We start from the raw sequence: 55,966 nt of genomic DNA on the forward strand, positions 1-55,966 counted from the left end.
GTCGCGAATCCAGGTCGGCCAGTACGGCGGAGCCAGCGTGTTGACCCCATAGCCGTCCGGTGTCAGCGCGCTGGGGCCGAATTGGGGTGGGGCGGTCATGGCACTGGCCGGGGATTGTTCCAGAGGCTTGAGGCGTGGATCGGCCGGGTCATCGCTTTGCAGCGTGGCGATCTGTGTCTTGGCCACCGAGTTGACGGCGTCCGGATAGAACGGCGCGGTGGCGCTGATCAGGTATTGATGGTTGAGAAACGAGCCGCCGAAAGCCCCCTGGAAAAAGTTATCGCAGAGCACAAACTCTTGGGCAACGTCCCACAGCCGCAGGGAATATCGACTCTGGGCGTAATGCCCCATGGGCAGGCCACCGGAGTCGGCCCAGGCGACAAAGCCGTCATTTTTGCCACCGTTGATCTGCATCTGGTTCTGATAGAACGCATGCCACAGGTCGCGCGTCACCAGGCCAAACGGTAAGTCTTCTGCGTTCGGACCTTTGAGGGCAAAGGGCGCGTTAGGCAGGTGTTCCTGGAACTGGGTTGCGCTGGGGTAAGTCACGCCATCGAGGGTTTGCGGGCCGATCTGCAGCACGCCGCCCCAGACTGGCGGCAGGGTCTGCAACAGGCTGCCATCGCGATCACGCTGCTGATATTCGACAGGTTTGAGGCCCGAGAGCGGTTTCTCGACGCCGGGGAAGTCGCCGAACAGATTATTGAAACTACGGTTCTCGGCGTAGATCACCACCACGGTTTTCACCTGGTCGCGTAGGGCTTTGTCCAATTCGACAGGTGAAAGCAGGCGTTCGACCGGTTTACCCGACTCATCGCCATGACTGCCACAAGCGCTGAGGGTCGCGCCGACACCGAGTACCGCCACGCCACCCAGGAAGCGGCGGCGACTGGTGTCGGTGGGCGTATCTGTTTGCGGGGAGGGGGCGTCGTTGCGGTCTTTTTCGTCGTTCATGCCGAGTCCTGTCTTGCATAAATGTTTCAATATATTTCAGCGGGACGCTAGCAGCGAGGTGTGACAGCGGGGTGACGGCTCTGAATGCAATGAGTCGCCAGTGTGGGAGCAAGCCCGCTCACACACTCAATGCTGTTCACTCAAGAGCGTCTTGAGTCAAGGAAACCTGTGGCGAGGGAGCTTGCTCCCGCTTGAGTGCGTAGCACTCACAAAAATAGGCGATGGTTATCAGACTTTTGGGCCGCTACGCAGCCCAGCGCGAGCACGGGTTGTCCACAAGCGCATTTGCGTAGACCATGGGCGCCTTGGTTTTTTGCCTGCCAGAGTTCTTTTACATGACTGCCAACATCAATGCGCGCCCGGCGCCCTTCACTCGTTCGGACTACAAGACCCTGGGGCTTGCAGCCTTGGGCGGTGCGCTGGAAATCTACGACTTCATCATTTTCGTATTTTTCGCGCTGACCCTCAGCCAACTGTTCTTCCCGCCGGAAATGCCCGAGTGGCTGCGTCTGCTGCAAAGCTTCGGGATCTTCGTCACAGGCTACCTGGCGCGCCCGTTGGGCGGGATCCTGATGGCGCATTTCGCCGACCGGTTGGGACGCAAGAAGGTGTTCAGCCTGAGTATTCTGATGATGGCGTTGCCGTGCTTGCTGATCGGGATCATGCCGACCTACGCCCAGATCGGCTATTTCGCACCACTGTTGCTGTTGGTCCTGAGGGTCCTGCAAGGCGCGGCGGTGGGCGGTGAAGTGCCGAGCGCCTGGGTGTTCGTCGCTGAGCACGCGCCGGTCGGGCATCGCGGTTATGCCCTCGGTTTCCTGCAGGCGGGGCTGACCTTCGGTTACCTGATCGGCGCCTTGACGGCGACTTTTCTGGCTCAGGCGTTCACCCCGGCGCAAATCCTCGATTACGCCTGGCGTTACCCGTTTCTGCTGGGCGGTGTGTTTGGCGTGATCGGTGTCTGGCTGCGCCGCTGGCTCAGCGAAACCCCGGTGTTCATGGCGATGCAGGCCCAGCGCGAGGCCGCTGTCGAGTTGCCGCTGCGCACGGTTCTGCGTGAACACCGTCTGGCGATGCTGCCGGCGATGATCCTCACCTGCGTGCTGACCTCGGCCGTGGTGGTGTTTGTGGTCATCACCCCGACCATGATGCAGAAAACCTTCGGCATGACCGCCAGCCATACCTTCGCCCTGAGTGCCTTGGGCATCGTCTTTCTGAATATTGGCTGTGTGCTCGCCGGGCTGCTCGTCGATCGTATCGGCGCCTGGCGCACGGTGATGCTGTATAGCCTGCTGCTGCCTCTGGGCATCGGCGTGCTCTATACCTGTCTGATCATTGAAGGCCAGTGGATCGGTCTGGCCTATGCGGTGGCCGGCCTTGGTTGTGGGGTGGTCGGCGCAGTGCCGTCAGTGATGGTAAGCCTGTTCCCGGCGCGGATTCGCGTCTCGGGGATTTCCTTCACCTACAACATTGCCTACGCCGCCTGGGCGAGTGTCACACCGCTGCTGTTGATCGGTCTGATGCCGTGGAGTCCGTGGATTTGTGTGATCTTCTGCGCGGTGATGGGGGCCGTGGGCATCAGCAGTGCGGTGTATTTCGGTGCGCGAATGCCGCGAGTCGGGCGCTGTGCGGTGGCTGGTGCGGCATGAGGTTATTTGTGCTGCCACTATTTTTGTAGGACAACCCTGAAACACTCTTCAGAAAATACCCGCAAAGCCGATGGTTAGGCTGTAAGCCGCTTTTTATCTCTGTCCATCGGTGCTTTCCCATGTTCAATAAACGCTTGAAGCAGGAGCTGTCGGCTCTTCGCGAAGAACTCTCCAGCCTTCTGCAAGTCAAGGAGAGTCTGGAAAGCGAGATGCTGGTCCTGACCCTCGACCCCGATGGGCGGATTCAATCGGTCAACCAAAACTTCATCGGCGAGATGCTCTACAAAAGCAACGACCTGATCGGCCGTCATATCGAAGACCTTGTCCCGGTCCACGTGAAATCGGATGAATTCCATCACCGCTTCAAGGCCGCGCTGGGCCGTGGCGAACACTTTGCCGGCGCGGTCCGTTTGCTGCGTGGCAACGGTGCCGAAGCCTGGTTGCGTTCGATCATGCAGCCGGTGCGGTCCTCGGACGGCCGGATCAAGAACTACGTGATTTACTCCAGCGACCTGACCCGCACCATCGAGGCGTCTCGTGAGCATGAAAACCTGATCGGCGCGCTGGTGCGCTCGACGGCGGTCATCGAGTTCGACCTCAATGGCAACGTGCTGACGGCCAACGACCGCTTCCTCAGCGGCATGGGTTACAGCCTGGCGCAGATCCAGGGTAAACATCACCGTACCTTCTGTGAGCCAGAGGAATACAACAGCGCCGAGTATCAGAACTTCTGGCGTCGCCTGAACGCCGGCGAGTTCGTGGCCGATCGATTCAAACGCATCGACAGCCACGGTCGCGTGATCTGGTTGGAGGCTTCCTACAACCCGGTGGTCGACGCCAACAACAAGCTCTACAAAGTGGTGAAGTTTGCAACGGTGATTACCGATCAGGTCAATCAGGAGCAGGCCGTCGCCGAAGCTGCCAACATCGCCTACAGCACTTCTCAGCAAACCGACCAGAGTGCACAGCGCGGAACTGCCGTGGTGACCCAAGCCGTAGACGTGATGCGTGACCTGGCCAAACACATGCAAACCGCCGGTGAAGGCATCGAAGCACTGAACGAGCAATCGCTGGTGATCGGCACCATCGTCAAAACCATCAGCGGCATCGCCGAACAGACCAACCTGCTGGCGCTCAACGCGGCCATCGAAGCGGCTCGCGCCGGTGAACAGGGTCGCGGGTTTGCAGTGGTGGCGGACGAGGTTCGGCAATTGGCCTCGCGTACCAGCCAGGCGACGGATGAAATTGTCGGCGTCGTGCGTCAGAACCAGGACATGGCGCGCAACGCCGTGGCCCTGATGACTGATGGCAAGCTCCAGGCTGAACAAGGTCTGGCGCTGGCGGCGGAGGCGGGCACGGTGATCGTCGAGATCCAGGACGGTGCGCAGAAAGTGGTGAACGCGGTCGGGCAGTTTGCGAACCAACTATCGACTTGATGCTATCTATCCGGAGCGGGTAGTCCTCAAAAAGGCCTACCCCGCCCGGTAGGCCTTTCCTCGTTCCTGCATACGACTCAATCCCCCAACGCTTCCCCCTCGCGCCGTGGATCAGCCCCGCCGGCCAATGCCGCTTTTCCCTGCGCATCCTTGACCCGAACAATCGCCTGGGTCCCGCTGGTCATGTCGATCTCGCTCACGCTGTGCCCCTTGTCCTTCAGCGCCTGAATCAGTGCCGGGCTGAATTGACCCTGTTCCAGTTCGGTCGGGCCGTTGCGACTGCCGAAGTTGGGCAGGTTGATGGCGGCCTGTGGGTCGAGGTTCCAGTCGAGCAGGCCAATGGTGGATTTGGCCACGTACTCGATGATCTGCGAGCCGCCGGGCGAGCCGACAGTGGCCAGGAGCTCGCCGCTCTGGCGGTCGAAGATCAGCGTTGGCGCCATGGACGAGCGCGGGCGTTTGCCGGGTTCGACGCGATTGGCGACTTTTTGCCCGTGCTCTTCGGGGATGAACGAGAAGTCGGTCATCTGGTTGTTGAGCAGAAAACCCTGGACCATCAAGTGTGAGCCGAATGCCGCTTCCACGGTGGTGGTCATGGACACGGCGCCGCCCTCGTCATCGACCGCCACCACCTGCGAGGTAGAGATGCGCAGCGGCGAGCGGTCCGGTGCGTAGGCGACCTGAATACCCGGCGGGGTGCCGGGTGTGGCCTGACCCATGCTGCGGTCGCCAATCAAGGTCGCGCGTGTCGCCAGATAAGTCGGGTCGACCAATCCTTTGACCGGCACGGGTACGAAGTCGGTGTCGGCGACGTACTGCGCGCGATCGGCATAAGCCAGGCGCTCGGCTTCGGCGATCAGGTGCACGGCTTCAGGGGCTGGCTCGATGCCCGCCGGTTTGCTGGTCTTGACCGGTTTGAGTGGTGCCAGGGCAAAGCGTGGGTCGCGAGTTTCCAAGGCCTGCAAGGTGCCGAGGATTTGCGCCACGGCGATCCCGCCCGATGACGGCGGCGGCATGCCGCAGACCTGCCAGCGTTTGTAGTCGGTGCACAGCGGCGCGCGCTCCTTGGCCTTGTAGCCTTGGAGATCGTTCAGCGACAGGCTGCCGGGGTTGGTATGCCCCTGAACCTTGGCGACGATTTCTTTTGCGATCGGACCGTTGTACAGCGCGTCGGGACCTTCCTTGGCGATGCGCTTGAACACCGCGGCGAGTGCCGGGTTTTTCAGCTGCGTACCGATGGCTTTCGGGTGGCCATCGGCAGTCAGAAAGTAGGCGGCCATGTCCGGTGAGCGCTGGATAAACGCGTCGGCCGCAATCAACTGATGCAGTCGTGGCGAGATGGCGAAACCTTGTTCCGCCAGTTTGATGGCGGGCTCGAACAGCCTCGCCCACGGCAGGCGACCGTGCTTTTGATGGGCCAACTCCAGTGCTCGCAACACACCCGGTGTACCCACCGAGCGCCCGCCGATCTGCGCCTGGGTGAAAGGCATCGGTTTGCCGTCGGCTTGCAGGAACAGTTTCTCGGTGGCGCCAGCCGGTGCGGTTTCGCGACCGTCGTAGGTGCGCACGGCCTTGCCATCCCACAGCACAATCAACGCGCCACCGCCGATACCCGACGACTGCGGTTCGACCAGCGTCAACACCGCTTGCATGGCAATGGCCGCATCAATCGCCGAGCCACCCTCGCGCAGCATCTCCCGCCCGGCTTCGGCCGCCAGCGGGTTGGCGGCTGCGGCCATGTGTCTGGAGGCGTGCCGCGTCTGCAGGTCGGTGCGATAACCGGAGGTGATTTCCGGCGCGACCGGCAAGGTCGAGACCGAAGGCGAAGAGGGCGGGGCGTTACACGCAGCGAGGGTTAAAGCGGTGGCGATCAGCGAAAAGGCTGACAGGCGATAGCGACTCAAGTGGAAGGCTGAGAACACGTGGGGCACTCCGTCCATGGGATAAAAGGTCAAGGGACTTTATCGACCGAAGGAGTCGTACGCAAATCAGGGTTCGCCCGCCACTTTTCTCAAGGCATAAAAAAACGGCCTACCTTTCGGTAAGCCGTTTTTAGTACTTGGTGGCTACACAGGGACTTGAACCCCGGACCCCAGCATTATGAATGCTATGCTCTAACCAACTGAGCTATGTAGCCAAGTGGCGCGCATTATTCACCTGGAACGACGATGCGTCAAGCGTAAATCTAAAATATTTCTCCACACTTTCAACCGCTTATCCCGCTGACCCGAAAAATCGGGTCAGCGGGGGGCATCAACCGAGCTGAAATCTCCCGGTATTCGCACTCAAGGCCTTGCTGCCCTGGCTCAAGGTGTCCGCGGCGAGGTTCACCGCCCGCGCGCCTTCGAGCAAGCGTACCGCCGCCTGATCGACTTGCTGGATGTTGCCGCTGACTTCATCGGCGGTGCTCGCTTGCTCTTCAACGGCAGTGGCGATTTGTGCCAGTGTGTCGGTGACGCTTTGCACCGCGCTGGCGATTTCCCCCAGGCGTTCGCCAAGACCGGTGACGGCTTGCGCATCCGATTGCGCCTGGCCGCAGGCGGCTTCCATCAGGCTTACCGCTTCGTTCACGGTGCTGCGCAGACTATCGACGGTGCCGGCGATCTGCGCGGTGGAGGACTGGGTGCGTTGCGACAGGCTGCGCACTTCATCGGCCACCACCGCAAAGCCGCGACCCTGCTCGCCGGCCCGTGCGGCCTCGATGGCGGCGTTGAGGGCCAGCAGGTTGGTCTGCTCGGCCACGCCGCGAATGGTATCGACCACCAATTGAATCTGCTGCCCTTGCTCGCTGACCCGACCCAGTGCCGCCGCCGTGTCGTTCAGCCGCTGATTGAGCTGCTGAATACTCGCCGTCGTGCGCTGGCTGTCGCGGCTGCTGTCGGCGGCGATGCGCTGGGTATGCTGAGCGCTGCCAGACGCCTGTTCGCAACTCTGGGCGACCCCTTGTGAGGTGGCGGCCAATTGCGTGGCCGCTGCAGCGATCTGGCTGATCTGCAACTGCTGGGCTTCGACTTCGCCAAGAGCACCGCTGGAGTGATCGTTGAGGGTGCGCACCGCGTTGCTCAACTGCAGGGTTTCGTGATCGACCCCCAGCAAACTATTGCGCAGTTGTACCACCGCGACGTTAAGCGAGGTGCTGATCGCCGCCAGTTCGTCGCGGCCCTGTACCGGTACTTGCAAGCTCAGATTGCCGTCACGCAGCGCTTCGGCCAATAGCGTGATGCCGCTGGCGCTGCGACGGATCGAGGCCTGTAAACAGATGAACAGGTACAGCGCGGCCAGCAGCAGGCAGCCAAAAATTGTCGCCACCAGGATGAACTGGCGGATGGCCGAGCCGTGGTAATAATCCAGCCGTTGATCCAGCGAAACCAACGATTGCTGACGCAGCGAGGCGAGGTTGCCGAGGAGGGCGTCGAGACTACGTTCGAAGTCTTCGGGTTTGAGGTTGATGCTGCCACCGAAGACGCCGTCGTCCAGCACTTTCAAACCGGTATCCAGCTGCTTGAGGCTGTCATGGTATTGCCCGGCCCAGGTTTGCAGGGCGCTGGGCAGGCGCGCCTCCAGCAGGCTGCCAGTTTTCACCAGCTGTTCCCGAGCGTCGCCGATGCGGCTGCGCAAGTCCCGCAATTGCAGGCGGCTTTGCAGGGTGAACTGCCCGGACACCACCGAAGCTTGACCAACCGCGGCGAGGCGACCGACCCGTTCGATCAGGTCCGGTGCGTGTTGAGTGGAGATCTGCGTCAGCAGATAAGTTTCCAGCCATGGCGCGAGGGTCAGGCGATTGTCCATGGCGATTTGTTCGCGCAAGGCTTGCAGGGCGCTCAAGGCATTGGTGAAGCGATCGTAGCCGTCCGGCCACCATCCAACGCTGCTCAGGCTTTTCGAATCCAGGCCAGTGAGGGCGCTTTGCAGGGCTTGATAGCGGGTGAGGGTCTCGCCCTCGGCGCCTTCGGTTTTCAGGGCATTGCCCAAATCCGTGGTGGCTTGGGCCACGGCCGGCTGAACCGTGTCGAACGCTGCCATCGCCGCGATAGTTGCAGGTGTCGGCTGGCGATTGGTTTCGGTGGCGCGCCAGCGAGCGGCGCGGTCACGCTGGGCGGAGAGCAAGTTGTCGAGCGCATCCAGGGCAATCAATTGCCGGACCCCGGCGCGTTCGCCGGAGATCAGGCTCAACTTTTCACGATAGTCCTGGCCGATCATCCACAAGCTGCCCGCCAGCGGCAGGATAAACAACAGAAACAGCAGCTGAAATTTGCGTGCGAAGCCGAAACGCCCCAGCAGCCCGATCCCCGGTGATAAAAAAGCCTGCATGCCCCATGACTCCTCTGGACACCACGCACCATTGGCGTGCGTCGAGGCCATTGCGACCGCGACTGATGTCCTTCTAAAAGGCCTCGAAAGTTCACCTTGGTCCGCTCTGTAGGCCGACTCTGTAGCGAAACTTCCCATTCTCGGTCCCCTTTGTAAGGGGCCGCGTTGAAGCGGATAAGCAAGGCAAGATTCAGACCATGGCTTTGCGCTATCACCTTTTTTGAGGTCGTTAGCAGGCTAAGGGGATGGCGCGATTGCACCGAAAAATGGCACATTGACCGACCTGCCTGTGCGCACCCATCCGCAGTACGGAAACTCTCATGGCCATCAGCAACGTTCAGTCCGCCGCGACATCGGCGCCCGCTCCTTCACAAAGCAGTCCGCTGGTCATGCGCATCATCGGCGCAGTGGCGCTGGCGCATTTGATCAACGACCTGATTCAGGCGGTGCTGCCGTCGATCTATCCGATGCTCAAGGCCAACTATGGCCTGACCTTCACTCAGGTCGGCCTGATCACCCTGACCTTTCAGCTGACGGCCTCGCTGTTGCAGCCGTGGGTTGGTTACCACACGGATCGCCATCCCAAGCCCTGGCTGTTGCCGGCCGGCACTGTCTGCACATTGATCGGCATTCTGATGATGTCGGTGGTCGGCAGCTTCCCGATGATTCTGCTGGCGGCGGGGTTGATCGGTATCGGCTCGTCGACTTTTCACCCGGAAGCTTCTCGCGTCGCGCGACTGGCCTCGGGTGGGCGCTTCGGGCTGGCGCAGTCGACGTTTCAGGTCGGCGGTAATGCGGGTTCGGCCTTCGGGCCGTTGCTGGCGGCGGCAATCATCATTCCCTACGGTCAGGGCAATGTGGCCTGGTTCGGCTTGTTCGCGCTGTTTGCGTTGTTCGTGCTGTACCGGATCAGCCGCTGGTACGCCAATCACTTGAACCTGTTCAAACTCAAACAAGGTCAGGTAGCGACGCACGGTTTATCAAAAGGCCGGGTGATCAGTGCTTTGGTGGTGCTGGGGTTGCTGGTGTTTTCCAAGTATTTCTACATGGCCAGTCTCACCAGTTACTTCACGTTCTACCTGATCGAGAAGTTCGACCTGTCGGTGGCCAGCTCGCAGCTGCATCTGTTCCTGTTTCTTGGTGCGGTAGCGGCGGGGACCTTCTTCGGCGGGCCGATCGGCGACAGGATCGGGCGCAAGGCGGTGATCTGGTTCTCGATCCTCGGTGTGGCACCGTTCACGCTGCTGCTGCCCCATGTGGACCTGTTCTGGACCAGTGTGTTGAGCGTGGTGATCGGTTTCATTCTGGCCTCGGCGTTCTCGGCCATCGTGGTGTATGCGCAAGAACTGGTGCCGGGAAATGTCGGGATGATTGCCGGAGTGTTCTTCGGCCTGATGTTCGGTTTCGGCGGGATTGGCGCGGCGTTGCTCGGGCATTTGGCGGATATTCACGGCATTGAGTACGTGTACTTCCTGTGTTCATTCTTGCCTTTGCTTGGGGTATTGGCGATCTTCCTGCCACGGACCAAAAAAGTTTGACCCCCGCAGCCCTGTAGGAGCGAGGCTTGCCCGCGAAGGTCGTTACGCGGTTTGCCTGAATAACCACGTTATCGTTCTTCGTGGGCAAGCCTCGCTCCTGCAGGGGCAGTCGACAGACACAAAAAAGCCGCGTCTAGACGCGGCTTTTTCTTGGGCGGGTGTTTTTTCCTGAAAACTTAGACGTTGAAACGGAAGTGCATCACGTCGCCGTCTTTAACGATGTAGTCCTTGCCTTCCAGGCGCCATTTACCGGCTTCTTTGGTGCCGGCTTCGCCTTTGTACTGGATGAAGTCGTCGTAGGCGATGACTTCGGCGCGGATGAAGCCTTTTTCGAAGTCGGTGTGGATCACGCCGGCAGCTTGCGGTGCGGTAGCACCGACGCGGACGGTCCAGGCGCGAACTTCTTCGACACCGGCGGTGAAGTAGGTCTGCAGGTGCAGCATTTCGTAGCCGGCGCGGATTACGCGGTTCAGGCCAGGCTCTTCGAGGCCCAGGGCTTCGAGGAACATGTCTTTCTCTTCGCCGTCTTCCAGCTCGGCGATTTCGGCTTCGATCTTGTTGCAGACCGGAACCACCACGGCGCCTTCTTCTTCGGCGATGGCCTTGACCACGTCCAGCAGCGGGTTGTTCTCGAAACCGTCTTCAGCGACGTTGGCGATGTACATGACCGGCTTGGTGGTCAGCAGGTGGAAACCGCGAATCACCTGCTTCTCGTCGGCGCTCATGTTCTTCATCAGGCTGCGCGCAGGCTTGCCCAGGGTGAAGTGAGCGATCAGCTGCTCAAGCAGGCCTTTCTGGACCACTGCGTCCTTGTCACCGCCCTTGGCGTTACGAGCGACTTTCTGCAGTTGCTTCTCGCAGCTGTCGAGGTCGGCGAAGATCAGTTCCAGGTCGATGATTTCGATGTCGCGTTTCGGGTCGACGCTGTTGGAGACGTGAATCACGTTCTCGTCTTCGAAGCAGCGGACCACGTGGGCGATGGCATCGGTCTCGCGGATGTTGGCGAGGAACTTGTTACCCAGGCCTTCACCTTTCGAGGCGCCGGCCACCAGGCCTGCGATGTCGACGAATTCCATGGTGGTCGGCAGGATGCGCTTGGGCTTGACGATGGCCGCCAGGGCTTCCAGGCGCGGATCCGGCATCGGCACGATACCGCTGTTGGGCTCGATGGTGCAGAAGGGGAAGTTTTCGGCCGCAATCCCGGACTTGGTCAGGGCGTTGAACAGGGTGGACTTGCCGACGTTAGGCAGGCCGACGATGCCGCAATTGAATCCCATGGTGTTTCCCCTCGGGTAAGAGTCAGGCCTTCTGGCTGTGCAGGTTTTTCATCGCGCGGTTCCATTCACCGGCGAGGATATCCGGCAGCACGCCGAGGGCAAAGTCGATGCTGGCATCGAGTTTTTCCTGTTCGGCGCGTGGCGCACGACCCAGGACGAAGTTTGAAACCATACTGGCAACGCCCGGGTGGCCAATGCCAAGCCGCAGGCGGTGAAAGGTATTCTGATTGCCCAGTTGCGCAATGATGTCGCGCAACCCGTTATGACCGCCATGGCCGCCGCCCTGTTTGAGCTTGGCAACGCCCGGAGGCAGGTCGAGTTCGTCATGCGCCACCAAAATCTCTGCAGGCGTAATGCGAAAGAAGCCGGCAAGTGCCGCTACGGCCTGGCCGCTGCGGTTCATGTAGGTGGTGGGAATCAGTAGACGAACATCCTGACCCTGATGCGAATAGCGTCCGGTCAGGCCGAAATATTTGCGATCGGCCACAAGGTTGACACCCTGTACCTGCGCGATGCGCTCAACAAAAAGGGCCCCTGCGTTATGCCGGGTCTGTTCGTATTCAGCGCCTGGATTTCCCAGGCCAACGATCAGTTTGATGGCAGTCACGATAGGGGCCCTTCCTTGAAGTGGTGGATAACATCGCCGCCATCAGGGAGTGCGGCGAAAGTGGACGACAAGTGCTCATTTACCATTATGTAAACTCCGCGTTCTCGCCCGCTTTCTCGCTACGCTCTAGTCCGCGATGTTTCCGGTCACTCCGGCGTACAGAGTGAAATTACTCTGCAGCGCCTTCTGCAGCTTCTGGAGCAACACGTGGAGCGTGAACGTTGGCAACAGCCAGGTCGTTACCGTGAGCCAGAGCAACAAATTCAACGCCTTTAGGAGCGCTGATGTCGGACAGGTGAATGATCGAGCCGACTTCGGCGTTAGCCAGGTCAACTTCGATGAATTCAGGCAGGTCTTTCGGCAGGCAGGACACTTCGATTTCAGCAACAACGTGCGAAATCTCGCCGCCTTTCTTCACCGGAGCAGCTTCGTTGATGAAGTGCACTGGAACGATAGCGGTCAGCTTTTGGCCAGCAACTACGCGTACGAAGTCAGCGTGCATCACGTGGCCTTTGGCCGGGTGACGCTGCAGAGCCTTGATGATTACGTTTTGCTTGGTGCCGCCAACGTTCAGCTCGATGATGTGGCTGTAAGCCGCTTCGTTTTCGAGCAGTTTGGCAACTTCTTTAGCCAGCATGCTGATGGATTCAGGGGCTTTTTCGCCACCGTAAACTACAGCTGGAACCAGGCTTGCGAGACGACGCAGGCGGCGGCTCGCACCTTTCCCCAGGTCGGAACGCACTTCAGCATTCAGAGTAAAATCGTTCATGTTGTATCTCCAAAATAACCACATTCGCCCCAGCGTTTGCGACCAGCGCTAAAGGCGATATGGGCAAAAAAGCCCCGCCCCGACAGGAATGCCGGGGCGGGGCGCTTTTCGTCAACAGGATGTAATGAAAAGGGCAGGGCCCTTAACGGAACATCGCGCTGATCGATTCTTCATTGCTGATGCGGCGGACCGCCTCGGCAACTACCGGTGCGATATCCAGTTGGCGGATACGCGCACAGGCTTGTGCTGCAGCGGACAGCGGGATGGTGTTCGTCACCACCAGCTCGTCCAGCACGGAATTTTCAATGTTTTCGATCGCCCGACCCGACAGCACAGGGTGCGTGCAGTAGGCGAAAACCTTGGCAGCGCCATGCTCTTTCAAGGCCTTGGCCGCGTGGCAGAGAGTGCCGGCGGTATCGACCATGTCATCGACCAGAATACAGGTACGCCCTTCGACATCACCGATGATATGCATCACTTCAGAGTGATTGGCTTTCTCACGGCGTTTGTCGATGATCCCGAGATCCACGCCCAGGGATTTGGCAACAGCTCGTGCACGCACGACGCCGCCAATGTCCGGGGACACGATCATCAGGTTTTCGAAGCGCTGATCTTCAATGTCATCCACCAGTACCGGGGAGCCGTAGATGTTATCTACCGGAATATCGAAGAAACCCTGGATTTGGTCAGCATGCAGATCAACCGTGAGAACACGGTCGATGCCGACTACGGTAAGCATGTCAGCAACGACTTTCGCGCTGATAGCCACACGTGCGGAACGCGGACGGCGATCCTGACGGGCATAACCAAAGTAAGGAATAACAGCAGTGATACGAGTAGCCGAGGAGCGGCGGAAGGCATCAGCCATCACTACCAGTTCCATCAGGTTATCGTTGGTCGGAGCGCAAGTCGGCTGAATAATGAAGACATCTTTACCGCGGACGTTTTCATTGATCTCGGCTGTAATTTCGCCGTCGGAAAATTTACCGACAGAGATGTCACCGAGAGGGATATGCAGCTGACGTACGACACGCCGAGCCAGATCGGGGTTAGCGTTCCCCGTAAAGACCATCATCTTGGACACGCGCAGTACCTGAAGGCTGAGGGTATACCTGGATGAGTATAGGAAAATGGCAGGGGCGGCTGGATTCGAACCAACGCATGGCAGGATCAAAACCTGCTGCCTTACCGCTTGGCGACGCCCCTGTATCTGTTGCAACGAGTACCCAGTACTCGATTCCTTTTAGAGCAGACTTTGCAGCTTGCGATGCAACATCGAAACGTTGCTTCCTTTTGCTACAAACCCTGTAAGGGTCTCTGTAAGAAGGGCCGAGACTTTATCAGCTTCAGCTTTGCTTGGGAAGCCCCCAAACACACAACTTCCAGTTCCGGTGAGTTTTGCTTCGGTAAAATTACCTAACAAATTCAATGCGTTACGTACCTCTGGATAACGCCTTGCTACCACCGGCAAGCAGTCATTTCGACTGTTTCCCTTGGGAACGGGGCGCACTTTAATGGGAGGAGAGTTACGTGTCAACAGCGGATCTGAAAAAATTTCTGCTGTACTTACAGATACTTGCGGCACCAGCACCAGATACCACGGTTCCTCGGGTTCTACAGGCGTGAGTTTCTCCCCCACGCCCTCGGCGAAAGCCGCGTGGCCACGCACGAAAACCGGGACGTCGGCGCCAAGCGTCAGGCCCAGCGCGGCCAGCCTGTCGTCATCCCAGCCCAGTTGCCAAAGGTGATTGAGGCCCAGCAACGTGGTTGCCGCATTCGAGCTGCCGCCACCGATTCCGCCGCCCATGGGCAGGATTTTTTCGATCCAGATGTCGATGCCCAGTGAACAACCGGATTGCTCCTGGAGTTTTTTCGCGGCTTTGACAATCAGGTTGCTGTCGTGAGGGACGTCGGCGAATTCGGTGTGCAACCGAATCACGCCATCGTCGCGAACGGCGAAGGTGATTTCATCGCCGTAATCGAGAAACTGAAAAATCGTCTGCAACTCGTGGTAACCGTCTTCACGGCGACCGAGGATGTGCAGCATCAGGTTGAGTTTGGCGGGCGAGGGCAGTGTCAGGCGTGGGGCTGTCATCTTCACTGCCCCAGTTTGCGCGGTTGCCAGTCCTTGATCACCAGTGTGACATCAAGGTCGGTGCCGTGCAGTTTGATCCGCTCGGGCAGCCAATAGCCGTTTTGCTCGGCATAACTGAGGTACTCGACCTGCCAGCCATCCTGTTCGAGATTGGCCAAGCGACTGTCGACGTCCAGGGTCAGACGACTTTTGCTGTCCGGGGCCGGGAGACCGCGAACCCACCACGCCAGATGGGATACCGGCAATTTCCAGCCCAGTTGTTCTTCGACCAGGGCTTCCGGAGTCGACGCGTCATAACGGCCCTGATTGGCCACTTCCAGCGAAACTTTGCCGGGGCGCCCGGTCAAACGGGCCGCGCCACGACCCAGCGGACCGGAGAGGCGGATGTCGTAGTAATCCTGGCGCTGCAGCCAGAACAAGGTGCCGCTACCCGAATCTTTTGGCGCGCGGATACCGATCTTGCCGTTGATCTGCCAGCCGTCGAGGCTGCTCAGTTGCTGTTTGTGCTCGCGCCATTGGGCCGGGTTACCGTGCCCCCCGACCGATTCACGGGCGCCGAAGCCCGCGCAACCGGCGAGCAGGGCGATGAAGCTGAAAACGATGATGTGGCGCAAAAACATAATCTTAGAGAGTCTCTGATCCGGTCAGGCGCTTGATGGTGCTGCGCAGGGTAGGGCTGTCGGGCTGTTCCTTGAGGAACTTGCTCCAGACTTGTTTGGCTTCGCGTTGTTTGCCGTTGGCCCACAGGACTTCGCCCAGGTGAGCGGCGACTTCCTGATCGGGGAAGCGCTCCAGCGCCTGGCGCAAATAGCGCTCGGCTTCGTCGAGATTGCCCAGGCGGAAATTCACCCAGCCGAGGCTGTCGAGAACGGCCGGGTCTTCCGGGTTCAACTGGTGCGCCTGTTCGATCAGGGCCTTGGCTTCGGCGTAGCGCGTGGTGCGGTCGGACAGGGTGTAGCCGAGGGCGTTCAACGCCATCGCATTGTCCGGGTCGCGCTTGATGATCAGTCGCAGGTCTTTTTCCATCTGCGCCAGGTCATTACGTTTTTCCGCCTGCATGGCCCGGGTATACAGCAAATTCAAATCATCCGGGAATTTCTGCAGGGCTTGCTGCAGGACGTTCCAGGCCTTGTCACCCTGTTTGTTGGCCGACAGGGTTTCGACTTCGATCAGGTACAACTGGATCGCGTAATCGGGTTGCTCGTCGCGCTGGGCCGCAAGACGGTTTTGGGCTTCGGCGGTCCTGCCGTTGTTCATCAGAATATCGGCCTGACGCAATTGCGCTGGCAGGTAATCGTTGCCCGGCCCGACCTGGGCGTACTCGATCAGCGCGCCCTGGGGGTCGTTGCGCTCTTCAGCGATACGCCCAAGGTTCAGGTGCGCCGAGTCGACGTGGCTTTCCCGGGCGATCAAGTCTTCCAGATAACCTTTTGCTTCGTTCCAGGCCTTGGCTTCCAGGCAGACCAGAGCCAACGAATAACGCAGTTCGTCGTCTTCCGGGTATTGCTGCACCAGGCTCGAGAACTCGACCTTGGCGTCGTCCATACGGTCCTGTTCGACCAGCATGCGCGCGTAGGTCAGGCGCAGGCGTTTGTCGTCCGGGTATTTCTTGATGCTTTTTTGCAGCAACGGCAAGGCTTCATCGCCACGGCTGAGCCCTTGCAACAGGCGCGCGCGCAGCAGAATCGGCGCTATTTCGCCTGCTTCCGGCGGGTTGTCTTCGAGCAGGGTCAGCGCGCCTTTGGCGTCGCCATCCTGTTGCAACAGCAAGGCCTTGCCGAAAATCAGCTGGTTGTTGTGCGGGTGGCGCTGCAACAAACGGTCAAAACCTTTCATCAGGCCGTTGCGGGTTTCCTGATCGGTATCGGCCGCAGACAGGGCGAGGAAGTCGAAATGAGTGTCGCCTTTGCCTTGCAGGACTTTTTCCATATAAGCCATGGAGTCGTCGTAACGTCCGGCGCGGGCGAGTTGCACGGCCGCTGCCCGTTGCGCCTCAAGATCGTTCGGGGCGTTTTTTGCCCAGATCAGCGAAGTGTCGAGAGCCGCTTGATCGGCGCCCAGGTATTCGGCAATGCGAAATGCCCGCTCGGAGATGCCCGGATCCTGGGTATTGATGGCCTGGGTCACGTAGTTGTCCAAGGCAATGTCGTAACGATTGCGCTGGCCAGCCAGTTCGGCGCTCAACAGGCTGAAGACGGTTTCTTCGCTGAACGAGCTGTAAACCTTGGGCTTTTCAGGCGCCGGAGTGCTGTCTTCGACCGGCGGCGTACCGTCCGACGAAACGGGTGCCAAGGCCTGGCAGCCGCTGAGGAAGACAAAAGCGAGGAGCAACGCGGAAGATCTATTCATATAGGAAGAGGACGACTAACCTGCGGTCGGATCATCATGACACAAGCCTTCGGCCAAACATAACCGCCCGGCCAATTTACCCGCACACGCAATCCGGGCAGGCCCGGCGCCGGTGTAAACGAGAACGGATCGCAGCTTCGGCAGCGTCAACCGGGATGATAGATATCGAGTGGTTGTTCTGGCTCTGTCGAAGTAGGACAATTGTCGGCTTCACGTCACCATCAGCGACCTTGAATGGCCTTCCTTGCACTCGGTATTAACCACAAGACTGCTTCAGTAGACGTCCGCGAGCGCGTGGCCTTTACCCCTGAGCAGCTGGTTGAGGCCTTGCAGCAGCTCTGCCGACTCACCGACAGCCGCGAAGCTGCGATCCTCTCCACCTGCAATCGCAGTGAACTGTATATAGAACAGGATCACCTTTCGGCTGACATCGTGCTGCGCTGGCTGGCCGATTATCATCATTTGAGCCTCGACGAGCTGCGTGCGAGCGCTTATGTGCATGAAGATGATGCGGCAGTTCGCCACATGATGCGGGTCGCCTCCGGGCTCGATTCGCTGGTGTTGGGTGAACCACAGATTCTTGGCCAGATGAAATCGGCCTACGCCGTGGCTCGCGAGGCGGGCACCATTGGTCCGCTACTCGGGCGTTTGTTCCAGGCCACGTTCAATGCGGCCAAACAAGTGCGAACTGACACCGCCATCGGTGAAAACCCGGTGTCGGTGGCGTTTGCCGCGGTCAGCCTGGCGAAGCAGATTTTCAGTGATTTGCAACGCAGCCAGGCCTTGCTGATCGGCGCCGGCGAGACCATCACCCTGGTCGCCCGCCATCTGCATGAGCTGGGTGTGAAGCGAATCGTGGTCGCCAACCGCACCCTGGAGCGCGCAAGCACCCTGGCCGAGCAGTTCGGCGCCCACGCGGTGTTGCTCTCGGACATCCCGACAGAATTGGTGCGCAGCGACATCGTCATCAGTTCCACCGCCAGCCAGTTGCCGATTCTCGGTAAAGGCGCGGTGGAAAGTGCCTTGAAATTGCGCAAGCACAAGCCGATCTTCATGGTGGATATCGCTGTCCCTCGGGATATCGAACCGGAAGTCGGCGAGTTGGACGACGTTTATCTGTATAGCGTCGACGATCTCCACGAAGTGGTCGCCGAAAACCTCAAGAGCCGTCAGGGCGCTGCCCAGGCGGCCGAAGAGATGGTGTCGGTCGGTGCCGAAGATTTCATGGTTCGCCTGCGCGAACTGGCGGCGGTGGATGTGCTCAAGGCTTATCGTCAACAAAGCGAGCGCCTTCGCGACGAAGAACTGCAGAAGGCCCAGCGCATGCTCGCCAATGGCAGCAGCGCCGAGGACGTGCTGGTGCAACTGGCCCGTGGCCTGACCAACAAACTCTTGCATGCCCCGAGCGTGCAATTGAAAAAGCTCTCTGCCGAAGGCCGCCTCGATGCGCTGGCCATGGCCCAGGAACTCTTTGCCCTCGGTGAGGGCTCATCGGATAGCTTTTCGGATAAGAAACCGCAATGAAAGCGTCACTGCTCAATAAGCTGGACATCCTCCAGGACCGTTTCGAGGAATTGACCGCCCTGCTTGGCGATGGCGAAGTCATTTCCGATCAGAACAAATTCCGCACCTATTCCAAGGAGTACGCGGAGGTCGAGCCGATCGTCGACACCTATAAACAGCTGCTCAAAGTGCAGGGCGATCTCGAAGGCGCAGAGGCACTGCTCAAGGACAGCGACCCGGATATGCGTGAAATGGCCGTGGAAGAAGTCCGCGAAGCCAAGGAACGATTGATCGAGCTCGAAGCCAGCCTGCAACGCATGCTGCTGCCCAAGGATCCGAACGACGGTCGTAACGTGTTCCTCGAAATCCGCGCGGGCACTGGCGGTGATGAAGCGGCGATTTTCTCCGGCGACCTGTTCCGCATGTATTCGCGTTACGCCGAGCGGCGTGGCTGGCGGGTAGAGATTCTCTCGGAGAACGAAGGCGAACACGGTGGCTATAAAGAAGTTATCGCCCGCGTCGAAGGCGAGAACGTCTACGGCAAACTGAAGTTCGAATCCGGTGCGCACCGTGTGCAGCGGGTTCCGGCCACTGAGTCTCAAGGTCGCATCCACACCTCGGCCTGCACCGTGGCCGTGTTGCCCGAGCCGGATGAGCAGGAAGCCATCGAGATCAACCCGGCGGATCTGCGGGTCGACACCTATCGCTCCTCCGGTGCCGGTGGTCAGCACGTCAACAAGACCGACTCGGCGATTCGTATCACGCACTTGCCGTCCGGTATTGTCGTCGAGTGCCAGGAAGAACGTTCCCAACACAAGAACCGCGCCCGGGCGATGTCCTGGCTGTCGGCCAAGCTCAACGACCAGCAGACCAGCGCCGCGGCCAATGCCATCGCCAGCGAGCGTAAATTGCTGGTCGGTTCCGGTGACCGCTCCGAGCGGATCCGTACCTACAACTTCGCCCAGGGCCGGGTCACCGACCATCGGGTCAACCTGACGCTGTATTCGCTCGACGAAATTCTTGCGGGCGGTGTGGATGCTGTGATCGAACCGTTGCTGGCCGAATACCAGGCCGATCAATTGGCAGCGATAGGTGAGTAAATGACGATCATTGCCAGTTTGCTGCGCGCCGCCGATTTGCCTGATTCGCCCACTGCGCGTCTGGATGCCGAATTGCTGCTGGCGGCTGCCTTGGGCAAGTCCCGCAGCTTTCTGCATACCTGGCCTGAGCGTATCGTCCCGAGCGAAGCGGCACTGAAGTTTGCCGAGTATTTGCAGCGCCGTCGTAGTGGTGAGCCAGTGGCCTATATTCTGGGCCAGCAAGGCTTCTGGAAGCTTGACCTGGAAGTCGCGCCCCACACGTTGATTCCGCGTCCCGACACTGAATTGCTGGTGGAAGCTGCGTTGGAACTGTTACCGGCCACCCCAGCCAAGGTGCTCGATCTGGGCACCGGCAGTGGTGCCATCGCCCTGGCGCTGGCCAGCGAGCGTCCGGCCTGGAAGGTCACCGCCGTGGATCGCGTGCTGGAAGCCGTGGCCCTGGCCGAGCGCAATCGTCAGCGCTTGAACCTGAACAATGCCACGGTGTTGAGCAGCCATTGGTTCAGCGCTTTGGAAGGCCAGCGTTTTCAACTGATCATCAGTAATCCGCCCTACATCGCTTCGACCGATCCGCATCTGGTGGAGGGCGACGTACGCTTTGAGCCGGCCAGTGCCTTGGTGGCGGGCGTCGATGGGCTCGACGATTTGCGTCTGATCGTCGCCCAGGCACCGAATTATCTTGAAGCGGGTGGCTGGTTGATGCTCGAACACGGTTACGATCAAGCCTGTGCGGTGCGCGATTTACTGCTGACCCGCGGCTTTGAAGAAGTCCATAGCCGCACCGATCTGGGCGGTCACCAACGCATCAGTCTGGGGCGCTTGCCGTGCTGAATGATCAGGAATTGCTGCGATACAGCCGGCAGATTCTGCTGCAACACGTCGACATCGACGGCCAATTACGGCTCAAAGAAAGCCGTGTGCTGATTATCGGTCTCGGTGGCCTCGGTTCGCCGGTTGCGCTGTACCTGGCCGCGGCCGGTGTCGGTGAGTTGCATCTGGCGGACTTCGACACGGTCGACCTGACCAATCTGCAACGCCAGATCGTTCACGACACCGACAGCGTCGGCCTGAGCAAGGTCGATTCGGCGATCCGTCGCCTGACCGCAATCAATCCAGAGATTCAGCTGATCGCCCATCGCACTGCATTGGACGAGGATTCGCTGGCCGCCGCTGTTGCCGCGGTGGATCTGGTGCTGGACTGTTCCGACAATTTTTCCACCCGCGAGGCGGTCAACGCTGCGTGTGTGGCCGCGCGCAAGCCGCTGGTCAGCGGTGCGGCGATTCGCCTGGAGGGGCAATTGTCGGTGTTCGATCCGCGTCGCCCAGAGAGCCCGTGCTACCACTGTTTATACGGGCACGGCAGCGAGGCCGAGTTGACCTGCAGCGAGGCGGGCGTCGTCGGTCCTTTGGTCGGGTTGGTCGGCAGCCTCCAGGCACTGGAAGCGCTGAAACTGCTGGTGGGGTTCGGCGAGCCGCTGGTGGGGCGCCTGTTATTGATCGATGCCTTGGGCTCACGCTTCCGTGAATTGCGGGTCAAGCGTGATCCGGGCTGCAGCGTCTGCGGGTCGCGCCATGCGTGAAGCGCCGATCGGCGTGTTCGATTCCGGTGTCGGCGGGCTGTCGGTGCTGGCCGAGATCCAGCGCCTGCTGCCCAACGAGTCTCTGTTGTACTTCGGCGATTGCGGGAATATTCCCTACGGCGAGAAAACCCCGGCATTCATCCGCCAGCGTTGCAGTGTCATGGCGCAGTTCTTTCAGCAGCAAGGCGCCAAGGCGCTGGTGCTGGCTTGCAACACCGCGACGGTGGCTGGCGTTGCGGACTTGCGGCGCGATTACCCCGAGTGGCCTATCGTCGGCATGGAGCCTGCGGTCAAACCGGCCGCTGCGGCGACGCGCAGCGGTGTGGTCGGCGTGCTCGCCACCACCGGTACTTTGCAGAGTGCCAAGTTTGCTGCCTTGCTCGATCGTTTCGCCACTGATGTACGGGTGATTACTCAGCCGTGCCCAGGGCTGGTGGAGCTGATTGAAAATGGCGATCTGCACAGCGAGACATTGCGTCAGTTGCTGCAAGGGTATGTCGAGCCGCTGCTGGCTGCGGGTGCAGACACGATCATCCTTGGCTGCACACATTATCCCTTCCTGAAGCCGCTGCTAAAGCAGATGCTTCCGCAAAGCATCAGCCTGATCGATACCGGTGCTGCCGTGGCGCGGCAACTTCAGCGTTTGTTGGCCGAGCGTGAGTTGCTGGCCGAGGGACCCGCTCGCGGTGCACAGTTCTGGTCGAGTGCTGACCCTGTGCATTTCAGAAATATCTTGCCGATACTCTGGAATATGTCTGGGGTTGTGCGAAGCTTCGAAGGGTAGAGACGCGTAGCAAACGAATAATTGGGGTGAACTTCTGATTCAACGGGGACCTTTTTAGCTTTGTTTGTTGAGCAGTATAAAAACCATACTAAATTGTTCGGAAAAGGATGTTTCTAATGAAGCGACTATTCTGTTTGGCCGCGATTGCGACCGCATTGATGGGGCACAGTTTTACCGCGCAGGCGGCGGGGGTGGAGTTCGGGGTTGGCGAGACCAGCGACTCGACCATGACTTACCGATTGGGCATGCAGTTCGATTGGGACAAGAGCTGGTTGCAGAGTGATATCGGTCGCTTGACCGGCTACTGGAGCGGCGCTTACACCTACTGGGATGGCGACAAAACAGCGAGCAATCACAGCTTGTCGTTTTCGCCGGTGCTGGTGTACGAGTTTGCCGGTCAAACCATCAAACCCTACGTCGAAGCGGGTATCGGTATCGCGGTGTTTGCCAACACCGAATACGAAGATAACAAGCTCGGCAGTGCCTTTCAGTTCGAAGACCGTTTCGGGTTTGGCCTGCGCTTTGCCGGCGGACATGAAGTCGGGATTCGCGCCACTCACTACTCCAATGCCGGGATCAGTAACCCGAACGACGGTGTAGAAAGCTACGCATTGCATTACACAATGCCGTTGTAATCAACACTGCACCTCTAATGTGGGAGCGGGCTTGCTTCCACATTGGATCTTCGGTGGTATGAAGTGCTCGCTCACCTATACGCCGTCGCAATCCCCTGGCGTTCGGTGATGCATTCCGGCGCGCCCATTTCGAACTCCCGGCAGATCAGCGGACGCTTTTCATAGATGGTGCACATCATGCTGTTGCGATCCAGTGCGGCGCACCAGCCGTCATCCAGTCGCAGCATGACTTCACCACCCCAATCATCGGTATCGATAAAACGTTCAGGCACGCCGGTGTCAGTGATCAGCATCACTTCAAGCTGGCAGCAGCAGGCTGCGCAGGTCGAGCAGGTGACCGCAGGCTCGGCGACTTGCGTGTGGGGAATGGTTTTCATGGCGCGCAGTGTAAGGCAGTGGGCCCACGCTGTGTAAAAGGCCTGACAGACGCTCAGGCTTCACGGCAGATCCTCGAACGGCGGCTTGTTTCGCGCTTGTTCGTCGATTACCAGTCCCGTCTGGTCGGATTGTTGCGGCAGCGGCCAAAGAACAGGCATGAGCAGCTCCGGCAAGGAGAGTTCCAGTGGACGATTCTTGATCATGTCGAGGAGGTATCGCGCGGCTTGGCCCGCCGACCAGTCGATATGTAGCGAAACGTCGTTGTTTAGGGGCGCATCGATAAATCCTGGGCTGACCACGGTCATTTCGATGTTTTCCGGCGCCACGTCGATGCGTAAGGACTCGAATAAATTACGCAACCCGGCCTTTGAATCGCCGTAGGATTCAGCCCATGGCAGGGGGAGCCAGGTCACCGAGCTGGCCATGCCCACCAGGTGCGGCGCAGTGCCTGTCTGTAGCAGAGGCCGGGCGGCTGCGATGCAATAACTGCTGGCAAGCAAGTTGGTACGTACGATGTGCTCGATGATTGACGAGTCTAACTGATTGGCGTCGACGTATTCGCAGGTGCCGGCGTTAAGGATCATGGTGTCCAGAGAACCCCATTCCTGCGCAATATGCTCGCCGATTTCACGCACTCTTTGCCCGTTGGTCAAATCGCCTGCGACCACCAGCACCTGACCGGGATAGCGCTCAGACAGGTCTTTCAGTGACGCCACCGAGCGGGAGCTGACCGCCAGATGGGCACCGCTTTTCAGTATTTCTTCAGCCAGCGCAGCGCCAATACCGTTGCTGGCGCCGGTCAACCAGTATCGCCTTGGAGGTGTACGACTCATCCAAAAATTCCCTTTTTAATCCAATATATTCCTGTCTCAATTCCGTGTTCATGAGGCAACGCTGCGGCATCAATTTAATGATGGTGGCGATAAACCCTGTCGTGGTGGCAGGTTCTTGAACGCGGCGATGGCCCGCTCCCGGGAAGCGTTCAGGTTGACGATGGGCGACGGATAATCCCTCACACCGAACAGGCCGCCGAGATTTGCCGGGTTGTGCAGGTCTTTTTTATTCAATTCGTTGAGCTCCGGCAACCAGTGCTTGATGAACACCCCTTGTGCATCGAATTTTTCCGACTGGCTCAGCGGGTTGAAAATCCGGAACCAGGGCGCTGAATCGGTGCCGGTGGACGAACTCCACTGCCAGCCACCATTATTTGCCGCCAAGTCGCCATCAATCAGATGCCGCATGAAGAAACGCTCACCTTCACGCCAGTCGATCAACAGGTTCTTGGTCAGGAACATTGCTACCACCATGCGCAGGCGGTTGTGCATCCAGCCGGTTTCCAGCAATTGGCGCATGGCGGCGTCGATGATTGGCAGGCCGGTGCGACCTTGCTGCCAGGCCTTGAGCTCTTCCGGGGCGTCACGCCAGGCCAGGGCTTCGGTTTCCGGGCGGAAGGCGCGGTGCCGGGATACACGTGGGTAACCCACCAATATGTGTTTGTAGAACTCGCGCCACAACAGCTCGTTGATCCAGGTGACGGCGCCGACTTTGCCGCTTTCGAACTCGCCCTGATTGCTTCGCAACGCGGCGTGCAGGCACTGACGGGGGGAAATCACCCCAGCGGCGAGATAGGCCGAGAGCTGACTGGTGCCGGGTTTTGCCGGGAAGTCGCGTTCACTGTGGTAATAGTCGATCTGGGCGTCGACAAAGGTGTCGAGGCGGCGCCGGGCTTCGGTTTCACCGGCCGGCCAGAGGGCACGCAAGCTGTCTTTGGGAGAATCGAAACCCTCGACACAGGAGGGCGGTTCGTCGCTGCCGATAGGCAACGGAGCCTGGAGGGCGGGAGCAGCGACCAATCCGGGTAATGATGCGTGCAGGCGTTCGTAGCAGACCTTGCGAAACTGGCTGAAGACCTGGAAGTAGGTTCCGGTTCTGGTGAGCACGGTGCCTGGCTTGAACAGCAACTGATCGAGGTGGCTGTAAAAGTCGATGCCCCGGGCTTTCAGCGCTTGGGCCACCGCCGCATCACGGCGGGTTTCATGAATGCCGTATTCCTCGTTGACGTGCACCGCGTCGATCTTCAACTGCTGGCACAGTTCGAGCAGAACCTTGGGCGCCTCATCCCAGCGCGACGCCTGGCGAATCAGTAACGGAATGTTCAGGGCGTTCAGCGCGCGGCGTAATTCGCCGAGGTTGCGCAACCAGAAGTCCACTTTGCACGGCGCGTCGTCGTGCGCAAGCCACTGCTGCGGGCTCAGCAAATACACCGCCACACACGGGCCACGGGCTGCGGCGGCCGAGAGGGCGTTGTTGTCGTGTAGACGCAAGTCGCTGCGCAGCCAGATCAATTGCATGGTCGTATCCGTACGATTCATCAAAAAAACGCCATTAAATGAGCCCGCGCTGAATCAGGTCCAGATGGGCCGATAACGGGTTATCAGCCAGGATCAAATCAGCAATGGCGGTGTTTTTTGCGGACAAATCGGCGTGGTGGATGCACACCGTTGGTCCGGCGATCATTTTTGGGCAACTGACGCCATTCAAAAGTTTCGACAATTTTGAAAGATTCATGGCTTTGCTGGAATACAGCAGTACGCCGCGGGCTTGCAGGTGATCGACCGCCAGCGTCAGTTCGCCGGCCGGGAGTGGCCAGTCGAAAACTTCCACCGGGCAATCGGTGCTGCTGATCAGCCAGGCGGTGAGCCATAGATGAGGTTCCAGTGGCAGGTCCGAGTGATTGATCAGCAGCAGCGGCGCGGTGCGTAACTGACGGTTGTTGTGGTAAATCCTCGCGCCGAATTTGCTGCGCAGCCAGGAATAGACAAACACCCGTTCCATTTGCGCGCCGAACTGGCCTTGCCAGCGTTGCTCCAGTTCCGCCAGCAATGGCATCAACAGGTGTTCACACAAGGTGCGTGGCGGATACAGCGCCATCGCCTGGTTCACGGTGTCATCGAGGGTGCGTTCGGCCAGTTGGGTAATTGCTTGCAGCAGTGTCTGGCGTAGCACCAGCCAATCGTTTCCGACGGGCTCGGTCAGTACCTGAGGCGTGTCGAGCAGTTGCTTGACCTGACCGACCGCCACGCCGCGATTGAGCCAGGTGAGGATCGTCAGGATTCGTTGAACGTGTTCGGCACAGAACAGCCGATGTCCCTTGGGAGTGCGCTGAGGCACGATCAGCCCATAGCGCCGTTCCCAGGCGCGCAAGGTGACGGCGTTGACCCCGGTCTGCCGGGCCACTTCACGGATGGGCAGCCAGCCTGCGTCCAGGGCCTTTTTGAAGTCGGTGCCGAGGTCTTCGCTGGCACTGGTGTCCGGTGGGGGTTTCATTAGATTGCGTTTCGCAGGCTGAGGTTTTCCGGGTGCGGTTGCAGGTAAACCTGTTGCGCAATGTACGGATCCGGGTGTTGGCGAAAGTAGTGTTTGAGCAACGTCAGCGGTACCACCAGTGGCACGATGCCGTGACGATACTGGCCGATGACGTGCTGCACTTCCTGTTTGTCTTCAGTGCTGATGGCCTGTTTGAGGTAGCCGCTGAGGTGTTGCAGGACGTTAGTGTGGGTGCGGCGCGTGGCGCATTTTCTCAAGGCCGCCATCAGTTCGCTGAAATAGCGCGGGCCGATGACTTCAGGGGCGGTCCGGCCCATGTTGCCGAGCAGGTTGCCCAGGGTTTTGTATTGCACCGGGTTGTGGGCCATTAACAGGTATTTGTAGCGCGAGTGAAAATCCGTGAGGCCGCGCCGGGTCAGGCCGGTTTGCAGCAACTGCTGCCAGGCGCTGTAGGCGAATACGCGGGTAAGGAAGTTTTCCCGCAGCACCGGATCGTTGAGCCGACCTTCTTCCTCCACCGGCAAATCGGGATGCAGCGCGCAGAAGGTCCGGGCGTAAATGCCACGGCTACCGCCCTCCACCGGCGCGCCGTTGGCGCGGTAGACCTTGACCCGCTCCAGACCGCACGAAGGGGATTTCTGCATAAAGATATAGCCGCAGATGTCGCCCAGTTCCAATGCCATTTTCTGAGCGTACTCGGCCAGCGACCGGGTGACGTTGTTTTCAGGGTTGACCGTGCCGACCGCCTGCGGATGTTCGGGGTTGCCGATCAGGCGAATCGGTTCGCGAGGGATACCCAGGCCGATGGCAACTTCCGGGCACACCGGGACGAAATCGAAATAATCAGAAAGGATGCGGCTGCACAGCCGTGACGTCTTGTGCCCGCCGTTGTAGCGCACCTCGGCCCCCATCAGGCAGGCGCTGATGGCGATTTTGGGTGGAGTCGCTGATTGTGCAGGCATCGGAGCACCTCGAATCCAGACTTGTACGGATTATTAAATCTGTACAACATCTGTTCATCATAGATTCAAAGGTGTACAAGTCAATTTTTCTGTACAAGTTTTTTTGCCGGGCTGCTGTCCATATCGACAGCAGCAATGTGCTCGAATCGACGCGGTCACTGCAGGTGTTCGTGCAGACGGCGGGCCGCTTCCTGGCCACTGAGCCAGGCGCCTTCGACACGGCCCGACAGGCACCAGTCGCCGCATACATACAAGCCCAGATCAGCGTCGGCCAGAGCACCCCATTCATGGCTGCTGGCCGGCCGGGCGTAAAGCCAGCGGTGAGCGAGGCTGAAGGTCGGTGCAGGCATGGCGTCGTGCAGCAGTTCTGCAAAGGCACCATGCAACTGCTCGATCACCGCTTCCTTGGACAGATCTATATGCTGCCGGCTCCACGCACTGGTGGCGTGCAGCACCCACGTGTCGAGGGTGTTGTCGCGTCCCGGTTTGCTACGGTTGCGCGCCAGCCAGTCGAGGGGGCTGTCCTGCACGAAGCAGCCTTCGATCGGGGTATCCAGTGGCGTGTCGAAAGCCAGGGCGACCGCCCAGGTCGGCTCCATTTTTACCCCGGCGGCGGCCCCGGCGAGTTTCGGCGCGGCGGGCAGCAGTGCGGTCGCCTGAGGGGCTGGCGTGGCAATCACCACATGACTGAACGGCCCGTGGGTGAAGCCTTCGGCGTCTTGCAGATGCCAGTGCTCTTCACCGCGATAGACCTCGGTGATCCGGCAGCTGAATTGCACTTCCAGGTCACCGAGCAGCGCACGGGTGATGGCGCTCATGCGCGGCGTGCCGACCCAGCGTGTCTGTTCGTCCGGCGAGGGGCTGAGCTGACCACCGTGGAAGGTATAGAGCTGCGGCGTCCATACGGCGACCCAGCCGTTGGCTTGCCAGCGCTGGACTTCGGTGACGAAGCGACGGTCGCGGGCAGTGAAATATTGCGCGCCCATGTCCAGAGCACCCGCATCGCTGCGCTTGCTTGACATGCGTCCGCCACTGCCGCGGCTTTTATCGAACAGATGAACGACATGCCCGGCCTCCGTAAGGGCCTGGGCTGCTGAGAGTCCGGCGATGCCGGTGCCGATGATTGCGATAGGTACAGTCATAGGGGCCTCGTTTGCCTTTCTGTACAGACTACGCCGTGGTTCAAACCTGTACAATATTGTTTTTTGGTATAACTTTTAGCGTTCTCGTTCTGAGAGCTTGGCCTATTGTTAAACACAGAACCTGCCCGATACCAAAGATCCCTGCTTATAAAAATAGACTAGTGATCCGGGTAAAACGCCACGCGAGGAAGATGTCATGCACATATTGCTGACCGGCGGTACTGGTTTGATAGGACGTCAGCTCTGCCGACACTGGTTGAGTCAGGGACATCACCTCACGGTCTGGAGTCGCACGCCCGCAAAGGTCGCCAAAATCTGTGGCACTCAGGTACGGGGAATCGCACGGCTTGAGGATTTTGGGCCAGAACCGGTGGATGCGGTCATCAACCTTGCGGGTGCACCGATCGCCGATCGGCTCTGGACCCACAAACGCAAAGCGCTGTTGTGGAGCAGCCGGATCACCCTGACCGAAACCCTGTTGGCCTGGCTCGAAAGTCGAGAGCAGAAACCGCAGGTGCTGATCTCCGGCTCAGCGATCGGTTGGTACGGCGACGGCGGCGAGCGGGAGTTGACCGAGAAATCGCCACCGGTCATCGATGATTTCGCCAGCCAGTTGTGCATCGCCTGGGAAGAAACCGCGCAACGTGCCGACGCCTTGGGCATTCGCGTGGTTCTCATCCGTACCGGGTTGGTGTTGTCCGCCGAGGGCGGCTTTTTGTCGCGGCTGTTGTTGCCGTTCAAGCTGGGGCTGGGCGGGCCGCTCGGCACCGGTCGGCAGTGGATGTCGTGGATTCATATCGAAGATCAAATCGCCCTGATTGATTTTCTTCTGCATCGCAATGAGGCCAGCGGTCCCTATAATGCCTGCGCGCCCAAGCCGGTGCGCAATCGCGAATTCGCCAAAACGTTGGGTGACGTGTTGCATCGTCCGGCGTTCATGCCGATGCCGACTCTCGTCTTGAAGGTCGGCCTGGGCGAGTTGTCATTGTTGTTGCTGGGGGGGCAGAAGGCTATGCCGGCTCGCTTGCTGGAAGCGGGTTTTGCTTTCCGGTTCACTGATTTGCGTGCGGCATTGGACGATCTGTCCGGCCGCCTCTGAAATAGGACGTTGCATGACCGATCACGCGTTGCTTCTGGTCAACCTGGGTTCACCTGCTTCCACCTCGGTGGCGGATGTGCGCAGTTACCTCAATCAATTTCTGATGGACCCGTACGTGATCGACCTGCCGTGGCCGGTGCGACGTTTGCTGGTGTCGTTGATTCTGATCAAGCGCCCGGAGCAATCGGCCCACGCCTACGCGTCAATCTGGTGGGAGGAGGGCTCGCCTCTGGTGGTGCTCAGCCGTCGCCTGCAACAGGCGATGACCCGGCAGTGGGCTCACGGACCTGTTGAGCTGGCGATGCGGTACGGTGAGCCGTCCATTGAGTCCGCGCTGGTGCGGCTGGCTGCCCAGGGGCATAAGAAAGTGACCCTGGCACCGCTCTATCCGCAATTCGCCGACAGCACCGTGACCACGGTGATCGAAGAAGCCAAGCGCGTGGTGCGCGATAAAAAGCTCGACGTGCAGTTCTCGGTTCTTCAGCCGTTCTACGATCAGCCGGAATACCTCGATGCGTTGGTGGCCAGTGCCAGGCCTTATCTGCAACAGGATTTCGATCACCTGCTGCTGAGCTTCCACGGTTTACCGGAGCGTCACCTGAAGAAGCTCAATCCGGGGCACAGCTTCGAGGGTGGCGGCGATTGCTGCGCCGGTGCGCCGCCGGAAGTGGTCGCGACCTGTTACCGCGGTCAGTGCCTGCGCACGGCCGCAGAGTTTGCCAAACGTGTGGGCATACCGGACGGCAAGTGGTCGGTATCGTTTCAGTCGCGTCTGGGCCGGGCCAAGTGGATCGAACCCTACACTGAAGCTCGCCTCGACGAGTTGGCCAAAAGCGGCGTGAAGAAAGTCCTGGTGATGTGCCCGGCGTTCGTTGCCGATTGCATCGAGACGCTGGAAGAGATCGGTGATCGTGGGAAGGAGCAATTCCGCGAAGCGGGAGGGGAGGAGTTGGTGCTGGTGCCTTGCCTTAACGATGAGCCGCAGTGGGCCAAGGCGTTGAGTACCTTGTGCGAAAGGGCACCGTTGGCTTTGTAGGACATACATTGAAGTGAAGGCAGGCTTGTTGTGGCGAGGGAGCTTGCTCCCGCTGGATCGCGAAGCGGCCCCAAAATCTTTGCAGTCAATGAAGATTTTGTGAGTGCTGCGCACTCAAGCGGGAGCAAGCTCCCTCGCCACAGAGGATTGAGTCGCCTGCTTACAACAACGGCTCATCCGCCTTCTTGTGCTTCCAGCTGTCATTGCCCGGCAGCAACAGGTTCAGCGCAATCGCCACCACCGCGCACAGCGCGATGCCTTTGAGGCCGAAATCGTTCTGGCCGGTACCGGTGCCGACCAGCATGCCGCCAATTCCGAACACCAGCGTCACCGAGACAATCACCAGATTGCGTGCTTCGCCCAGGTCGATCTTGTGGCGAATCATGGTGTTCATCCCCACCGCGGCAATCGAACCGAACAACAGGCAGAGAATCCCGCCCATCACCGGCACCGGGATGCTTTGCAGCAGCGCGCCGAACTTGCCGATGAACGCCAGGCTGATGGCGAAGATCGCCGCCCAGGTCATGATTTTCGGGTTGTAGTTTTTGGTCAGCATCACCGCGCCAGTCACTTCGGCGTAAGTGGTGTTGGGTGGGCCGCCGAACAGACCGGCCGCGGTGGTGGCAATGCCATCGCCGAGCAGGGTGCGGTGCAGACCGGGCTTTTTCAGGTAGTCGCGACCGGTCACGCTACCCACGGCAATCACGCCACCGATGTGCTCAATGGCCGGGGCCAGGGCCACCGGAACGATGAACAGAATCGCCTGCCAGTTGAATTCCGGCGCGGTGAAGTGTGGAATCGCGAACCACGGTGCCACGGCAATCTTCGCGGTATCGACCACGCCGAAGTAGAACGCCATGGCAAAACCCACCAGCACACCGGAGATGATCGGCACCAGGCGGAAAATACCTTTGCCGAACACCGCGACGATCAGGGTGGTCAGCAGCGCCGGCATCGAAATCATCATCGCCGTCTGGTAATGAATCAGCTCAGTGCCGTCGCCCGCCTTGCCCATCGCCATGTTGGCGGCAATCGGCGCCATGGCCAGGCCGATGGAGATGATCACCGGGCCAATCACCACCGGAGGCAGCAAACGGTCGATAAACCCGGTGCCTTTGATCTTCACCGCAAGGCCGAGGAAGGTGTAGACGAACCCGGCCGCCATCACACCGCCCATGGTCGCCGCCAGGCCGAACTGACCCTTGGCGAGAATGATCGGGGTGATGAAGGCGAAGCTCGACGCCAGGAATACCGGCACCTGACGCCCGGTGACGATCTGGAACAGGATCGTCCCTAAGCCTGCGGTGAACAGCGCCACGTTCGGGTCGAGACCGGTAATCAGCGGCATCAACACCAGGGCGCCGAAGGCCACGAACAGCATCTGCGCGCCGGACAGTACCGTGCGCCAGAGCGGATCGTTGAACTCTTGCTGCATGGTCACGCGTCCTTCTGCTTGGTGCCGAAGATCTTGTCACCGGCATCGCCCAAGCCTGGGATGATGTAACCGTGTTCGTTCAGTTTCTGGTCAATGGAAGCGGTGTAGATGGTCACGTCCGGGTGAGCCTTCTCCACAGCGGCGATACCTTCAGGAGCGGCCACCAGGACCATTGCGCGGATGTCCTTGCAGCCGGCCTTCTTCAGCAAATCGATGGTGGCGACCATCGAGCCGCCGGTGGCGAGCATCGGGTCGATGATCATCGCCAGGCGCTCGTCGATTTCCGGTACCAGTTTTTCCAGGTAGGTGTGGGCTTCGAGGGTTTCCTCGTTTCGGGCCACGCCCACGGCGCTGACTTTGGCGCCCGGAATAAGGCTCAGCACGCCTTCGAGCATGCCGATACCGGCACGCAGGATCGGCACCACGGTAATTTTCTTGCCGGCGATTTTCTCGACCGACACCGTGCCGCACCAGCCTTCGATGTCGTAGCTTTCCAGCGGCAGGTCTTTGGTGGCTTCATAGGTCAGCAGGGCGCCGACTTCCTGAGCGAGCTCACGGAAATTCTTCGTGCTGATGTCGGCGCGGCGCATAAGGCCAAGTTTATGACGGATCAGCGGATGGCGGATCTCACGGATGGGCATGGGGAATGGCTCCGGCGGCGGGCAAAAAAACCGGCCTAGATTAATCTATCCGAGGGTGTTGTCCTATAGACATACAGTACGTTAGTCCACAAACGCTTGATCTGGCCGTGCGGGATGCGTACCTTTGCCCGCTTTTCCGAATCCGTCCCTCCCCCTCAAACCCCTTGGAGAGCGCCATGTCCGCTGATCTCGAGCATATCCGTCAAATCATGCGAGAGGCTGACTGCCTGTACACCGAAGCTGAAGTCGAGGCGGCCATCGCCCGCGTCGGTGCACATATCAACGAACAACTGGCTGAAAGCAATCCGGTGGTGTTCTGTGTGATGAACGGCGGCCTGATTTTCGCCGGCAAGCTGCTCACCCATCTGCAATTCCCGCTGGAAGCGTCCTACCTGCACGCCACCCGCTATCGCAACGAAACCAGCGGCGGCGAGCTGTTCTGGAAAGCCAAGCCGGAAGTTTCGTTCATCGACCGTGACGTGCTGATCATCGACGACATCCTCGATGAAGGTCACACCCTGGGCGCGATCATCGATTTCTGCAAACACGCCGGCGCCCGCAAAGTGCACACCGCCGTGCTGATCGACAAGGACCACGACCGCAAGGCTCGCCCGGACCTGAAAGCCGATTTCGTCGGCCTGCCGTGCATTGACCGTTACATCTTCGGTTACGGCATGGACTACAAAGGCTACTGGCGTAACGCGAACGGGATTTTTGCCGTTAAAGGCCTGTAAGCAGGTGCGTGCGCAGTTCGCTTGAGCTGCGCGCTCAGTCCTGCTCGACGAGCCAGCGTTCGCTTTTGCGTCGAGCCTGTTCCAGGTTGTTCACGTAAGCCAACTGACGCTGCTCCCGATGGATGCCCGCGCGCCTGAGTTTCAGGCGCACGCGCGCAGCCGTCCCGACCAGAATCAGGCCGATGCCGTCGGTGCGGTAATCCCTGAGGATATTGTCGAAGGCTGCCAACGCCGTCATGTCCAGCATGGGCACGGCACTCATCTCGACAATCACCACTTTGACCTCCGGGCTGAATTTGCGCAGCACGCCAAGGGCTTTTTCCGCCGCACCGAAAAACAACGGCCCACGTATCGCATAGCAGCGAACATGCTCCGGCAAATCCTGTAAGGCTTGATGGAACTCTCGAGGCAATTCGGCGGTGTCCGTGAGGTCGCTCATGCGTTTGACGAACAACCCGGCGGCCAGCAACAGCCCAACGGCAACGGCCAGCACCATGTCGAACAGCACTGTCAGGCTCAGACAGGTCAGCAAGACCAACACGTCGCTGCGTGGTGCGATGCGTAAGGTGTGCACGACATGCCGAGCCTCGCTCATGTTCCACGCCACCATCACAAGCAATGCCGCCAGTGCGGCCATCGGCAAGTAGCTGAACAGCGGGGCGAGGACGAGTATCGCCAGCAGCACCACCGCGCTGTGGATAATTGCCGCCAATGGCGAAAACGCCCCGCTGCGCACGTTGGTGGCGCTGCGGGCAATCGCCGCGGTGGCGGTAATGCCGCCGAACAGCGGTGCGACCAGGTTACCAATGCCTTGCCCCAGGAGTTCGGCGTTGGGGTCATGTTTGCTGCCCGTCATGCCATCGGCCACCACCGCACACAACAATGATTCGATGGCACCGAGCATGGCAATGGCGAACGCTGGCGCCATTAATTGGCGGATCAGGTCGTAAGACAAATGCAGCGGCTGACCATTGGGACCCGGCAGATTCCAAGGCCAGTCGAAGCTCGGCAGAAACGGCGGAATGCCGGGGTGGCTGACGCCATCGACGATATAGCTGAAGCGCTCGCCCAGCGTCGCAATCGGTAACCCGCCGCTTTCCAGCGCCAGCCCCAACATTGCGCCGACGGCCAGTGCCACCAGATGCCCCGGAACCCTTGGCACAAACCGCGGCCAGACGATCAGAACCGCCAGGCACATAACACCGATGATCCCGTCCCCCAGACGGGCGCTGGGCAACGCCTGGAGCAGTGCACCTAATTGCTCGATGTAATGTTCGGCATGCCCGGTGGTACTCAGGCCCAGCAAATCCTTTAGTTGGAGTGTGGCGATGACAATGCCGATCCCGGCGGTAAAGCCCAGGGTCACCGGATAAGGAATGTACTGAATCAGCCGTCCGGCCCGAATCAGCCCCAAGGCAATCAGGATTGCCCCGGCAAGCATGGTGCAAAGCAGCAGGCCACCCAGACCATATTGTTGGGTGATCGGCAGCAGTATCACCACGAACGCGGCTGTCGGCCCGCTGACATTGAAGCGCGAGCCTCCCGTCAGGGCGATCAGCGGGGCCGCGATCAGCACCGTATACAAACCCTGCTGGGGCGCTACTCCCACCGCAATCGCCAAGGCCATGGCCAGGGGAATGGCGATAATCCCTACCGTCACCCCAGCACTGATGTCGCCGCGCAAGCGCCTGAGGCTATAACCTGCACGCAGAGTTTGACGCCAAGCGGCAAATAACGGAGGAATGGAGAATGACATGGGGGCTCCACAGTAGACGGCGCGCCGTCGAAATAGGGCTGAAGGCTCTTTCAGTATGCCCAGCCTTGTCGTCGAGAGTATTGATCTGGATCGGTTATTCGCCCGATTGATCATCATGCTAGAGTGCTCGGCCTCGCCCCCGGAGCCTGTCATGAGCCTTTTGATTCGCAGCTGTGCCGCCCTGTTGCTGACCCTCAGCCTGCCCCTGGCCGCTGCCCCGGCGCCGATGCATGGGCAGTTCCTGCCGCCGGACGACCTGACCCTGCGTGAAGCCGAACCCGAACAGCAACAACTGTTGCAGGTCACCGAGTATTCGGTGGTGATCGGCAGTCAGCGCCAGTCCAATCAACAGCCGATCCCGGTCACCTCACCGTTGCTGATCCGCCTCAAGGGCAAACCCTTGAACAAGGGCGCGACCATCAGCCAGGTGCTGGTCAACTTCGATGGCGAGAGCAAAAGCCTGAAAAAACCGATCTACGACGAAAAAAGCAAAACCCTGACCCTCTATTACCCGCTGGCCCAGTACCGCGTGGTGATCGACTTGCTGCGCAACGACACGGTGTATTGCCAGTTTCTGAGTTACGCCAACGGCCATATCTGGGCCGATCTGCACACCGGTAGCGTTCGTCCGCGTTGAGCCCGGCATCAAGGCAGGGGTAAACTGCCCGCCCCGTGAAATGTCTGCGAGCTGGAGTCGGCAATGCGTAAAGATAAGAAGCAAGTGATTGGTGACGAGATCGGCGATGCGCAGATCAAACTGTTCCTCGATTTCGAGCCGGTCGACGCCACTTCACCGTCGCTGCACAAACTGATCAAGGCGTACCGCGGCCTGCGCATCGATGACTTCGAGCGTTTTCTGACGTTCTTTGTCGAAGCCGGCTACGATCTGGACGGCAAGGATGAGCACGGCAATAACTTCGTGGCCCTGATTCAGGATCAGCGCAACGCGGCCGAGTACATCGAACTGATCGACAAGGCTCGCGGTTAACGTCAGGCACCCGGCATCTGTGGCGAGGGAGCTTGCTCCCGCTTGAGTGCGCAGCACTCACAAAATCTCCGGAGTTCACAGAGTTTTGGGGCCGCTTCGCAGCCCAGCGGGAGCAAGCTCCCTCGCCACAAGATTGTTTCACTGCACACAAAAAAACGCCCCGTTCTCAATGAGGACGGGGCGTTTTTTATGCGGCTGAATCAAGCGTAGCTTTGGGTTTCGCTGCTTGCTTCAACCAGTTCCAGCGCGACGTTGTTCTGCGCATTGATCTTGCGATACAGCGCAGCGTCGGTTTCCAGGACTTTTTCCCGAGCCGGGAAGATTTCCTTGAGCTTGGTGGCCCACTCGCCAGTGGCTTTGGCCGGGAAGCAGCGTTCGATCAGTTCCAGCATGATCGAGACGGTCACCGAAGCGCCAGGGGAGGCGCCGAGCAGGGCTGCAAGAGAACCGTCCTTGGCCGCGACCAGTTCGGTACCGAACTGCAAAACGCCGCCTTTCTTCGGGTCTTTCTTGATGATCTGCACCCGTTGGCCGGCCACTTCCAGGCGCCAGTCTTCGGCTTTCGCTTCAGGGTAGAAGCGACGCAGGGATTCCAGGCGCTGCTCCATCGACTGCATCACTTCGCTGACCAGGTACTTGGTCAGGTCCATGTTGTTTTTGGCCACGGCCAGCATTGGGCCGATGTTGCCGGCGCGGACCGACATCGGCAGGTCCATGAACGAACCGTGCTTGAGGAACTTGGTGGTGAAACCGGCATAAGGTCCGAACAGCAGGGACTTCTTGCCATCGACCACACGAGTGTCCAGGTGCGGCACGGACATCGGTGGCGAACCCACTGCGGCCTGGCTGTAAACCTTGGCTTGGTGGTGCTTGACCACTTCCGGGTTGTCGCAACGCAGCCACTGACCGCTGATCGGGAAGCCGCCGAAGCCTTTGCTTTCTTCGATGCCCGAAGCTTGCAGCAGCGGCAGTGCCGCGCCGCCGGCGCCGAGGAAGACGAACTTGGCGTCGACTTCACGGGTGTTGCCGCTGTTGACGTCCTTGATGCTGACGGTCCAGCCGCCGTTGCTACGCTTCAGGCCGGTGACGCGCTTGCAGTACTTGACCTGGGCATCGGGTGCGCTGGTCAGGTGCTTGAGCAGTTGGTTGGTCAGGGCGCCGAAGTTGACGTCGGTGCCGTTCATCACGCGGGTGGCGGCGAGGACTTCGTCGGACGGACGACCTGGCATCATCAGCGGCATCCACTCGGCCATCCTGGCCTTGTCTTCGGTGTATTCCATGTCGGCGAAGGCGTGATGCTTGCTCAGCAGCTTGAAGCGTTCCTTGAGGAAGGACACGCCGTTGTCGCCCTGCACGAAGCTCAGGTGCGGCACCGGGCTGATGAACGATTTGCACGAACCGAAGGTGCCTTTCTTGGTCAGGTAGGACCAGAACTGCTTCGACACCTCGAACTGGGTGTTGATGTGCACGGCTTTCTTGATGTCGACGGTGCCGTCAGCGGCCTGCGGCGTGTAGTTCAGCTCGCACAGCCCGGCGTGACCGGTACCGGCGTTGTTCCACGGATTGGAACTCTCCGCGGCACCGGAATCCATCAGCTCGACGACTTCCAGCTTGATCGCGGGGTCGAGCTCTTTGAGCAGTACCGCAAGGGTGGCACTCATGATGCCGGCCCCAACCAGTACTACGTCGACTGCTTCGTTATGCGCCATTTAACGCGTCTCCAAAATCTGCAGCACCAAATTGTCGGCATAGCTGCCAGGAGTGACGGGGCGTGTCAGTGATGCCCCAGGTACCCATGGCCAGGATCGCCATGTCCGAATCTTCGCAATTTTTCGCAACTTCGACGGATGCATGCGGCCTGGCTTCAAGAGTCACATGAACTCATTTCGGCGCGCGGCTGGCAATTCGACTTATGGTCGAGACATCCGTTTGTGCAACCAAATCCGTAGCGGACAGGCTTCAGGCTCCGGTGTTCGAGGAGTACTCGGTCCTGTGTCGTTGGGCTGTTGTAGACGCTAATGGTGCATGTTCAGACGCAAAACTATTCATTTGCTCGCCACACTCTTGTGAAGTTGTGAAAACCCGTTTTTTTCACGCTCTTTTGAAGACGTGAACCTCAAAAAAGGGCTGTCCCAGCCTGGCACCGCGCCCGGATGGATTGCCGCCATGGGGTGCATGGGCGGCAAAAACGGGCAAACAGCTCAGTGACCGAGCGTTATGACAGCTCTGCAGATTCGCGAAAAGTGGGGGTTTTGCTTGAGAAACAGCAAGCGCGCCAGCTTCACTCGATCTGTGTGGGCGGCTCTCTGTGGGCGGTTCTGGGTGTCAATACCGAGGCATTGAACGATGCTGCGAGGCCCGATCAGGAGACGTCCTTATAATCGGGGGGAGATTGTAACGAAGAAACGCAGGGAAATGGTCGTGTTTAATGACTTTTATTAGGCGTCCGGTCAGGTGGTCAGCAGTTGCTGCGCACGTGCACGTGGCTGGTGCTGGCTGACAAGGGCGCTGGCGGGCAGGGGATGGTGCAGCCAGTTGAGGCGAATTTCTTCGATTTCGACCCAGCCATCGCCCATGGGCTGGAGGCTGCATTGCTTGAAGGCCTGGCAGTGGCCGTTGTGGTCGAGCAGGGCGAAACTGCGGTGCAGCGGGCGTGGCGCGAACAGGGAAATGAGAAAACGCATGGCAACGTACCTTTTGGGGTGACTGTCATAAAGGTTGTCAGCGAGCGGTGACGTGCATGTGTCCGGGTGGTGACAAATGTGTGACAGGAACCGCGCTGCGCCGGGTTTGTCAGAGATTTCAGTAATCGTTGCGCGAAGCTAGTTCGCCGCAGTGGCGCACCGCTATACTGCGGGCATTGTTAGTTGCCTGATTCTGGAGAGAAGAGCATGTTGCAACGCCTGTTGTTCGGTTTGATCACTGTGACCAGTTTGACCCTCGTTGGCTGCGCCCACAGCCCGCAACAACTGAACCCGGAACCCAAGCTGACGGCTCAGTTGGCGCCGATCGGCCATGGTCAGCCAGTGGTGGTGCGTGTGGTGGACGGTCGTCCATCGCCAACCCTGGGGACCCGTGGCGGTCTGTACCCGGAGACCAGTGCGATCACGGTGCAGGGCGCGCAGATTCTGCCGAAGCTGCAGGCTCAGGCTGAGGCGGCTGTGCGGTTGCTGGGCTTTACGCCGACGGCCAATGCGCTGAATGCGCCGCAATTGACGGTGACCCTGGCCGAGCTGAAGTATCAGTCGCCCAAAGAAGGTTTGTATGTGACTGAAGCAACAATTGGCGCGACGTTCCGTTCGGATGTGCAGAATGCCAACCGTCGCTACAGCGGTCGCTACGGCGCGTCGCTGGATCAGCGTTTTGGCATGGCGCCGAATCAGGAAACCAATACCAAGCTGGTCAGTGATGTGCTGAGTGATGCGTTGACCCGCTTGTTCAAGGATCCGACGATTGGTCAGGTGCTTGGCGAGTAAGGTTTTGCGGCTTGTTTAAAGAACCCGGTGTCAGTGATGACGCCGGGTTTTTTTGTGTCTGCTGCTACAAAGGAAATCAAGCCGCTTGCGAATAGAAGTCCAGAACACTCACCCCGGTCAGCAAATCCGTCTCCGGCAAATCCGCATGTTGATGCCCGCCCAACGCGCAATACACCAGCCAATGTCGGTCCTGTACGTTGAAGGCGAGGCTGCCGACTAAGGTTTGTTGTTCGTCGCTTTGGGCAATGAGGTAAAGACGATCCTGGTTTTCGGCGTGGAGCATGACGCGGTCCGTGTCGGTTTCGAGGGGCGACAGACTGGCGGATTCAGATGACGGCGCCGTGACACAGGACAGCTATCGGTCAAATGGTTTCGTTATTTGTCGGAAAGCCGGGGCAGGCCGGAGCGCTTTCGGTAGAATTCGCGCCGCGGTCGTCGGTTGGGCGTCTGCCACACTGGTTCTGCCTGAGGTTTGTGATGTCGCTGCAATTGATTTCGCTCTTTACCGCTCATCCCGCCAAATTGATCAACCTGCTGGCCTTGCTGTTCGCCTGCCCGGGCGGCTGGTTGCTGCACGCCACCCGTCGTCGTGAACAACGCGCGATGGCCAGTATCGAAGCCCAGCGCCAGAGCAGACCCAACGAAGAGCCAATGCTCGATTGGGCCACCTTGCGCATGAACCGGTTTTTCTATCGATTCGGTTTTGCCTGTCTTGGGATGGCGCTGCTGGTGTCGTGGGTCAGCACTCGGGTCTGAAGTCCTGACACAAGACCCTGTGGCGAGGGAGCTTGCTCCCGCTCGGCTGCGCAGCAGTCGTAAAGTCAATGCTCGCAGTGTGTCTGACACAGTGGGGATGGCTGCTTTTGGGGCCGCTTCGCAACCCAGCGGGAGCAAGCTCCCTCGCCACAGTTACAGTGACTGACCTACTGCATCAAGACAAACAAAAACGGCGCCCGAAGGCGCCGTTGTCGTATCCAGCCATTACCCTACAGAGGCAACCCGGCCTTGACCCGATACTGATTACGCACCGGCGTCGCATATTGCAGCACCAGGAACGGACGATGCTCCTCAGGGCAAGCCTCCAGCCGACGCTGCCATTCTTCCTGAGCCTTGGCCAGTTCATCTGCCGCAAACAGCTCGGCCGCTTTCGGCACCTGCAATTGCGGATCGGCGTCTTTCCACTGCGCATACGCCAGGTAATGCACCGGGAATAACCGGTAACCGCCCAGAATCTGTTTGTCCATTTCGATCGCCAGTTGCTTGGTGTCTTCAAACAGTTCGGTGATCGGCGCGGCGAAGTTCACGTGGACCCGGCCTTTGTAACCGGTGATGCCCTTGGCGATGCTCACGTCATCCTCGCCCGGCGCCTTGGTGTAGGTGCCGGTGGTGGCGCGGATGTACAGCTCGCGGGCCTTGGCCTGGTCGCAGGGGTCGTATTCGTAGCTGATCGACACCGGGGTAAGGTTCAGCGAACGGATGACCTCGCCGAACGGCTCGTCCTTGCGGCTCATGTGGAACATCTTGAGGATCGCCGACTCGGTGCGGTCGTCGCCGTCCTTGGCCCGGCCTTCAGCCTGAGCAATCCAGATCGAGGCGCAATCGTTGCGGATCGAGTGGTTGATGTAGGCCGACAGCAATTGATACGCCGCCATTTTCTCGCGACGACCGGTGATCGAACGGTGCACGATGAAGCTCTTGTTCAAGCGCATCAAATCGCTGACGAAGGGCTTTTGCAGCAGGTTGTCGCCAATGGCGATGCGCGGGGTCGGCAGGCCGGCGTGGTACACGGCGTAGTTGACGAAGGCCGGGTCCATCACGATGTCGCGGTGATTGGCGATGAACAGGTAGGCACTGCCGGACTTGAATTGCTCCACGCCGGTGTAGGTCACCCCGTCCGTGGCGCGCTCGATGGTGTGGTCGACGTAAAACTCGACTTTGTCCTGCAACGTGGCCACCGACGTGACGTCGGCGAACTCACGGCGCAGCCGATGCGCTATAAGAGGTTTGAGCATCCAGCCGAATGCACCGGCAAAACGCGGGAAGCGGAAGTGGGTGAGGATATCTAGAAACGCCTTGTCGCCGAGCAGCCGTGCCAGCACTGCTGGGACTTCGCTGTCGTCGTAAGGTCGGATGGCATCGAATTCGCCCATCATGCTCTCTTGTTAGAAACGGCTAGGGTAAGTAAAGGTTGTGATCGAAAACCAACGGGGCACGGTCTGAAAGGTAGTCAGACAAAAATAGCCCTGCAAATAGACCGGCGATTATACGCACAAGTCACCTGGGAGACCGCGATGCTGGAAACTGCGCTGTACGAATGTCCGTATTGTGGTGAAGAGGTGGAAACGACTGTGGACCTGTCCGGAGGCGATCAGACCTATATCGAGGACTGTCAGGTGTGTTGTCGGCCGATCACGTTTGTGTTGCAGGTTGCTGGCGAGGAATGGCATCTCGAAGTGTTCAGCGAAAACGAGTGAGGGGCGTGTATGCAGCGCATTTACGAGCCGGAAAACCTGATGGAAGGCGAATTACTGCTGAGCATGCTCGCCAGTGAAGGCATCGAGGCGCATCTGGTGGGCCGGGATTTGATCGGCGGCACCGGGGAATTACCGATATTCGGCCTGCTGGGTTTATCGGTCGATAACGACCAGGCGCAATACGCGCGGGAGCTGATCGCCGCGTACAATGCCGCGCTGCCGCTGTCCGGCGATGAACCGGACAGCTTTCCCGGCACGCTGGTCTGTTAGGCTGACGTTCGTTTGATCAAGAGTCGTATTGCCCCATGTGTGGACGTTATGCCCTGTTTCGCTGGAACCGCGACTTCGCGGCCCTGCCTGGATTTCCCGCCGATCAGCAGGCCCAGTGGAATATTTCACCCAACGATTCGGTGTTGATGCTGCGTGCCGGTGCAGACGGGCAGCGTGAGTTGGCCCGCGCCCGCTGGGGCCTGACGCCGCCGTGGCTGACCGATCTTTCGCGCACACCGGCCCATGCCCGTGCCGAAACCGTTGCCGAACAGCCGATGTTTCGTGAAGCCTTACGCCTGCGTCGTTGCCTGCTGCCGGCCAATGGTTTTTACGAGTGGCGTGGCACTACGCGCAAACGTCCGTACTGGCTGACGCCGGGGGAGGGTTCGACGCTGTACTTCGCGGCGATCTGGGAGGCGTATCCGGTACAGGAACAGGTATGGCTGAGCACGGCAGTGATCACCCAACCTGCCTCCAGTCAGCGTCGGCCGTTGATTCTCGATGCGGCGGGGCAGGAAGCCTGGCTCAACCCCGAAACCCCGTTGCATGCCTTGCAGGCGCTGCTGGCCAGCGAACCCGCGGCGTTGCGTGAGCGGGTGCTGGCGAACATGGTGAATGATCCGAAGCTCAATGGACCGGAGTGTTTGACCCCGGGCTAAGTGATGCCTTGGCTTTTAATGATCGTCCCCACGCTCTGCGTGGGAATGAATCCCGTGACGCTCTGCGTCACAGTGGCCGCGGAGCGTCCATGGCTGCATTCCCACGCAGAGCGTGGGGACGATCAATCGCAGCCTTCGGCAGCTCCTACACCTTGAATTGATTGATCAACCGCCGCTGCTGTTCCGCCAACTTGGTCAAATCCGCACTGGCCGCGCTCGATTCATCCGCGCCACCGGCCACTTCATTGGCCACTTGCCCGATGTTGATCACGTTGCGGTTGATGTCGTCGGCCACCGCGCTCTGTTCCTCGGCGGCGCTGGCGATCTGGGTGTTCATGTCGTTGATCACCGACACCGCCTGCGTAATGGTTTCCAGCGCTTCGGCCGCTTTCGCTGCGTGCTGCACGCTTTCGTCGGTACGGTTCTGACTGTCTTCCATGACCCGCACCACATCGCGGGTGCCTTGTTGCAATTGCTGGATCATGGTCTGGATTTCTTCCGTGGCCTTCTGGGTTTTCTGCGCCAGGTTGCGCACTTCATCGGCCACTACTGCAAATCCCCGGCCCTGTTCACCGGCGCGCGCCGCTTCGATGGCCGCATTCAAGGCCAGCAGGTTGGTCTGCTCGGCGATGCCGCGAATGGCCGTCAGGATCGCGTTGATGTTTTCGCTGTCCTTGGCCAGGGTCTGCACCACGCCGACGGCTTTGCCGATTTCGATGGCCAGCATACCAATCGAATTCGACGTATCCCGGACGATTTGCATGCCTTGCGCCGCTGCCTGATCCGCATGGCTGGCAGCTTGCGCGGCCTGAGTGGCGTTGCGCGCCACGTCCTGGGCGGTGGCGGTCATTTCGTGTACGGCGGTGGCGACCTGATCGATCTCGGCCATTTGTTTGTGCACACCGATGTTGGTGCGAATGGCGATGTCGGCGGTGTGTTCCGACGAGTCGCTGACGCTCTGCACCGACGTCACCACTTGCGTAATCATCGCCTGCAACTTGGCCAGGAAGGTGTTGAAGCCCTTGGCGATCGAGCCCAGTTCGTCGCTGCGGTCGCTGGTCAGACGGCGGGTCAGGTCGCCTTCACCCTGGGCGATGTCATCGAGCATGGTCACCATCTGCTTCAGCGGCCGGGCAATGCCGTGGCCCACCAGCCAGATCACCAACAAACCAATGCCGGCGATCAGCAGGCCGACCATGGCCATGCCAAAGGTGTCGGACTTGCGCTGTGCGTCCAGGTCACCTTGAAGTTTTTGCAGGTCGGCCATCACCGCGTTCAGCGGCAGTTGCAGCATCAAGGTCCAGCGGGCGTCGGTCTGGCCGATGCCGAAGGGCAGGTACAACTCGATCCGGCCCTGGGCCTTGTCGACGGTGTAGGTGACTTCGCCGCGCTTGAGATTGGCCATGTTGGCAATCTGTTTGCTGTCGAGGATGTCGCTGACTTTTTCGCCGAATTTGCTCGGGTCTTTGGTGTAGGCGACGATCCGGCCATTACCGCCGATCAGGGCCATTTCCCCGGCGCCGCTGTACAGTTTCTGATTCGCCCCCAAGAGCATTTCCTGGATGAAGTTCACTGACAGGTCGGCGCCGACGATGCCCTGGAAGGCGCCGTTGAGCATGATCGGTTCAATGAAGGAAGCGAGCATGACGATTTTGTCGCCGACCTTGTAGGGTGCCGGATCGATCACGCAGGCTTTTTTGGTTTCCTTGGAGCACAGGTAGTACTCGCTGGCGCGCACGCCGGTGGACAGGGTTTTCTGGTCGTCGACGTCCACCAGTTTGTCCAGGCCCAGGCTGCCGTCTTCGTTACGGAACCACCATGGCAGAAAGCGCCCGTTGCTGGCGTCGATGCCGACCACTTTGGTGTCGACGTAGGCCGCATCGTTGTGGTCGAGGGCGTTTTTTTCCCAACCGATGTAGGTGCCGAGAATCTTCGGGTTCCGGGCGACGTTTTCCTTGATCAGGCTGATCAGTTGCTCACGGCTCAGGCTCAGTTGCGGCTGGCCGTCGGCGCCCGGTGTGCCGATCAATGCGTTGACCCGCACCAGACCGCCGGCAATCAGCAGCGGCGCTTCGAGTTCGCGCTGGATCTGGCTGACCTGGGTTTGCGCCAGCGATGTCAGGCGCTGTTCGATGACTTGCTCGAACTGCGCCTGAGTCCGTTGCTGGACCATGTCTTGGGTCCGGGCGCCGGAAAACAGCGCGTACAGCACCAGGGCTGCGACAACGCTGAGCACAATGGCGCCGGCCAGGGCGGCAACGGAAAACTGGATCGACTTGAATTTCATGGGTGCTCCGCACGCAAGAGGACGTCTGCAGAGCTGTATCGGCACTGGGGCGGTGGGGCATGAGCCAGGTGTAACGAATTGGCTGTTTTAGAGTGCTGGATGTCGTAAATGAATCATTGCTGAGCGTGATTGGCCGGGGCGGACGCTGTTGTGTGAATTTTTTCCTACGGTGATCGGGGCTTTGTCTGAAATGTACGTGCTACACGTCCGTTGTATCTGGCGCCGATACAAATCCCCACCTAGGATACGCGGCATGTTTCCAGGGAGCTTCTTGATGAGTAAGACATTGGTTTTGTGTGCACTGAGCGCAAGTCTGCTGCTCGCCGGTTGTCAGTCGGTCAACACCACCAACGGTGGCGCCGTGGGCGTTGAGCGCAAGCAGTACATGTTCAGCATGTTGTCGACTTCCGAGGTCAACCAGATGTACGCCCAGTCTTATCAACAGACTATCGGGGAGGCGAGCACCAAAGGCGTGCTGGACAAATCCAGTAACGACGCCAAGCGCGTCCAGGCGATCTCCAATCGCCTGATTGCCCAGGCACCCGTGTTCCGTCCGGATTCGGCGCAGTGGCAATGGGAAGTGAACCTGATCAAGAGCGACGAGCTGAATGCCTCCTGTGGGCCTGGTGGCAAGATCATTTTCTACACCGGGCTGATCGACACCCTGCATCTCACTGACGACGAAATCGCCGCCATTATCGGCCATGAAATCGCTCACGCCTTGCGCGAGCACGGTCGTGAAGCGATGTCCAAGGCTTACGGTATCGAAATGGCCAAGCAGGGCGCCGGTGCGTTGCTCGGTCTGGGGCAGGACAGCCTGGCCCTGGCGGACACCGTGGCCAAATACGGCATGACCTTGCCCAACAGTCGCGAGAACGAAAACGAAGCCGACTTGATCGGCCTCGAGCTGGCCGCCCGCGCCGGTTACAACCCGAACTCTGCGATCACCCTGTGGAACAAAATGAGCAAAGCCTCGGAAGGCGCGCCGCCAGAGTTCTTGAGCACTCACCCGGCGTCGGCCAGCCGGATTGCGTCGTTGCAGGCGGCGATTCCGAAAGTCATGCCGTTGTACGAGAAGGCCCGGAAGTAGTCATGCGGTGAGTGATCGTTCCCACGCAGAGCGTGGGAGCGATCGGGTTGTCGTCTCAGACCCAGCCACTGCTCTGCATCGCCTTGTACACCGCGACAATCGCCAAAATGAAGAACGCCGACGCTGCCAAGCGACGGATCAGGGTCAGTGGCAGTTTTTCCGCGGCAAAGTTACCCGCCAGTACCACCGGCACGTTGGCAATCAACATCCCGGCGGTGGTGCCGAGGATCACCAGCCACAGATCCGGGTATTGCGCGGCGAGCATTACGGTCGCGACCTGGGTCTTGTCGCCCATCTCCGCGAGGAAGAACGCAATCAGCGTGGTCAGGAACGGCCCGAATTTTCGGGCGGTGCTGGCTTCGTCTTCGTCCATTTTATCCGGCACCAGGGTCCACAGCGCGGTGGCGGCGAAGCTCGCGGCGAGGATCCAGTGCAGCGTCGCATTCGAGAAGAAACTGCCAAACCAGGCACCTACTGCACCGGCTGCCGCGTGGTTGGCCAGGGTCGCGGCGACGATGCCGGCAATGATCGGCCAGGGTTTGCGAAAGCGTGCCGCGAGAATGAGCGCGAGCAGTTGCGTCTTGTCGCCGATTTCGGCCAAGGCAACGATTGCAGTGGGAACGAGTAGAGAGTCCAGCATCATCAGGGTTTTCCTAAGGGGCGGGTCGACACGGCTATGACACGTACAGCCTTCCCGCCCCGGGTAAGGTGTTCGTGTCATAGGTCTTGTCAAACCCTGCGATCCGTCTGGTGCGGACGCTTGGGTCGCATACGCCATGGTCTGAGGACCAAGTATGTTGACGTATGCCGGACGAGCATGGCGCTCGTGGGAGACTACTCCCCTAGGACGGAGCGGATTCTGCCTAGGCAAATCCGATTGGGCAAGCCCTCTTTTGCAAAAGCGTTTTTAGCCGCGCTTGGCCCGGTAGATTCGGAAACCCTGGCCTTCAGCCTTGATTGCACACACGCCCAAGTGCTCTTCGATCAGTGGCTGATACTTCAGGAAACTATTCGCTACCAAGCGCAGTTCGCCGCCGTTTTTCAGATGTTTAGCCGCTTTTCGCAGCAAGTTCTCTGTGGCGAAGTAGTCGGTGTGTACGCCGACATGGAACGGTGGATTGCTCAGAATCGCACTCAAACCCATGGGCGCGGCATCGATGCCGTCACCGGTCATCACCTCCGCTTCCAGACCGTTGGCGGCCAGGGTCAGGCGACTGCTGGCGGCGGCAAACGCGTCGACATCGAGCAGAGTGACCTGGTTGTGCGGGTAACGCCGCTTGACCGCCGCCCCCAATACGCCTGCGCCGCAACCGAAGTCCAGCAGGTGGCCGCTGGGCAGTTTGTCCAGATGTTCCAGCAGCAGGGCGCTGCCACGATCCAGTCGACCGTGGCTGAATACGCCCGGCAGGCTGATGACTTTCAACGGCCCTTCGGCCAATGGCAGTTCATAGGTCTGGGCCAGGCTTTCCAGCGATTTGGCTTCTGGCGCATTGGCCACGGTGACCTGCCAGAGCTGGCAATGCCGTGCACTGTCGAGCTTGCGTGGTTTACCGAAGGGGTTCAGCTGCTTGGCCGCGCCTTCGATGCCGCTGCGTTTTTCGCCGACCAGATACAACTCACGACCGGCCAGACGAGAGGCGAGGGCGTTGAGGAGATAGTCGGTCAGGTCCTTGGACTTGGGCAGAAACACCACGGCGCTGTCGAATTCGCGCTCGGGCGCATTCACGCCAAAATGGCTGCGCTCGGCGAAACGGGCGTCCAGTGCTGCTTGATCGCCGGCGTGCCAGCACCAGCCGTGGGCATCGGGCAAGCGACCCAGCAAGTCGTCGGCGGGCAAACCGGCCAGTAGCACCGAACCCTGGAACAACTCGGGCTGACGAAGCAGTACTTCACTGCGCGGATCCATACTCTGCTCCTTGAAAAAAAGTGCCGCAGTTTATCAACTGACGACCCGCAGTGCTTTACCGCTGAAGTAAGCCTGAGCGTTTTCCGTCAACTGGCCAACGATTCGCTGCCGCGCCTCGCGGCTGCCCCAGGCGTTGTGCGGAGTGACGATCAGCCGTGGAATGTCCTGGGCCAGCAGCGGATTGCCCGCAGTTGGTGGTTCGACACTCAACACGTCGGTGGCCGCGCCGCCCAGGTGGCCGTTGCGCAGGGCATCGGCCAATGCCTGCTCGTCAATCAAGCCGCCGCGCGCGGTGTTGACCACGAAAGCACCGGGTTTCATCGAGGCCAGTTCACGGGCACCGATGAAGTTTCGGGTGTGTTCGTTGAGCGGGCAGTGCAGGGTCAGGGCGTCGATTTGCGGCAACAGTTCATTCAATGGCAAGCGATCCGGGCGGGCGGGGCGGCCCGGAATCTGCCCCAACAAGACACGCATGCCGAACGCCTCGGCCAGCCGCGCTACCGCGCCGCCCAGTTCACCGTGACCGAGCAGACCGAGGGTTTTGCCTTCGAGTTCGACGATCGGGTAATCCAGCAGGCAGAACTGTTTTGCCTGCTGCCAGCGACCTTCGGCGACGGCTTTTTGATAGTCAGCCAGGCGTGTCGCCAGGTTCAGCAACAACATGATCGTATGCTGAGCCACCGACGGCGTGCCGTAACCCTGGCAATTGCAAACGGTGATCCCGTGGGCGCGGGCGGCGGCCAGGTCGACGTTGTTGGTGCCGGTGGCGGTGATCAGGATCAGCTTCAACTCGGGGCTGGCCGCCATGGCCGCCGCATCAATCAGGATTTTATTGGTGATGGCGACAGTGGCGCCTTTGAGGCGTTCGATCACCTGCGCAGGCGTGGTCTGGGCGAACAGCTGCAAGTCGCTGAAGCACTCGCGTAGTGGGCTGAGGTCGAGATCGCCGAGGTCCAGGGACGGATGGTCGAGGAAAACGGCGCGGCGAGAGTTCGTCATCAACTGTACCTTTTGTGCATTGAACTGAAGGCGTAATCTGCCGAGCCTACCAGATGAATGTAGTGCCTGGTCTGGCACAAAACCTGTGGCGAGGGAGCTTGCTCCCGCTGGGCTGCGCAGCGGCCCTAACCCAGGCGACCGAGTATTGTCAGGCATACCGCGTTATCCGGTTTGCGACTGCTTTGCAGCCGAGCGGGAGCAAGCTCCCTCGCCACAGATATGAAACGTGGCAAATAGGCGAGGTTTGCCTCGAAGATTTTTACTGATCGACCTGCCCAAAAGGAGCCCCCATGTACTGGACAGAGTTCTTGACCGTTGCCCTGATTCACCTGCTGGCCGTTGCGAGCCCTGGCCCGGATTTCGCCGTGGTGGTGCGTGAGAGCGTGACCCACGGTCGCCGTGCCGGGACCTGGACAGCGTTGGGCGTTGGCTCGGCGATTTTCCTGCACGTCGGTTATTCGCTGCTGGGGATCGGGCTGATCGTGTCTCAGTCGATCGTGCTGTTCAACGCCTTGAAATGGGCCGCTGCCGCGTACCTGCTGTACATCGGCTACAAGGCCCTGCGCGCACAACCGGCCAAACCTGCGGCTGACGACCTGCACCAGGAAGCCGGCGAGCGCACCGCGCGGGGGGCCTTCACTTCAGGGTTCGTGACCAATGGCCTGAACCCGAAAGCCACGCTGTTTTTCCTGTCGCTGTTCACCGTGGTGATCAACCCGCACACGCCACTGGCGGTACAGGCCGGTTACGGGATCTATCTGGCAGCGGCAACAGCTATCTGGTTTTGCCTGGTGGCGATGCTGTTCAGTCAACAGCGCGTGCGCGCCGGTTTCGCCCGCATGGGCCACTGGTTCGACCGGACGATGGGTGCGGTGCTGATCGCCATTGGCGTGAAACTCGCGTTCACCGAGATGCACTGATTTCTCGAAACAGTCACAAAAACCCTGCGGCCCAAGTGATGGATCACCAATTCCTGCAAATGCTGGCGCAAAGCTAGCATTTGTACGGCTCTGCAAATCATACCTTTGGCTGATTTGACTGGCGTTCAAGGCCTCTAGAGTGCTTAGCTTTAGCAGCCAAGACTGTGCAGTCAAAAAGGGACTCTTATGTTGCAGACTCGCGTTATTCCTCCAGCCGAGGGCGCTTACCAGTATCCGCTGTTGATTAAACGGCTGCTGATGTCCGGCGCCCGTTATGAAAAAACTCGCGAGATCATCTACCGCGATCAGTTGCGCTACAGCTATCCGACCCTGATCGAGCGGGTCGCGCGGTTGGCCAATGTGCTGACAGAGGCCGGCGTGAAGGCCGGGGATACCGTGGCGGTGATGGACTGGGACAGCCATCGCTACCTGGAGTGCATGTTCGCCATCCCGATGATCGGCGCGGTGATCCACACCATTAACGTGCGCCTGTCGCCAGAACAGATTCTCTACACCATGAACCACGCCGAGGACCGCTTTGTGCTGGTCAACAGCGAGTTCGTCGGTTTGTACAAGGCGATTGCCGGGCACCTGACCACGGTGGAGAAAACCCTGCTGTTGACCGACTTGCCGGAAAAGACTGCCGAGTTGCCGAACCTTGTCGGCGAGTACGAGCAACTGCTGGCCGCGGCGAGCCCGCAGTACGACTTCCAGGATTTCGACGAAAACTCGGTGGCCACCACGTTCTACACCACCGGCACCACCGGTAACCCCAAAGGCGTGTATTTCACCCATCGGCAACTGGTGCTGCATACCATGGGCGTGTCGACCATCATGGGCGCCATCGACAGCGTGCGGCTGTTGGGCACCAACGACGTGTACATGCCGATCACCCCGATGTTCCATGTGCACGCCTGGGGCTTGCCGTATGTGGCGACCATGCTCGGGCTCAAGCAGGTTTATCCGGGCCGTTACGACCCTGAGTATCTGGTGGAGCTGTGGCGCAAGGAGAAGGTGAGCTTTTCCCACTGCGTGCCGACCATCCTGCAAATGGTCCTCAATGCCAAGGCGGCGCAAAACGTCGATTTCGGTGGCTGGAAAATCGTCATCGGCGGCAGCGCGCTCAACCATGCGCTGTACGACGCCGCCAAGGCCAAGGGCATCCAGTTGACCGCCGCTTATGGCATGTCGGAGACCGGGCCATTGGTATCCTGCGCCCACCTCAACGATGAGCTGATGGCCGGCACCGAAGACGAACGCACCACCTATCGGATCAAGGCGGGTGTGCCGGGGCCGTTGGTTGAGGCGGCAATCGTCGACACCGAGGGCAACTTCCTGCCTGCCGATGGCGAAACCCAGGGCGAACTGGTGCTGCGTGCGCCGTGGCTCACCGAGGGTTACTTCAACGAGCCGCAAAAAGGTGCCGAGCTCTGGGCCGGGGGCTGGCTGCACACCGGCGACGTGGCAACCCTGGACGGCATGGGCGTGATCGACATCCGTGACCGGATCAAGGATGTGATCAAGACCGGTGGCGAGTGGATCTCTTCCCTGGACCTGGAAGACCTGATCAGTCGCCACCCTGCGGTACGCGAGGTAGCAGTGGTGGGCATCGCCGATCCGCAGTGGGGCGAGCGCCCATTTGCGCTGCTGGTGGTTCGCGAAGGGCATCAGATCGGGGCCAGGGAACTCAAGGAGCACCTCAAGCCGTACGTTGAACAGGGGCACCTGAGCAAGTGGGCTATCCCGAGTCAGATCGCCATTGTTACTGAAATTCCCAAGACCAGCGTCGGCAAGCTCGACAAGAAGCGTATCCGCGTCGACATCACCGAATGGCAGGCCAACAACAGCACCTTCCTCTCGACGCTTTAAGCGTCATCTGGCGTGCCCGAAAGGGTACGCCAGAGCCACCAAGCAAGCGCTTGGCTTGTGAAATCCGAATTTTCAGCCATCCTTGCCGTGCCGACATGTGTCGGACTGGCGAAAGGACTGTTCCAGAGTGGCTGGCAGCGCAAATCACACTTTAGAGGGATCAAGCACTACTACCTGCTGGCTATAGTCCGCTCAAGGATTTTTAAGAACGGAGCTCACGCAATAAACGGGGCGATGCAACTTTGGAGTGACTTCGGACCACTTGGCTTCCGGTCACCCACAGCGTTTTTAAAAGTACTAAGCCATAACAATAATGCACATGGAGTAGCGTCGATGACATCAGTAAACCAGTTCTGGCGCCGGGCGAAACTGCCCCTGGCGGTCAGTCTTGCTTCTTCGCTCGCCGGGCCTGCATTCGGCGTCAGTTTCAACGTCGGTGAAATCGAAGGCCAATTCGACTCATCCCTGTCGATCGGAGCCAGTTGGTCTACTCAGAGTCCCAACAAAAACCTCATCGGCGTCAATAACGGGGGCCACGGCCTGTCCCAGACGTCCGATGACGGTCACGCCAACTTCAAGAGCGGCGAAACCTTCTCGAAGATCTTCAAGGGTATCCATGACCTTGAATTGAAATACGGCGACACCGGCGTCTTCGTCCGGGGCAAATACTGGTACGACTTTGAACTCAAGGATGAAAGCCGCGAGTTCAAGGACATCAGCGACAACAACCGCAAGGAAGGCGCCAAGTCCTCCGGTGGCCAGATCCTCGACGCATTCGTCTACCACAACTACTCCATTGCCGATCAGCCGGGTTCCGTGCGTCTGGGCAAGCAGGTTGTGAGCTGGGGTGAAAGTACTTTCATCGGCGGCGGCATCAACTCGATCAACCCGATCGACGTCTCCGCGTTCCGTCGCCCCGGCGCCGAGGTCAAGGAAGGCCTGATCCCGGTCAACATGTTTTACGTGTCCCAGAGCCTCACCGACACCCTGTCGGCCGAGGCCTTCTATCAGCTGGAGTGGGACCAGACCGTCGTCGATAACTGCGGCACCTTTTTCTCCCAGCCCGACATCATTGCCGACGGATGCGACAACAACCTGCGCGTGCTGAACAAGCGCTCGACCATTCCGGCCATCGCATTGGGCCCATTGGCCGCGGCGGGCGTCGATGTCAACGAAGAAGGCGTGCTGGTGCGCCGTAGTGGCGACCGCGATGCGCGGGACAGCGGCCAGTGGGGCGCGTCCTTGAAGTACATGTTCGAACCGCTCGATACCGAGTTCGGCGCCTATTTCATGAACTACCACAGCCGTGCGCCGATCTTCAGCGCCACCGGTGCTCCGCAATCGATCTACAACGGCGTGGCGGCATTGCCGGCGGCGTTCCGCGCGCTGGGGCCACTGGTGGTCGCGGGTAACTCCAAGTACTTCGTCGAGTACCCGGAAGACATCCGCCTCTACGGCCTGAGCTTCTCCACCACCCTGCCTACCGGTACGGCGTGGAGCGGCGAGATCAGCTACCGTCCGAACGCGCCGGTGCAGCTCAACTCCACCGACATCCTGTTCGCGGGTGTGCGCCCACTGGGCGGTGCCCTGGCCAACGCTTCGCTGCTCGACGGCGTACCGGGTCAGGACTTGCACGGCTATCGCCGCAAGGAAATCACCCAGTTCCAGACCACCCTGACGCACTTCTTCGATCAGGTCATGGGCGCCAGTCGTCTGACCCTGGTGGGCGAAGTGGGCGTGACCCACGTCGGTGGCCTGGAAAGCACCTCTGACGTCCGCTATGGCCGTGACCCGGTCTATGGGCCTGGCGAACTGCCGTCCACCGGTGGCCTCGATACCTGCTCGGCGATCCTCAACACCAGCACCATCAATGGTGCCGGCGCAGGTGCCGCTACCAACAACCGCAGCCGCAATTGCAACGACGACGGCTTCACTACGGCCACTTCGTGGGGTTATCGCGCCCGAGCCATTTGGGAATATCCCGACGTATTCGCCGGTGTGAACCTCAAGCCGAACGTGGCCTGGTCCCACGACGTGAGCGGTTACTCGCCAGGCCCTGGCGGCAACTTCGAGGAAGGTCGTAAAGCGGTAAGCCTGGGGCTCGATGCCGAATACCAGAACACCTACACCGCGAGCCTGGCGTACACCAACTTCTTCGACGGCAAGTACACCACCGTAGATGACCGCGACTTCGTTGCGCTCAGCTTCGGCGTGAACTTCTAAGCACTGCATTTTCAGGACGAACACATTTATGAAAATAACAAAGAGTCTGTTCCACGTTGGTGTTCTGGGGCTTTCGCTGCTGGCGACCGGTGTCATGGCGGCGGTCCCTGCGGCCGAAGCGGACAAGCTGGGCAAGAGTCTGACCCCGATGGGCGCCGAGATGGCGGGTAACGCCGACGGTTCGATCCCGGCCTGGAAACCCCTGCCGAAAAACGCCGGTTCCGTGGACAGCAAGGGTTTCCTGGCTGATCCGTTCCCGAGTGAGAAACCGCTGTTCACCATCACCGCGCAGAACGTCGACCAGTACAAGGACAAGCTTGCGCCGGGCCAGTACGCGATGTTCAAGCGCTACCCGGAAACCTTCAAGATGCCGGTTTACCCGTCCCATCGCGGTGCCACCGTGCCGGATGACGTGTTTGCCTCCATCAAGAAGAACGCCACCAACACTAACCTGGTGTCCGGTGGCAACGGTCTGGAGAACTTCGAAACCGCGATCCCGTTCCCGATTCCGAAAAGCGGCGTTGAGGTGATCTGGAACCACATCACCCGCTATCGTGGCGGCAGCGTGACCCGTCTGGTGACCCAGGCCACGCCGCAGCCGAACGGCTCGTTCAGCATGGTGTACTTCGAAGACCAGTTCGTGTTCCGCGACAAGATGAAGGATTACGACCCGAAAAACCCGGGCAACATCCTGTTCTACTTCAAGCAGAAAGTGACCGCCCCGGCACGTCTGGCCGGTGGTGTGCTGCTGGTGCACGAAACCCTCGACCAGGTAAAAGAACCGCGTTCGGCGTGGGTCTACAACGCCGGCCAGCGTCGAGTGCGTCGTGCGCCGCAAGTGTCCTATGACGGGCCGGGCACCGCTGCCGACGGCCTGCGTACCTCCGACAACCTGGACATGTACAACGGTGCACCGGACCGTTACGACTGGAAGCTCGAAGGCAAGAAAGAGATGTACATCGCCTCCGACAGCTACAAGCTCGACGATCCGAAACTGAAGTACACCGATGTTATCAAGGCCGGTCACATCAACCAGGACCTGGCTCGCTATGAATTGCGTCGGGTCTGGCATGTGGTCGCGACCCTGAAGGAAGGTCAGCGTCACATCTACGCCAAACGTGACTTCTACATCGACGAAGACACCTGGCAGGCAGCAGTGATCGACCACTACGACGGTCGCGGTCAACTGTGGCGCGTCGCCGAGGCTCACGCCGAGAACTACTACGACAAGCAAGTGCCGTGGTACGCCCTCGAAACCCTGTACGACCTGCAATCGGGCCGCTACCTGGCGCTGGGCATGAAGAACGAAGAGAAGTCGGCGTATAACTTCGGCTTCACCGCCAGCACCGCCGACTTCACTCCGGCCGCGTTGCGTCAGGAAGGCGTTCGCTAAAACGTTGTAACCCGAGGCCGCATCCTCGAAAAAACGCCCCGACTGGTTCGGGGCGTTTTTTTTTGGAAGTTCATAAAGATCGTTGTCCGGCATACCGACATTTTTGCTCGTAGTCTTTTTGTAGCCATTTGTAGCAATAACCTTCAATAGCTCTTCGTTTACCGCTAGGCTGCGGACATCTGTAACGCCGCCATCAGTATTTCAAACAAGAGCCGGCCATGACTGATCTGTCCCCACTTCCGGGCCCTGCAAGCGTTGCCGTCGCGGCACTGGACGGGCGCTTTTTCCGGCCTCCGCTGCCCGCCGGCCATGTGC

At 59.7% G+C, this 55,966-nt stretch carries 51 protein-coding genes, 2 tRNA genes, 3 pseudogenes and 1 riboswitch (2 of these 57 running past the window's edge); of the genes and pseudogenes, 26 read left to right on the forward strand and 30 right to left on the reverse strand.

The window, feature by feature from the left end; genetic code table 11:
• On the reverse strand, positions 1-954 hold the 5' portion of the coding sequence (locus AC1RO5_RS12505) for an acid phosphatase (protein ID WP_493175163.1). The gene continues 744 nt to the left of window position 1, outside the view; only the first 954 of its 1,698 coding nucleotides appear in the window; it begins with the start codon at positions 952-954; its stop codon lies beyond the left edge, outside the window.
• A gap of 335 nt (positions 955-1,289) precedes the next feature.
• On the opposite strand from AC1RO5_RS12505, the gene AC1RO5_RS12510 reads away from it, so the two are divergent.
• From AC1RO5_RS12510 to AC1RO5_RS12520, 3 genes and pseudogenes are all read left to right on the forward strand, one after another.
• Complete coding sequence (locus AC1RO5_RS12510; RefSeq protein WP_493175165.1) at positions 1,290-2,603, forward strand: MFS transporter; 1,314 nt, start codon at positions 1,290-1,292, stop codon at positions 2,601-2,603.
• 209 nt (positions 2,604-2,812) lie between these two features.
• Positions 2,813-3,451: pseudogene (locus AC1RO5_RS12515) on the forward strand (PAS domain-containing protein); the annotation flags it as partial.
• 150 nt (positions 3,452-3,601) lie between these two features.
• Positions 3,602-4,039 (forward strand): annotated as a pseudogene (locus AC1RO5_RS12520) (methyl-accepting chemotaxis protein); the annotation flags it as partial.
• A 77-nt stretch (positions 4,040-4,116) separates the two neighbouring features.
• Here the strand turns inward: AC1RO5_RS12520 and ggt are convergent.
• The 3 genes from ggt to AC1RO5_RS12535 form a co-directional block, all read right to left on the reverse strand.
• Positions 4,117-5,961, reverse strand: coding sequence for a gamma-glutamyltransferase (gene ggt, locus AC1RO5_RS12525; protein ID WP_493175167.1), 1,845 nt, complete (start codon positions 5,959-5,961; stop codon positions 4,117-4,119).
• A 138-nt stretch (positions 5,962-6,099) separates the two neighbouring features.
• Positions 6,100-6,176: transfer RNA gene (locus AC1RO5_RS12530), tRNA-Met, on the reverse strand.
• Positions 6,177-6,292: 116 nt separating this feature from the next.
• On the reverse strand, positions 6,293-8,350 hold the full coding sequence (locus AC1RO5_RS12535) for a methyl-accepting chemotaxis protein (protein ID WP_493175169.1): 2,058 nt from the start codon (positions 8,348-8,350) through the stop codon (positions 6,293-6,295).
• A 320-nt stretch (positions 8,351-8,670) separates the two neighbouring features.
• Here AC1RO5_RS12535 and AC1RO5_RS12540 point away from each other — a divergent pair, with 320 nt between their 5' ends.
• Positions 8,671-9,888 (forward strand): MFS transporter, encoded by a 1,218-nt coding sequence (locus AC1RO5_RS12540; protein ID WP_493175174.1) that lies wholly within the window; start codon positions 8,671-8,673, stop codon positions 9,886-9,888.
• Positions 9,889-10,064: 176 nt separating this feature from the next.
• Here the strand turns inward: AC1RO5_RS12540 and ychF are convergent, their stop codons facing one another.
• The 8 genes from ychF to AC1RO5_RS12580 all read right to left on the reverse strand — a co-directional run bounded on the left by ychF (position 10,065) and on the right by AC1RO5_RS12580 (position 16,985).
• Positions 10,065-11,165 (reverse strand): redox-regulated ATPase YchF, encoded by a 1,101-nt coding sequence (gene ychF / locus AC1RO5_RS12545; RefSeq protein WP_493175176.1) that lies wholly within the window; start codon positions 11,163-11,165, stop codon positions 10,065-10,067.
• A gap of 22 nt (positions 11,166-11,187) precedes the next feature.
• Entirely contained in the window at positions 11,188-11,772 is a 585-nt protein-coding gene (pth, locus tag AC1RO5_RS12550; RefSeq protein ID WP_493175178.1) for an aminoacyl-tRNA hydrolase, read from the reverse strand.
• Between the two features lie 169 nt (positions 11,773-11,941).
• Entirely contained in the window at positions 11,942-12,541 is a 600-nt protein-coding gene (locus AC1RO5_RS12555; protein WP_018929567.1) for a 50S ribosomal protein L25/general stress protein Ctc, read from the reverse strand.
• Between the two features lie 142 nt (positions 12,542-12,683).
• The gene (locus tag AC1RO5_RS12560) at positions 12,684-13,625 is read right to left on the reverse strand and encodes a ribose-phosphate pyrophosphokinase (protein ID WP_003171603.1); all 942 of its coding nucleotides are present in this window, start codon (positions 13,623-13,625) and stop codon (positions 12,684-12,686) included.
• A gap of 47 nt (positions 13,626-13,672) precedes the next feature.
• Positions 13,673-13,747: transfer RNA gene (locus AC1RO5_RS12565), tRNA-Gln, on the reverse strand.
• 37 nt (positions 13,748-13,784) lie between these two features.
• Positions 13,785-14,636 (reverse strand): 4-(cytidine 5'-diphospho)-2-C-methyl-D-erythritol kinase, encoded by an 852-nt coding sequence (ispE, locus tag AC1RO5_RS12570; protein ID WP_493175180.1) that lies wholly within the window; start codon positions 14,634-14,636, stop codon positions 13,785-13,787.
• A gap of 2 nt (positions 14,637-14,638) precedes the next feature.
• Positions 14,639-15,256 (reverse strand): lipoprotein insertase outer membrane protein LolB, encoded by a 618-nt coding sequence (gene lolB / locus AC1RO5_RS12575; RefSeq protein WP_007939752.1) that lies wholly within the window; start codon positions 15,254-15,256, stop codon positions 14,639-14,641.
• A gap of 4 nt (positions 15,257-15,260) precedes the next feature.
• Positions 15,261-16,985, reverse strand: coding sequence for a tetratricopeptide repeat protein (locus AC1RO5_RS12580; protein ID WP_493175182.1), 1,725 nt, complete (start codon positions 16,983-16,985; stop codon positions 15,261-15,263).
• A gap of 234 nt (positions 16,986-17,219) precedes the next feature.
• Here AC1RO5_RS12580 and hemA point away from each other — a divergent pair, with 234 nt between their 5' ends.
• The 6 genes from hemA (at position 17,220) to AC1RO5_RS12610 (ending at position 22,587) form a co-directional block, all read left to right on the forward strand.
• On the forward strand, positions 17,220-18,509 hold the full coding sequence (hemA, locus tag AC1RO5_RS12585; RefSeq protein WP_007939757.1) for a glutamyl-tRNA reductase: 1,290 nt from the start codon (positions 17,220-17,222) through the stop codon (positions 18,507-18,509).
• The gene (gene prfA / locus AC1RO5_RS12590; RefSeq protein WP_493175184.1) at positions 18,506-19,588 is read left to right on the forward strand and encodes a peptide chain release factor 1; all 1,083 of its coding nucleotides are present in this window, start codon (positions 18,506-18,508) and stop codon (positions 19,586-19,588) included. The genes hemA and prfA overlap by 4 nt, the downstream gene beginning before the upstream one ends.
• Positions 19,589-20,419 carry a peptide chain release factor N(5)-glutamine methyltransferase gene (prmC, locus tag AC1RO5_RS12595; protein WP_493175186.1) on the forward strand — a complete coding sequence of 277 codons (831 nt, stop codon included), beginning with the start codon at positions 19,589-19,591 and terminating at the stop codon, positions 20,417-20,419. It begins immediately after the preceding gene.
• Positions 20,413-21,168, forward strand: coding sequence for a molybdopterin-synthase adenylyltransferase MoeB (locus AC1RO5_RS12600; RefSeq protein ID WP_018929574.1), 756 nt, complete (start codon positions 20,413-20,415; stop codon positions 21,166-21,168). Before prmC ends, AC1RO5_RS12600 begins: the two co-directional genes overlap by 7 nt.
• On the forward strand, positions 21,161-21,952 hold the full coding sequence (gene murI, locus AC1RO5_RS12605; RefSeq protein ID WP_493175189.1) for a glutamate racemase: 792 nt from the start codon (positions 21,161-21,163) through the stop codon (positions 21,950-21,952). Before AC1RO5_RS12600 ends, murI begins: the two co-directional genes overlap by 8 nt.
• 116 nt (positions 21,953-22,068) lie before the next feature.
• Entirely contained in the window at positions 22,069-22,587 is a 519-nt protein-coding gene (locus tag AC1RO5_RS12610; protein ID WP_493175191.1) for an acyloxyacyl hydrolase, read from the forward strand.
• Positions 22,588-22,658: 71 nt separating this feature from the next.
• Here the strand turns inward: AC1RO5_RS12610 and AC1RO5_RS12615 are convergent, their stop codons facing one another.
• The 6 genes from AC1RO5_RS12615 to AC1RO5_RS12640 all read right to left on the reverse strand — a co-directional run bounded on the left by AC1RO5_RS12615 (position 22,659) and on the right by AC1RO5_RS12640 (position 28,396).
• Positions 22,659-22,964: a YkgJ family cysteine cluster protein gene (locus AC1RO5_RS12615; protein ID WP_018929577.1), complete on the reverse strand. Its 306-nt coding sequence runs from the start codon at positions 22,962-22,964 to the stop codon at positions 22,659-22,661.
• Positions 22,965-23,024: 60 nt separating this feature from the next.
• Positions 23,025-23,798, reverse strand: coding sequence for an SDR family NAD(P)-dependent oxidoreductase (locus AC1RO5_RS12620; RefSeq protein ID WP_493175193.1), 774 nt, complete (start codon positions 23,796-23,798; stop codon positions 23,025-23,027).
• 69 nt (positions 23,799-23,867) lie between these two features.
• Positions 23,868-25,316: a deoxyribodipyrimidine photo-lyase gene (gene phrB / locus AC1RO5_RS12625; RefSeq protein ID WP_493175195.1), complete on the reverse strand. Its 1,449-nt coding sequence runs from the start codon at positions 25,314-25,316 to the stop codon at positions 23,868-23,870.
• 34 nt (positions 25,317-25,350) lie between these two features.
• A complete protein-coding gene (locus AC1RO5_RS12630) occupies positions 25,351-26,292 on the reverse strand; it encodes a MerR family transcriptional regulator (protein WP_493175196.1) in 942 nt (313 codons plus the stop codon).
• Entirely contained in the window at positions 26,292-27,254 is a 963-nt protein-coding gene (locus AC1RO5_RS12635; protein ID WP_493175198.1) for a YbgA family protein, read from the reverse strand. Before AC1RO5_RS12635 ends, AC1RO5_RS12630 begins: the two co-directional genes overlap by 1 nt.
• Positions 27,255-27,409: 155 nt before the next feature.
• Entirely contained in the window at positions 27,410-28,396 is a 987-nt protein-coding gene (locus AC1RO5_RS12640; protein WP_493175200.1) for an NAD(P)/FAD-dependent oxidoreductase, read from the reverse strand.
• A gap of 196 nt (positions 28,397-28,592) precedes the next feature.
• Between AC1RO5_RS12640 and AC1RO5_RS12645 the strand changes: the two genes are divergently transcribed.
• On the forward strand, positions 28,593-29,495 hold the full coding sequence (locus tag AC1RO5_RS12645) for a TIGR01777 family oxidoreductase (RefSeq protein WP_493175202.1): 903 nt from the start codon (positions 28,593-28,595) through the stop codon (positions 29,493-29,495).
• Positions 29,496-29,508: 13 nt separating this feature from the next.
• The gene (gene hemH, locus AC1RO5_RS12650) at positions 29,509-30,531 is read left to right on the forward strand and encodes a ferrochelatase (protein WP_493175204.1); all 1,023 of its coding nucleotides are present in this window, start codon (positions 29,509-29,511) and stop codon (positions 30,529-30,531) included.
• A 160-nt stretch (positions 30,532-30,691) separates the two neighbouring features.
• On the opposite strand, the gene AC1RO5_RS12655 is transcribed toward hemH, so the two are convergent.
• A complete protein-coding gene (locus AC1RO5_RS12655; protein WP_493175206.1) occupies positions 30,692-31,966 on the reverse strand; it encodes a uracil-xanthine permease family protein in 1,275 nt (424 codons plus the stop codon).
• Between the two features lie 2 nt (positions 31,967-31,968).
• Complete coding sequence (upp, locus tag AC1RO5_RS12660; protein ID WP_007939777.1) at positions 31,969-32,607, reverse strand: uracil phosphoribosyltransferase; 639 nt, start codon at positions 32,605-32,607, stop codon at positions 31,969-31,971.
• Between the two features lie 176 nt (positions 32,608-32,783).
• Between upp and AC1RO5_RS12665 the strand changes: the two genes are divergently transcribed.
• Positions 32,784-33,341 carry a hypoxanthine-guanine phosphoribosyltransferase gene (locus AC1RO5_RS12665; protein ID WP_007939779.1) on the forward strand — a complete coding sequence of 186 codons (558 nt, stop codon included), beginning with the start codon at positions 32,784-32,786 and terminating at the stop codon, positions 33,339-33,341.
• Between the two features lie 34 nt (positions 33,342-33,375).
• On the opposite strand, the gene dauA is transcribed toward AC1RO5_RS12665, so the two are convergent.
• Complete coding sequence (gene dauA / locus AC1RO5_RS12670; protein WP_493175208.1) at positions 33,376-35,097, reverse strand: C4-dicarboxylic acid transporter DauA; 1,722 nt, start codon at positions 35,095-35,097, stop codon at positions 33,376-33,378.
• A 151-nt stretch (positions 35,098-35,248) separates the two neighbouring features.
• Here dauA and AC1RO5_RS12675 point away from each other — a divergent pair, with 151 nt between their 5' ends.
• Positions 35,249-35,734 carry a hypothetical protein gene (locus AC1RO5_RS12675; protein ID WP_493175210.1) on the forward strand — a complete coding sequence of 162 codons (486 nt, stop codon included), beginning with the start codon at positions 35,249-35,251 and terminating at the stop codon, positions 35,732-35,734.
• A gap of 63 nt (positions 35,735-35,797) precedes the next feature.
• Positions 35,798-36,085, forward strand: a complete 288-nt coding sequence (locus AC1RO5_RS12680; RefSeq protein WP_007939783.1) for a PA4642 family protein — start codon at positions 35,798-35,800, stop codon at positions 36,083-36,085.
• A gap of 200 nt (positions 36,086-36,285) precedes the next feature.
• Here the strand turns inward: AC1RO5_RS12680 and mqo are convergent, their stop codons facing one another.
• Together mqo and AC1RO5_RS12690 are read right to left on the reverse strand one after the other, a co-directional pair.
• Positions 36,286-37,794, reverse strand: a complete 1,509-nt coding sequence (mqo, locus tag AC1RO5_RS12685; protein ID WP_493175212.1) for a malate dehydrogenase (quinone) — start codon at positions 37,792-37,794, stop codon at positions 36,286-36,288.
• Between the two features lie 741 nt (positions 37,795-38,535).
• Positions 38,536-38,769: a hypothetical protein gene (locus tag AC1RO5_RS12690; RefSeq protein ID WP_493175214.1), complete on the reverse strand. Its 234-nt coding sequence runs from the start codon at positions 38,767-38,769 to the stop codon at positions 38,536-38,538.
• A 207-nt stretch (positions 38,770-38,976) separates the two neighbouring features.
• On the opposite strand from AC1RO5_RS12690, the gene AC1RO5_RS12695 reads away from it, so the two are divergent.
• Complete coding sequence (locus AC1RO5_RS12695) at positions 38,977-39,561, forward strand: YajG family lipoprotein (protein ID WP_007939787.1); 585 nt, start codon at positions 38,977-38,979, stop codon at positions 39,559-39,561.
• Positions 39,562-39,637: 76 nt separating this feature from the next.
• Here AC1RO5_RS12695 and AC1RO5_RS12700 read toward each other — a convergent pair whose 3' ends face one another.
• Positions 39,638-39,844 (reverse strand): hypothetical protein, encoded by a 207-nt coding sequence (locus tag AC1RO5_RS12700; RefSeq protein WP_018929592.1) that lies wholly within the window; start codon positions 39,842-39,844, stop codon positions 39,638-39,640.
• 194 nt (positions 39,845-40,038) lie between these two features.
• Here AC1RO5_RS12700 and AC1RO5_RS12705 point away from each other — a divergent pair, with 194 nt between their 5' ends.
• A complete protein-coding gene (locus tag AC1RO5_RS12705; protein WP_493175216.1) occupies positions 40,039-40,317 on the forward strand; it encodes a hypothetical protein in 279 nt (92 codons plus the stop codon).
• A 230-nt stretch (positions 40,318-40,547) separates the two neighbouring features.
• Here AC1RO5_RS12705 and AC1RO5_RS12710 read toward each other — a convergent pair whose 3' ends face one another.
• On the reverse strand, positions 40,548-41,714 hold the full coding sequence (locus AC1RO5_RS12710; RefSeq protein ID WP_305411171.1) for a 1-acyl-sn-glycerol-3-phosphate acyltransferase: 1,167 nt from the start codon (positions 41,712-41,714) through the stop codon (positions 40,548-40,550).
• A gap of 138 nt (positions 41,715-41,852) precedes the next feature.
• On the opposite strand from AC1RO5_RS12710, the gene AC1RO5_RS12715 reads away from it, so the two are divergent.
• From AC1RO5_RS12715 to AC1RO5_RS12725, 3 genes are read left to right on the forward strand one after another with little or no spacing between them, the layout of a single operon-like run.
• Positions 41,853-42,035: a CPXCG motif-containing cysteine-rich protein gene (locus AC1RO5_RS12715; RefSeq protein WP_493175218.1), complete on the forward strand. Its 183-nt coding sequence runs from the start codon at positions 41,853-41,855 to the stop codon at positions 42,033-42,035.
• Between the two features lie 9 nt (positions 42,036-42,044).
• Positions 42,045-42,305 carry a putative signal transducing protein gene (locus AC1RO5_RS12720; protein WP_493175220.1) on the forward strand — a complete coding sequence of 87 codons (261 nt, stop codon included), beginning with the start codon at positions 42,045-42,047 and terminating at the stop codon, positions 42,303-42,305.
• Positions 42,306-42,340: 35 nt separating this feature from the next.
• The gene (locus AC1RO5_RS12725; RefSeq protein ID WP_493175222.1) at positions 42,341-42,964 is read left to right on the forward strand and encodes an SOS response-associated peptidase; all 624 of its coding nucleotides are present in this window, start codon (positions 42,341-42,343) and stop codon (positions 42,962-42,964) included.
• Positions 42,965-43,109: 145 nt separating this feature from the next.
• On the opposite strand, the gene AC1RO5_RS12730 is transcribed toward AC1RO5_RS12725, so the two are convergent.
• A complete protein-coding gene (locus AC1RO5_RS12730) occupies positions 43,110-43,952 on the reverse strand; it encodes a methyl-accepting chemotaxis protein (RefSeq protein WP_493175243.1) in 843 nt (280 codons plus the stop codon).
• Between the two features lie 12 nt (positions 43,953-43,964).
• Positions 43,965-45,251 (reverse strand): annotated as a pseudogene (locus AC1RO5_RS12735) (methyl-accepting chemotaxis protein); the annotation flags it as partial.
• A 274-nt stretch (positions 45,252-45,525) separates the two neighbouring features.
• Here AC1RO5_RS12735 and AC1RO5_RS12740 point away from each other — a divergent pair.
• Entirely contained in the window at positions 45,526-46,341 is an 816-nt protein-coding gene (locus tag AC1RO5_RS12740; RefSeq protein ID WP_493175224.1) for a M48 family metallopeptidase, read from the forward strand.
• Positions 46,342-46,396: 55 nt separating this feature from the next.
• Here the strand turns inward: AC1RO5_RS12740 and AC1RO5_RS12745 are convergent, their stop codons facing one another.
• From AC1RO5_RS12745 to AC1RO5_RS12755, 3 genes are all read right to left on the reverse strand, one after another.
• The gene (locus AC1RO5_RS12745) at positions 46,397-46,981 is read right to left on the reverse strand and encodes a TMEM165/GDT1 family protein (RefSeq protein WP_026286682.1); all 585 of its coding nucleotides are present in this window, start codon (positions 46,979-46,981) and stop codon (positions 46,397-46,399) included.
• Between the two features lie 91 nt (positions 46,982-47,072).
• A riboswitch (yybP-ykoY riboswitch) is annotated at positions 47,073-47,197 on the reverse strand.
• A 51-nt stretch (positions 47,198-47,248) separates the two neighbouring features.
• Positions 47,249-48,247 carry a methyltransferase gene (locus tag AC1RO5_RS12750; RefSeq protein ID WP_493175226.1) on the reverse strand — a complete coding sequence of 333 codons (999 nt, stop codon included), beginning with the start codon at positions 48,245-48,247 and terminating at the stop codon, positions 47,249-47,251.
• A gap of 33 nt (positions 48,248-48,280) precedes the next feature.
• A complete protein-coding gene (locus tag AC1RO5_RS12755) occupies positions 48,281-49,246 on the reverse strand; it encodes a 2-hydroxyacid dehydrogenase (protein ID WP_493175228.1) in 966 nt (321 codons plus the stop codon).
• A 290-nt stretch (positions 49,247-49,536) separates the two neighbouring features.
• Between AC1RO5_RS12755 and AC1RO5_RS12760 the strand changes: the two genes are divergently transcribed.
• The 5 genes from AC1RO5_RS12760 to AC1RO5_RS12780 form a co-directional block, all read left to right on the forward strand.
• Positions 49,537-50,166 (forward strand): LysE family translocator, encoded by a 630-nt coding sequence (locus tag AC1RO5_RS12760; RefSeq protein WP_493175230.1) that lies wholly within the window; start codon positions 49,537-49,539, stop codon positions 50,164-50,166.
• A gap of 186 nt (positions 50,167-50,352) precedes the next feature.
• Complete coding sequence (locus AC1RO5_RS12765) at positions 50,353-52,035, forward strand: fatty acid--CoA ligase (protein WP_493175232.1); 1,683 nt, start codon at positions 50,353-50,355, stop codon at positions 52,033-52,035.
• Positions 52,036-52,368: 333 nt separating this feature from the next.
• Positions 52,369-54,258: a DUF1302 domain-containing protein gene (locus AC1RO5_RS12770; RefSeq protein ID WP_493175234.1), complete on the forward strand. Its 1,890-nt coding sequence runs from the start codon at positions 52,369-52,371 to the stop codon at positions 54,256-54,258.
• 28 nt (positions 54,259-54,286) lie between these two features.
• The gene (locus AC1RO5_RS12775; protein ID WP_493175236.1) at positions 54,287-55,651 is read left to right on the forward strand and encodes a DUF1329 domain-containing protein; all 1,365 of its coding nucleotides are present in this window, start codon (positions 54,287-54,289) and stop codon (positions 55,649-55,651) included.
• A 218-nt stretch (positions 55,652-55,869) separates the two neighbouring features.
• A protein-coding gene (locus AC1RO5_RS12780; protein ID WP_493175238.1) for a winged helix-turn-helix domain-containing protein crosses the window boundary here: on the forward strand, positions 55,870-55,966 show its 5' portion. It continues 2,642 nt past the right edge of the window; 97 of the gene's 2,739 nt are visible here — the first part of the coding sequence; the start codon lies at positions 55,870-55,872; the stop codon falls past the right edge of the window.

It is taken from the genome of Pseudomonas sp. GW822-FHT02G04, from assembly GCF_058802085.1.

Coding starts and splice junctions, on each gene's coding strand:
- AC1RO5_RS12720 (WP_493175220.1), top strand. CDS start 42,045: ATGCAGCGCATTTACGAGCCGGAAAACCTGATGGAAGGCGAATTACTG.
- AC1RO5_RS12540 (WP_493175174.1), top strand. CDS start 8,671: ATGGCCATCAGCAACGTTCAGTCCGCCGCGACATCGGCGCCCGCTCCT.
- AC1RO5_RS12630 (WP_493175196.1), bottom strand. CDS start 26,292: ATGAAACCCCCACCGGACACCAGTGCCAGCGAAGACCTCGGCACCGAC.
- mqo (WP_493175212.1), bottom strand. CDS start 37,794: ATGGCGCATAACGAAGCAGTCGACGTAGTACTGGTTGGGGCCGGCATC.
- AC1RO5_RS12635 (WP_493175198.1), bottom strand. CDS start 27,254: ATGCCTGCACAATCAGCGACTCCACCCAAAATCGCCATCAGCGCCTGC.
- AC1RO5_RS12745 (WP_026286682.1), bottom strand. CDS start 46,981: ATGCTGGACTCTCTACTCGTTCCCACTGCAATCGTTGCCTTGGCCGAA.
- murI (WP_493175189.1), top strand. CDS start 21,161: ATGCGTGAAGCGCCGATCGGCGTGTTCGATTCCGGTGTCGGCGGGCTG.
- AC1RO5_RS12555 (WP_018929567.1), bottom strand. CDS start 12,541: ATGAACGATTTTACTCTGAATGCTGAAGTGCGTTCCGACCTGGGGAAA.
- AC1RO5_RS12695 (WP_007939787.1), top strand. CDS start 38,977: ATGTTGCAACGCCTGTTGTTCGGTTTGATCACTGTGACCAGTTTGACC.
- prfA (WP_493175184.1), top strand. CDS start 18,506: ATGAAAGCGTCACTGCTCAATAAGCTGGACATCCTCCAGGACCGTTTC.
- AC1RO5_RS12535 (WP_493175169.1), bottom strand. CDS start 8,350: ATGCAGGCTTTTTTATCACCGGGGATCGGGCTGCTGGGGCGTTTCGGC.
- AC1RO5_RS12760 (WP_493175230.1), top strand. CDS start 49,537: ATGTACTGGACAGAGTTCTTGACCGTTGCCCTGATTCACCTGCTGGCC.
- AC1RO5_RS12655 (WP_493175206.1), bottom strand. CDS start 31,966: ATGCAGCAAGAGTTCAACGATCCGCTCTGGCGCACGGTACTGTCCGGC.
- AC1RO5_RS12510 (WP_493175165.1), top strand. CDS start 1,290: ATGACTGCCAACATCAATGCGCGCCCGGCGCCCTTCACTCGTTCGGAC.
- AC1RO5_RS12675 (WP_493175210.1), top strand. CDS start 35,249: ATGAGCCTTTTGATTCGCAGCTGTGCCGCCCTGTTGCTGACCCTCAGC.
- prmC (WP_493175186.1), top strand. CDS start 19,589: ATGACGATCATTGCCAGTTTGCTGCGCGCCGCCGATTTGCCTGATTCG.
- AC1RO5_RS12755 (WP_493175228.1), bottom strand. CDS start 49,246: ATGACGAACTCTCGCCGCGCCGTTTTCCTCGACCATCCGTCCCTGGAC.
- AC1RO5_RS12665 (WP_007939779.1), top strand. CDS start 32,784: ATGTCCGCTGATCTCGAGCATATCCGTCAAATCATGCGAGAGGCTGAC.
- ispE (WP_493175180.1), bottom strand. CDS start 14,636: ATGACAGCCCCACGCCTGACACTGCCCTCGCCCGCCAAACTCAACCTG.
- ychF (WP_493175176.1), bottom strand. CDS start 11,165: ATGGGATTCAATTGCGGCATCGTCGGCCTGCCTAACGTCGGCAAGTCC.
- AC1RO5_RS12700 (WP_018929592.1), bottom strand. CDS start 39,844: ATGCTCCACGCCGAAAACCAGGATCGTCTTTACCTCATTGCCCAAAGC.
- AC1RO5_RS12725 (WP_493175222.1), top strand. CDS start 42,341: ATGTGTGGACGTTATGCCCTGTTTCGCTGGAACCGCGACTTCGCGGCC.
- AC1RO5_RS12580 (WP_493175182.1), bottom strand. CDS start 16,985: ATGAATAGATCTTCCGCGTTGCTCCTCGCTTTTGTCTTCCTCAGCGGC.
- AC1RO5_RS12705 (WP_493175216.1), top strand. CDS start 40,039: ATGTCGCTGCAATTGATTTCGCTCTTTACCGCTCATCCCGCCAAATTG.
- dauA (WP_493175208.1), bottom strand. CDS start 35,097: ATGTCATTCTCCATTCCTCCGTTATTTGCCGCTTGGCGTCAAACTCTG.
- phrB (WP_493175195.1), bottom strand. CDS start 25,316: ATGCAATTGATCTGGCTGCGCAGCGACTTGCGTCTACACGACAACAAC.
- AC1RO5_RS12740 (WP_493175224.1), top strand. CDS start 45,526: ATGAGTAAGACATTGGTTTTGTGTGCACTGAGCGCAAGTCTGCTGCTC.
- AC1RO5_RS12690 (WP_493175214.1), bottom strand. CDS start 38,769: ATGCGTTTTCTCATTTCCCTGTTCGCGCCACGCCCGCTGCACCGCAGT.
- upp (WP_007939777.1), bottom strand. CDS start 32,607: ATGCCCATCCGTGAGATCCGCCATCCGCTGATCCGTCATAAACTTGGC.
- AC1RO5_RS12750 (WP_493175226.1), bottom strand. CDS start 48,247: ATGGATCCGCGCAGTGAAGTACTGCTTCGTCAGCCCGAGTTGTTCCAG.
- AC1RO5_RS12640 (WP_493175200.1), bottom strand. CDS start 28,396: ATGACTGTACCTATCGCAATCATCGGCACCGGCATCGCCGGACTCTCA.
- AC1RO5_RS12715 (WP_493175218.1), top strand. CDS start 41,853: ATGCTGGAAACTGCGCTGTACGAATGTCCGTATTGTGGTGAAGAGGTG.
- AC1RO5_RS12645 (WP_493175202.1), top strand. CDS start 28,593: ATGCACATATTGCTGACCGGCGGTACTGGTTTGATAGGACGTCAGCTC.
- lolB (WP_007939752.1), bottom strand. CDS start 15,256: ATGTTTTTGCGCCACATCATCGTTTTCAGCTTCATCGCCCTGCTCGCC.
- AC1RO5_RS12610 (WP_493175191.1), top strand. CDS start 22,069: ATGAAGCGACTATTCTGTTTGGCCGCGATTGCGACCGCATTGATGGGG.
- AC1RO5_RS12765 (WP_493175232.1), top strand. CDS start 50,353: ATGTTGCAGACTCGCGTTATTCCTCCAGCCGAGGGCGCTTACCAGTAT.
- AC1RO5_RS12680 (WP_007939783.1), top strand. CDS start 35,798: ATGCGTAAAGATAAGAAGCAAGTGATTGGTGACGAGATCGGCGATGCG.
- AC1RO5_RS12770 (WP_493175234.1), top strand. CDS start 52,369: ATGACATCAGTAAACCAGTTCTGGCGCCGGGCGAAACTGCCCCTGGCG.
- AC1RO5_RS12620 (WP_493175193.1), bottom strand. CDS start 23,798: ATGAGTCGTACACCTCCAAGGCGATACTGGTTGACCGGCGCCAGCAAC.
- hemA (WP_007939757.1), top strand. CDS start 17,220: ATGGCCTTCCTTGCACTCGGTATTAACCACAAGACTGCTTCAGTAGAC.
- AC1RO5_RS12710 (WP_305411171.1), bottom strand. CDS start 41,714: ATGATGGGCGAATTCGATGCCATCCGACCTTACGACGACAGCGAAGTC.
- AC1RO5_RS12730 (WP_493175243.1), bottom strand. CDS start 43,952: ATGATTACGCAAGTGGTGACGTCGGTGCAGAGCGTCAGCGACTCGTCG.
- AC1RO5_RS12615 (WP_018929577.1), bottom strand. CDS start 22,964: ATGAAAACCATTCCCCACACGCAAGTCGCCGAGCCTGCGGTCACCTGC.
- hemH (WP_493175204.1), top strand. CDS start 29,509: ATGACCGATCACGCGTTGCTTCTGGTCAACCTGGGTTCACCTGCTTCC.
- AC1RO5_RS12775 (WP_493175236.1), top strand. CDS start 54,287: ATGAAAATAACAAAGAGTCTGTTCCACGTTGGTGTTCTGGGGCTTTCG.